The organism is uncultured Acetobacterium sp., from assembly GCF_927416815.1.
GTDB lineage: Bacteria > Bacillota > Clostridia > Eubacteriales > Eubacteriaceae > Acetobacterium.
Window position 1 is genome coordinate 1 of record NZ_CAKMJU010000020.1, and the last position, 57,671, is coordinate 57,671.

Consider the following 57,671-nt stretch of genomic DNA (forward strand, 5'->3'; position numbering starts at 1 on the left):
AAGCAGTAAATCCTTTTAATAACTCTGCTCCAACATTGGCATATTTTTTAACAAATTTAGGGGTGAAATCATCATAGTAGCCAACCATATCGGCATAGATCAATAATTGTCCATCGGTATGCGAACCAGCGCCTATTCCCAGTACCGGAATACTCAGGCGCTCGGTAATGGCCTTACCAACCACTGCCGGTACCCCTTCAACCAGGATAAAGGAAGCTCCTGCCGCTTCAATGGCCAGTGCCTGTCGCAACAATTCCATCGCCGCACCAGCGCTTTTTCCCTGCGCCTTGTAGCCGCCCATTTGCGCTGCAAATTGGGGGGTTAAACCAATATGACCCATCACCAGAATACCGACATCAGAAATTGCCCGAATCCGTTCACACACCGAATCGGTGCCGCCTTCCAGTTTAATGGCATCGACTAGCGATTCTTTGGTAAAACGACCGGCATTAAAGACCGCTTCCTCGTTAGAAATCTGATAGGACATGTAGGGCATATCACCAATAATAAAGGTATTGGGGGCGCCTCGCCGGACCGCTGAGGAATGGGCAATCATATCGTCCATGGTGACCGGAAAAGTGGTTTCGTAGCCTAATGTGACCATTCCCAGTGAATCCCCTACCAGGATCATATCAACGCCAGCGCGTTCTTCATATTTAGCGGTTAAATAATCATAACCGGTGATATAAACAATCTTTTCTTTTCTTTCGGCCATTTCTCTAAAATTAATAATGCTTTTTTTCATGATAAACTCCTTATTATTTTAATTAACCGCAGGTCGGTTCTGCCGCTTAAAGGCCCCCCTGGCCATCAGCTGATACGGCCGATGGCAGCCTGGGGTCTTTATTTTTCGTTTCCTGATCAGGCCAAAACTTGTCTTACTTAAGTTTTCCGGTTCTTAAATAATCGTTAAGCTCTTCTTTATTCATCTTATCAATGCCAAGATATTCCAGGGTATAACCATTAGCGGTTAAATCTCTGCCCAGAATTGCTGACGCCAAACTGATCATTGAGTCGACCACTGGTGTATTAACTCCATAGACATCGCCTAACTGTTGATAAACATAGCATCCCACCGGAATATCTTCAGTGATATAGCGATTTTCCATCGTAAATGGTCCGGTACCGTATTGGATTGGATCTTGTTTATCAAACGGAATCAAGTAGTCAAGGCCCATATATTCCTGTCCTAAGACATTTTCACGCGAGAAGAAATGTTCTTTTTCATAGGGTTGAATCCCCACCCCAATGGTGTCAGCCAGGGTACATTCTTCTTGATAGAAGGTATACTGAACCTGTGAAATGGATGGGCAGTAAGCATGGGAATAGATCGAGAATTTGTATTTGTCTTCGCCAAAAATCGTGCCAAAGTTTTCCATCGTTGATACGCCCAAGATCGCGCCAGGGCAGTGTAGCACCGGATTAACATTGGAGAAGCCAGTATCTAAAACCGTATCTCCGGCTACCGCGCCATCGCCACCAGTTACCGCATCCATTGATGGCAGGTATTTAGAGCTTTCAACAAAGGCTTCGGTATCACTTGCTGGCATCGCTGCGCCCCGTAGTGTGATCGCCCGATAGTATACTCGAATCTTATGGGTAATGACCCCACCAGGTATTTCCACCCGACTACCATAGGTTGAGCTTGACCAGCCGCCGACGATAACATTTTTAGTACAGCCGGCTTCGCGCATCATTTTGCGTAAGACTAAGCTACCGAAATTGTCGGGAAAAATATGAATGACCTGACCATCTTCGAGACAGGGAATCAGTTTTTCAAAAAATGGTTTGTGTCCAAAGGTTGGGGTTGCGATCACTATAATACCGGCGCCCTTGACTGCTTCCGCCACATCGGTGGTGACCTTATCCATTTTGGCAAAACCTTCTCGTTCAAAGCCATAAAGATTGACCTGTTCGCCAAAGAATTTAATCCCGACTTTTTCGACATTCATTAATGTTTTCTCGGCAAAGGGTTCTAAATCACAAATTCTTACCTTTGCTCCCCCTAAGGCACAGTCTCCGGCAATTGCCTTTCCTACTGCACCAGCACCTAATACTGCAATTGCTTTGTCTTTTAAATAACTCATGTCCGCCATATTTTTTCTCCTTTTATCATCTCAATTATTAAATTGATTAATCGTTTTCCTAACACTAATAAACAAGCAAGGTTTGTGCCAACATTAATTTCTAGCTGTACGATTTACTTTTGCTAATCGATGGGCTTCTAAAAGCCTTTTTCCACTGCACTTCACGCTTCTTAAAAATTACTGCAAAATTTTAGGCAGCTGCTGCTTTTAGATTGTTTTTTTATTGTCTTAAGCTTATAGAAAGTCATTTTTAAGCCATTCTAATTGGTGCCATGATATTTTGCATGCATGCGTATTTTGCAGCTTAAAGGTCAGCCAAGAGCGGCTCACCAGCACCTTTAATTGTTTAAAAAAGCAAGAGCAGCTCACCAATTGGCTTCATGCTCTCACTTTTTTGAATCACTTTAGTTATTTCTTTTTTTGCTCATCCAAATTGAACCATTTTTTATGAATTTTCGGATCGGCCAGCTCGGCGGCGGCTTCATCAGCGGCGGCTACAGCCTCCTGCTCCATAAAATCGGCATATTCTACTTCGTCTCGTTTAAGCTTGCCTGAGAACAAATGGTAGAGGAAGCCGAGAATCATCGCCAATTCGATAAAGAGGATCGGGAAACCGGCAATTGTCTTAACGATCTTGATCCCGTCAATCCCGCCACTGATAACAAATACCAGCGAAATTAAACCAATAAATACGCCCCAGAAAACTTTGATTGGCAGCGGCGCTTCTTTGACACCTTTTGACTGTTTTAATGACATGGTCGAGATCGTCGATGTCATCGAATCTGCCAGGGTAATGAACGATAAACCGATGGTTACCAGCATAATGATGCGAATTAATTCGGTGAATGGCAAAAATTCAAAGATATACATCATAAACGCCTGGGCACCATTATCAGCCAGGAATCCTGACATATCGGCAACGCCTCTTAATTGAAGGTCTAAAGCCAGGCCGCCAAAAATACTGAACCATAAAATGCCGAACATGGCTGGCAGAATAACATTGACGGTAATAAACTCGCGAATGGTCCGGCCATAGGATAATTTAACCAGGAATAAACCAACAATTGGTCCAAAGGATAACCAGTCGACCATCCAGTACATATCCCACCATTGGGGCCATAAATCACTGTCCAGAACGGGTTGGGTAAATAAGCTGGAATCGATAAAGGTATTAATAAAGTTCCCAAATGATTGGGTAAACAGATTGAAAATATAGGCTGTTGGGCCAGTGATCAAAACAAAGATCATCAGGGCAATAAAAATCCAGGCGTTCTTGTCACTTAACCAGGAAATCCCACGATCCAAACCGGTTGCACTAGAAATCGTATAGGATGCAATAATGACACAGGCGATCACCGCCCATACCACCGGACCTGGTTCAATGCCGAAGACGAAATTAAGTCCGCTACCAATTTGCAGCAGCCCATATCCCAGCGATCCGGCTACACCACCACAAATGGCGAAAAGAATAATACCATCAATAACTGTATTGATTTTTGAATTGAGCTCTTTACCATCATTTAAATAAACAAGGCCGGCACTGGCGGTGTAGCTTTTGTTCATATTATAGTAAGCATAACCAATGGCGATTCCCGCTACGGCATAGATGGAATAAGGTGAAAAGGACCAATGTAAGAAGGATTTACCCATCCCCCAGATAATCGCGTCGAGACTGCCTGCTTCGAGACCGACCGATGGTGGTGGCGCAAAGGCGTGCATCAGTGGCTCGGTCGCTCCCCAGAAAACAATCCCGGTACCAATCCCGGCACAAAGCGAAATCGCCCACCAGATCCAGGTTCGATATTTGGGTTTTGCGTTTGCTCCTCCAAATTTAATACTGCCAAAGGGATGTACAAATAACAACACCATACAACCAACAAAAATTAATACTCCCAGTGAAACCATCCATCCGGCATTTGCCATTAATGCGATAAAGAAATCGGTCATTATGGTTGTAAATTCATCTGGTGAAAAGAAACCGATAATAAGGATAATTCCCATTAATACGATTGGAATCAAAACTGGTACAATACGTATTCTTTTTAACATAAACTCTCTCCTTCTGATTTTTAAACTTTTTTAATCTGTCTGACCTGGTTATCATGATTTCAATCAAACGAACCCCACACATCTCACTTAAACCTAAAATCAACACCTCCCTGTCTGAATTTCACACATTGATAGGATGTCAATAATTAAAGCAAGCTTCATGCCAATTCGTAAAATAATCAAATTATTAAAATATCGTGAAAACAAGGGGTATTTGGGGTCTTAGTTTTCGATTTGGAAAAGATCCTGCAAAATATTATGCAGCTAATTAGCCAAGCTCTTGAAAACCTTTGCATAGAATCCGATTGCTATGCGATTCTGCTCTAATTGTCACTTTATTTTGCATGTCGTCATTTTTTGCAGGTGTATTTCGCTTAATTTAAGGCTATTTTTGCCTTTCATCGATATTAATTGGCAATTTTTAGATCAGCACCTCTAATTTCTCACTGATATTGCTTTTCTTATTATACCGTAACAGCTGCAAACCTGCACTGATATGATCGTGCCCTGGGATAGTTCTGCTATGATAATTGATCGCTTTTCGTAAAATTTTATTTATCGATGTTTCGATGGCAAATGAGCCGCTTTTTTTCTGATTATTTTATTTTGGCATAAACCTTGCTTGTTTTAATGTCAACTCGCTACAATTCAAACATCCCAAAATTTTTAGGAGGAAGAAATGCAAAGAGATTTAAGAATGAATTACATGACGACCCGAAAAAACCATACCTGTTACGGTATGGGTATTGGAATCATGGTATTAGATGATGCTTATCCCGGTTTTCCAGGCGATGTCCGCAATGCTAGTGCCTGGGGTTTTCCGATTCAATACGAAATAGCCAAGGGTGTTGATAATTACACACTGGTATGGGAACAAGATAAAAGCCCCTGCCGTGAACCAATTGTCCAGGCTGCCAAAAACCTGGAGCGGATGGGCTGTCGTGCGATTGCCGCCGAATGCGGCTATTTTGCCTATTTCCAACAAGACGTTGCCGCGGCTGTCGATATCCCTGTTTTCATGTCCAGTCTGCTGCAGGTTCCCTTTATTCAACAACTGATTGGACCGACCAATGCGGTTGGGATCATTTGTGCCCAAAAACGTTTCTTGACCAATACCCATCTGGAAAAAGTGGGGATTGACGTCAATAGTAACTTCTACATTGCCGGCGCCCAGGACGAATATGGTTGTCCGCAGTTTGACACCCTTTGGGATCATGAAAAACGACCAGAAATACCAGAAAGCTACTATGAAGAATCGGAGCAGGACATGATTCGGATTACCAAAGAATTTATTGCTAAACACCCCGATATTAAGGCGATCATGTTAGAATGTACTGGCATGCAGCCCTTTGCCAGAGCAATTCAACGGGCTGTCGATTTACCAGTATTTAGTTGGGGAACCTTGCTTGACTATGCTTATTCATGCGTTGCTCATCGTGATTACTACGGTCATATCTAAACTTTTAATGATCGGCTAAAGTGATCGCTACTCACTACTAAGAAAAGGAAGTAAAACCATGAAACCATATGAAAAATATGTATCAAAATCCGATGTGCAGATCATTCACGAGGAATCACTGCGGATCCTAAACGAAGTTGGGATAAAATTTGAACACCCGGAAATTCTCGATATTTTTAAAGCTCACGGTGCTCGGATTGATGGGAATACCGTCTTTCTCGATGAAAAAATGATCATGACCGCAATTTCAACCATACCCGAGAGCTTTACGATTGAAAATTCCAAAGGAAATCATACCCTCGGCGGCGGGAGCCTGATTTTGATGCCTGGCATCGGCAATATTTTCCGTCTGGAAGAGGGTCATTTACATAAAATGACCAATGATGATACAGTTGATCAGTTTAAACTGTCGGATACCAGTGATGTCATCAACTGTAACTACTTTAATATTTTCCTCGATGACAAAAGCCTGACTCTGGAAGAACGGGTATTCAGTCCGATTGCGATGATCTTAAAGTATTCCAATAAAACCGCCTTGCATTTGATGGCCAATACCTTCCCCTTAAAATCCGGGGTTCGGGAGTCCTTTAAAGAAGGTCTGGAGCTGATTGAAAAATTTGAAGGCCGCAGCGGTGTTTATAATAATATTATCCATGTTAATTCACTATCGCCCTTATGCTTTGACCATGATCCGCTGGATAAGTTCCTAATTGCCGCTGAAATGAATCAACCGGTCTGGTTTTCCCCTTGTGCGATGCCCGTCCTAACTGGTCCGCCATCGGTGGCCGGACTGATTGCGATGACAAATGCTGAAGTTTTAGCCGGGATGGTCATGTCGCAGTTGGTTAAACCCGGACTGCCAGTCGTATACGGACAGACTTCAGCCTCAACCAACCTGCGGACGGTTCAACTCAGCATCGGTGCCCCTGAAACCGCCTTGATTGCTTATGCTACCCGGGGACTGGCAGATTTTTATAAACTTCCCTGCCGTACCGGTGGCGGCTTAAGTGATGCCAAGGATTTTGATATCCAGGCCGGGATTGAATCCGATATGATGATTCGCTCAACCCTTGAAGCCGCTCCAGATCTGGTGCTCCATTCCTGTGGGATCATGGGTAGCTTTAATATCCTGAGCTTTGAAAAATTCCTAGTTGATGAAGACACCTACCGAATGAACCGCCGGCTTCTGAGCGGAATCAAAACCGAGGAAAGCTATCTTTGTCATGATCTGATTGCCAAAATTGGCCCGCGCGGTAACTTCCTCCAGGGTCGTACCCCAAAAATGTTCAAAGAGGAATTTTTTGTTCCTAAATTTTTCAACAAGGAAGATCCCAATCAATGGCAGGAACACGGCAGTAAACCGGTTCTCAGAGATGTCCAGGCTGCTGTTAAAGAGCGCTTGGCCAGCTATACGCCACCGGATATTACCAGCGAACAAGCTGATCTTTTGAATGACTACATCCCCGCCAATTATCGGGAGCGGATCTAAATAAAATCAGATCTAAACAAAATTAATTTTTAGGAGATAACAATGGAAACAACACAAAGAAATATTGAATTTAATGTTTTAAATCAGACCAAAATTGAAATGATTCATGAAAAGAGCATGGATCTGCTGGAAAATTTTGGGATGCAGGTTACTGGTGATCGCACCATTGATTGTTTAAAAAAATACGGCTGTACAGTTGACGGTAATCTGGTCAAATTTCCCAAAGCCGTTGTCGATAAAGCCCTTAATACCATTCCCAAAGAAATAACCCTTTATAACCGCGATGGTCAAAAAAGCATGGTCATCAACAACCAAAACAATGTCTATTTTGGAACCCACTCCGATCAATTAGAAATTCTGGATTATAAAACAAACACCGCCCGTCCCTTTGTTAAATCGGATATTAAGGACATGTGTAAAATTGCCAGTGCCTTATCCAATATCAGTTTCGTCTTATCGGTGGGCATGTGTGCCGATGTTGATCCCAAGGTTCAGTCACAGATAACTTTCATCGAAACCCTAAAAAACTTTGATAAAACGATTAACTTTTCAACCAATGATATCGGGTCGCTCCAGGAAATCATTGATATTGCTGCGATTGTCGCTGGTGGGCACAAGGAGCTGGCTGAAAAACCCTTCATCTTTAATTACTGTGAACCGATTCCGCCGCTGACTCACCCAGTCGAAAGCACCGAAAAATTATTTATCAGTGCAACCAATAAGATTCCGGTTGTTTATATGCCATATTCAATGATGGGCGGAACTGCGCCGCTTTCGATCGCCGCGGCCTTGACTCAAAATAATGCTGAAATCCTGGCCGGCGTGGTCATTACCCAGGCTGTTAATGAGGGCGCACCAATGATCTACGGTTCGATGCCAACAATTTTTGATATGCAGACCACGATCGGCTCCTATGGTGCCCCTGAATTCCATAAATCGATCGCTGCCGCCTCTGAACTGGCCAACTACTATAACCTGCCATTTTATGGAACCGCTGGCTGCAGTGATGCTAAAACCATTGATCCCCAGTCAGTCGCTGAAGTCCAAATGGAACTCTTCTCGACCATCTTAAGCAAGGCTAATCTGATTCACGATGTCGGCGTCTTAGATCATTGTAACTCGGTGGCTCCAGCAATGGTGGTATTGGCCAATGAAATGATTGATCAACTGTCGGCTTATTCCAAGGGTGTTGAGGTCACCGAAAAAACCCTGGCCATGGATGTTATTAAAGGGGTCGGCCAGGGCGGTCACTATCTGAACGAAAAACACACCCTTAAAAATTTCCGAACCATCTGGTATCCGGAATTCTTTAAACGTCGGATGGTCAACCCCGATCAGTCCGATGTGATGGAAATGGTGAATGCTAAAATTGATACGATTCTAACGTCCCATGTTGTTCCCGCTTTGGATCCAGCGATTCTTGCTGAGATTGAAAAGATCGAAAAAAAATATTTGTAGGATCTGATCCTTTTAGGCTTTTTAATAACACCCAGGCAACCTCGCCATAGAGGTTGCCTATATTGAGTTTGCCTATATAATTTTTGGGGAATTCATGTTATTATATTATCAAAGTCAGCAAACCCCGAAATGGAGGGCTGTGAAATGAGCTCTGAAAAAGAAGCGATTATCAAGACAAGCCAAACCTTTTTTCCGATTCAGGATGTCGAGCGAATTGAAGATGTCTGTATTCACGTGGTTGATAGTGACGGAAAGATTGTTTGCTATTCAAAAGGCTGTGAGCTAATCGAAAACATGAAGCGTGAAGATGTGATTGGCAAAAACATGTCAGACATCTATGACTATCTTGAAAACGAATCGATGGAATCGCTGGTCTTAAAAACCGGTAAAAAGGTCCAGGATGTGCATGTCAAGTATACTTCCCCTTCTGGGAAAATTGCCGATGTGATCAGCAGCACCTATCCAATCTTTTCAAGAAAAGATCCCAAAAAGGTTTCTGCTGCTATTTGTATCTATCGGGATATTTCTGCCTATATTCATATGTCGAGCACCATTAAAAAACTGCAAAGTGATCTAAATACGCAGCAGATTAAAAACAACGGCACCCAATTTACCTTCAAAGACATCATCGGAACTAGTCCTAACCTATTAGAATGTATTCACCATGCCCAAATCGCCGCTCAGAATACCGCACCGATCCTGATCGCCGGACCTACCGGAACCGGTAAGGAAGTTTTTGCCCAAAGCATTCATAACGCCAGTGCCCAGGTGAGCAAGCCTTTTGTAGCGATCAACTGTAGTGCAATTCCTGAAAATTTACTGGAAAGCTCACTTTTTGGGACGGTTAAGGGTTCTTTCACCGGGGCCGTCGATTCAATCGGACTTTTGGAAACTGCCGAAGGCGGCACCATCTTTCTGGACGAGATCAACTCGATGAATTTAGAACTTCAGTCGAAGCTGCTCCGGGTTCTGGAAACCGGAAACTACCGAAAAGTCGGCGGTCATAAGGAAATATCTGCTAATGTCCGATTGTTGAGTGCCCTTAATCAGGATCCTTTAAAAGCGATCGAAGAAAATCGTCTCCGCGCTGATTTGTTTTATCGGCTGGCTGTTTTTTCGATTCATTTACCGGCTCTTAAAGATCGGAAACAGGATATCATCAATCTGGCTCGAACCTTTTTAACCACCGAAGCCGCCGCTATGGGAAAACAGCTCTTTACTATTTCTTTATCGGCACAGGAGATTCTACTTTACCATGACTGGCCGGGAAATATCCGCGAATTGAAACATGCCATTACCCATGCCATCTATCTGTCTAAATACCAGGATACCATCCTGACCCCGGAACTGTTACCCTCCTATTTGCGAAAAAACATCAGCGATAAAAAGATCTGCGAAAAGTATCTGGCCGCCAGCAGTGATGATAAAAACCTCAAAAACACCCTCAACAAAATCGAAAAACAAATGATTATCGAGGTATTAGAAGACAATCATCAAAACATTTCAAAAAGCGCCAAAGAGCTGGGCATTTCGCGCCAGAATCTGCAGTATAAGATCCGTTTGCATGGCATTAAAGATGCTGAAGACAGACTTTAAGAAAGCTAGCCTATAAAAGTTGATGCTCAAAAAAGGTTTCCGCTGGAATATTAGCGGAAGTCTTTTTTTAACTTAATATCTCTCAAGCATCTTAACTCCATCGCTTAATAAGTTTACCTCAAGGCTCCAGCTTTTTTCTGATAAATTGACTGACCTCTTCCAGGGCTTCAGATGCTTCTGGAAACATCGGCGCCAGTAGTGGAAAGCAATGAAACATTCCTTTCCAGACTTTAATCTCAACGTCAACACCAGCTGCCTTAGCTTTTTTGGCAAAACGGGTTGAATCGTCTCTCAGTGTTTCATTATTTCCAACTTGAATGATAGTCGGCGGTAGACCGCTTAAATCTCCAAAAAGTGGCGATGCATAAGGATGTTTGGGCTCACCGCCACCAACATAATGGGCCAAATAGGTCTCATTTGCTCCTTTGGGGGTGCAGGGATCAGCCTTTTCCCGGCTTTTATGAGATGCTCCTGAAAGCGTCATATCGGTACACGGTGAAAACACCGCACAGACCCCCGGCAAGGGTAGTCCATCATCCTTGCATTTTAGCAGGGTGGCTAAAGCAATCCCGCCGCCAGCCGAATCTCCGGCAAAAGCGATGTTCTGTGGTTGGTATCCCTCTTCTAGCAGCCAAGAGTAGATCGCTACTGAATCATTGACCGCGGCCGGAGCCGGATGTTCCGGTGCCAGCCGATAGTTAAAGGCTAATGCCTTGATGCCCAGATGCTTAACAAAGTTCCCGACAATATTTCGATGAGACCTGGCATTGCCCATTACGAAACCGCCGCCATGAAAATACAGAACCGCCTTTTCTTTCGGGGTATTTTCTATTTCAACCCATTCTGCGTAAAAATCTTCATAGTCACTGGGTTTAAAACTGATTCCTGGAATTGCTTTAAAAAAAAGTTCAGCCGTTTCATCACAGTCTTGTCGCAGCTTTGCGATTGAGGTCGCTTTATCAATCACTTCCGGGCGCATCTGCCCTTTAAAGAGATGCCGGTATTTGATGGTGGTGTGGATCATTTTTGCTTTTATACTCATGTAAATTTATTCCTTTTCTTTATTTCGCCAATACTTACTGCCATCTGGCAATCGACATAAAAATCCACTTTCCACTAATCCGCGTCTTAATAGAATACAATCCCCAAAGGTGTGCCACGAATTAATTAATTGATTGACAGATCTTTCTGGATATTCCTGATCGTCATCAAACTTTTCTGCCAAGTATTCATATACCAGCATTTTTTTTGATTGCTTGGCAGGAATCTGCTTAATTTTCCCTTCTTCATTTAAGAACGGTTTGATTTTTTGGATCATTTTTCTCCCTCTTCTTCTTTTTCATTTTTAATTAAAAACATTGATGCAATCACCCGATAATCCAGTTTCACCTCCCGATTATTGTTAGTTGAATAATATATGGCCAGGCCATTGATACTGGTCCAGAAAAAAATCGACAACATTTTGGGATCACCAGCGACAATGGTTCCTTCTATTTGTCCTGCTGCGATGATTTTTTCGATGACCTGATAGGGGATATTCCTTTTTTCCTGGATAAGAACCTGAGCCTGCTGAGGAATTGCCGTTGAATTGGTAGCCTGGGTAATCAAGCGACAGGTGTCTAAAAATGTTTGACTGTGCTCAATGGTTTCAACTAGTCTTTCCAGGGCAAAGCGAATTTTTTCTCCTGGGCCTGTTTCCATATCCCGTACCGAATAGGATGCTTCAATGGTCTTATCCAATGCATCATTGATGAGGTCTACAAAAATTTCTTCTTTTGATGGATAATAATGATATAACAGCCCCTGAGCGATTCCAGCTTCTGTTGCAATATCTTGGATCCGGGTGGCAGACAAACCTTGTTTGACAAATTGTAACAGGGCGGCATTGCGAATTTTTTCTTTGCGGGTTTCCCGCATTCTTTCATTTTGTTCCTTTGATCGAGCCATAATCCCTCCCGGATGATATATTGAATTTATATTCAATATATCATCCGGGATAATTTTTGTCAATACACAAATTAGATTTTTGATCAAAATCTGATCCTCATTCTGCTGGAGTTTGCTCAGGAAATGCGTCTAATTTCTGGCTTTTCTTAAGGAAGCGTTTATTTAACATTTTATGTGGTATCATTAAACTAGTGCATATCGAACTGCCTTTATTCTCAAACACATTAGGAACATTTAAACTCATCGTTTGACTTGTAAAGAACTTGTTCTTGTCACGCGAAAGGAGTGCTAAACTCTATGAAAGAAAAAGCTTTACTCTACTGTGAAGGTCAATTTGGTGAATCCGATGGAAAAACTGCCAATGGTTTAATCCGACGTTCTCAAAAATACCAGATCACATGTGTGATAGACAGCACCAAAAGAGGACTGGATGCCGGAAAAGTATTAGAAGGAATTGACAATGGTATCCCGATTTACCGGGATTTATCCGAAGCCATCGATCAATTAAGCGAAGTCCCCAAGTATTTTATTTATGGCATCGCGCCAAAAGACGCGATCTTATCGATCAAGGAACGGCGTATTTTTCTCAATGCCATGTCTTTAGGCATGGATATTGTCAATGGTCTCCATGAATTTATTTCTGAAGATGCCGAATTCAAGCAGCAGGCTAAGCGTTATCGGGTTAAACTTTATGATATCCGAAAACCGCTAGCCAACCGCTACCTGCACCTATTCACCGGGGATATTTTGAATGTAAAAACCCCCAAAATCGCCATCCTCGGTACCGATTGCGCCGTCGGTAAACGCACCACCGCGATGATGCTGATTGCCGCCCTGAAAGAACGGGGGCTGCGGGCCAGCTTTATCGGCACCGGTCAGACCTCATTGATACAAGGTGAAAAATACGGTATCGCTCTGGACGCCATTCCCTCTGAATTTATGACTGGCGAACTCGAAAACGCGGTAGTCGAGGCCAATATCCATGAAAAACCAGATGTGATCATTCTCGAAGGTCAAGGTGCCCTCAGCCATCCCGCTTTTATCAGCTCCTGCGCCATTATCCGCGGCGGAAAGCCGGATGGCATCGTTGTTCAGCATCCGCCCAAGCGCGAAAACCGGGTCGATTTTGATTATCTGCCAATGCCCACCCTGGCCAGTGAAATTGAACTGATTGAACGCTTCTCCGAGGCTAAGGTTATTGCAATTACGATCAATCATGATGATATGGACGAAAATGAAGTGGCTGATACCATCAAGGCTTATGAGCAAGACTATCTCTTGCCCACGACAGATACACTGATGCATGGCTGTAATAAATTGGTTAAGGCTGTTTTAGATGCCTTCCCTGAATTAAAAGAAAAAACCACCAATTAAAAAAAACCATGCGATTTTTCGCATGGTTTTTTTTATTCTATCGGTTAGCGTGATAATAAGCATAGGTCATCGGTTCGTCTTTGCTGAATCCGTCGCCGTCAACGACCTTGCCGATAAACATATAGTGGGTGCCCAAATCGATGGTCTGTTCCACTTCACATTCAATAAAGCAGAGGGTTTCCAGTAGGCCGGGACAGCCCGTTTTGCCGGTAATATAGCTGAGCGTTTTGAACTTTTCGACATCTCGGCCGCTCTGATAGCCAAAATGTTTGATCAGCTCAAGATTATCCTTGCCCAGAATGGAGGCTCCAAAGACCCCAGATTCTCTAACATATTCAGCTGTCAAGGTTCCTTTACCCAGGCAAACGCTGGCTTTTAAAGGGGTATTGGTGACCTGAATAAAGGTATTGGAAACCATCCCATTGAGTTTTTCATCTTTTACTGATGAAACAATATATAAGCCATAACTGACATTAAACAATAAGGTCTGCAAGGCCTCTCTTTCTTTATCGGTTAAACCATCATCAACTGCTTCGACTAGCACAAATTTTTCCGGACCCACGCCGCAAACCGGACAAACATCGGGAGGGGTTTCACCCACATGGATGTAATTACAAACGGTACAGCGCCATTTTTTTTCTTTAGCAGAATCGCTGACTTCTGACTCTTCGATTAAAACAAACTTATCCGGTCCCACTCCACAAATCGGGCACTTGTCTGGGGGAGTATCACCTTCATGTACATAATTGCATACTGTGCAGCGCCATTTTTTCATTTAGTTCACCACTTTCTTAGAATTACTATCTGCTTTATAACTATTATAATTTATAAGCAAATTGAAGTACAGGAATAAATTGATGTTCTGATTGTCATTATAACCCTTTTTCACCGATATTTATATAGAAATTGCTTTTTTTTGTAAAAAAAGGACAATATCAGGTTATAATAACTTATCACAACAAGGAAGATTGTTAGTACAAACTTGCTTATTACAGATAGGATGGAAGATGAGAAAATATCAAGAAATGCTCAAAAAAAATATTGCCGTAGCCAAAGGTTTGGAAAAAGCTGATCTCGTTTTTAAGAACGCTCGGATTCTCAACGTATTTTCTGAAGAAATCACTTTGGCTGATCTGGCTGTCAACAATGGCACCATTGTCGGAAGCGGTTCCTATGATGGGGTTGAAGAAGTTGATCTGGCCGGAAAATATCTTGTTCCCGGATTCATTGATGCCCATATGCACATTGAGTCCAGTATGGTTACCCCCTTTGAACTGGCTCGGGCGATTGTTCCCACCGGTACCACGACCATTATTGCTGATCCCCATGAGATTGTCAACGCGGCCGGAAAAAAAGGGCTCGACTATCTATTAAACGCCACTAAGCAGCTCCCCTTAACGGTTTTTATGATGCTCCCCTCTTCGGTGCCCGCTACCCCCTTTGAAACAAACGGTGCCGGTCCTTTTGGAGCCGCTGATATGCATCCCTACCTCGATCATCCGCGGATTCTGGGACTCGGCGAAGTGATGTGTTTTCCCGATGTTTTAAGCGGCGCGGCGGAAATCCTTGATAAGCTGACGCTGTGCCAGCACATGATTTCTGATGGCCACGGCCCCGGTCTTTCGGGAAAACCACTGCAGGCCTATGCCTGTTGCGGCATCCACAGTGAACACGAATCGACCACTTTTTGTGAAGCCCTGGAAAAACTGCGGGCTGGTTTTTATATTCTGGTTCGGGAAGGTTCCGCTGCCAAAAATCTAGATGCGATCATCCGTGGCTTGTTGAAAAAGAATTTACCGATTGATCGGTTCTTATTCTGTACCGACGACAAGCATTTAGACGACATCCATCAGCAAGGACATATCCGCTGGAATATTAAACAGGCCATTGATCTGGGGCTGTGCCCGATCAAGGCCATCAAGATGGCGACTATCAATACCGCCCGAGCCTACGGGCTAAAAAAACTTGGCGCCATTGCTCCCGGCTACCAGGCCGATCTGGTGATCCTATCCGATCTCGGAACGATGCAGGTAGAACAGGTCTATCAGAATGGACGGCTGGTCGACGAGACCCTCTGGGAAGATCAGCCCGATCATCAGATTGATCCGCAGCTCCTTGATTCCGTTCATATTAAGACTCTCAACCCGGAAAAACTGCGCTTAAAGCTGGCCTCCAAAAATCATGTCATTGGCATTGTTAACGGTCAGATTGAAACCTGTCATCTGCTGGAAAGCCTGCCTGGCAAAGACGGCTTTTTTACCCCCAACGCAACCTACAATAAACTTTGCGTGATTGAACGGCATGGTCATAGCGGCAATGTCGGGGTGGCCGCAATCAAGGGCTTTGGGATTCAAAACGGTGCCATTGCCACCACTGTCGCTCATGACTCCCATAATATTATTGTGGTTGGCGATAATGATGCCGATATCCTGCTGGCGGTCAATCACCTGGCTGAAATTGGTGGCGGCTATGTGGTCGTCGGCAATCACCGCATCATTGGAACAGTCCCGCTGACGCTAGCCGGTTTGATCAGTCTTGATTCAGGCGAGGTGGTTCAAAAAAAGGTCGCTTCGCTTATTTTAAGCGCCCACCAATTAGGGGTCGCAGTTGGGGTTGATCCCTTTATTACCCTCTCCTTTATGGCCTTGCCGGTGATCCCCGCCCTGCGCCTGACTGATCTGGGGCTTTTTGATGTGGAGGCCTTTCGATTGATTAGATCATGAGTTTTAGTTATTGCACTGTGGAGGATATTAATATGTAAATTGGTGCTTAAGTTGAATATAATTAATTTCTTTCCATAATTTTTATTTAGTGCTATACTATGAACATATTTTTCGAAGAGTAAATCCCATGAACTTTCGAGCAAAGAATGGTTTCTCGAGAATCTAATAAATTATGAGGAGCGCTTGTTATGATAATGGAATCGTTTATCACTAGTGTTGATGAGTTTTTTAAAATGAACAAAACCAATGAACCAAACTTTGATCAAAACAGACTGCGATATGTTATACCAAAATATCAAAGGGAGTACAAATGGGATAGTGAGCGAGTTATTACTTTGTTTAATGATATAAATAATAGAGACAAATTCTTAGGCAATATTATTCTTAACAAAGTTTCAGATTATTATGAAATAGTTGATGGGCAACAACGTATCACAACTATTATGCTATTTCTATTGGCACTGTATAACAAAAATAGAAATCCTACAGAAACAGATTTAAGTGAAGAACAAAAGGTTATTGCGGAGTATCTAAAACGCAATGGAAAACTAGTATTAGAAAATGATACAATTGGTGAATACTTAAAAGAAAACTCCAATTCAATACATATTGATATTAAAGATGAAAGCGATATTTATTTTCAGAAATCTACATTTAATGAACTTTATTTAAAAATAGCTTCAGAATTAGATGGAATCGCAGATTTTTTGAATTTTCAGAAAAAAGTATTAGACTGTCAATTTCTTGTATTAATCGGCGAAACTGGAGGACGACAAAATGATTCAATTGAAGAAATATTTCTAGATATCAATTTCAAGTCTCAGTTATTGGATGTTTCAGATATTTTCAAAGGCTATTGTTTTAAAAACTATTTTCCCGCAAATCATGAAGAATTGAAATCTCAGTGGACAGATATACGAAGATATACAAAACTTTTTGAAATATTCGGGTATAAAGACACTAAAGATACCAGCCAATATTTGTACTATTATCTTTTATCAAAACCTAGCACTTACAGTATTACTGAAAATTTGTCTCCAAGAGGAAAACATTTTCTTGAAGGAAAAAATAATACGGAAACAAAGGCTCTACTACAAGATATGATTGCTTATGGTAATCATATTACTACATTTAGTGATAATTTAGCTAAAGAATCTTACACATTTGAGGATATCTGCTTGGATGCAAAAAGTCACAAGTATGAAGCTCATAACAACAAAATTTTGCGTCAAATGTCACAAAATATATTGTTTAATAAATCCGCTACTTATCAAAAGTTTCCACTCTTTATGTGTATCCATTATTTATTAGGTGATGATGAATTAAAAAACAATATTACCTATCCCGAATTCAAGAAACTCATAACTAACTATTTTTCTTATTCATTTTTATTCATAGTAAGTAGTCATTCTAAAGTAAAACGATATATAGATCATACAATTATTGATGAACTTAATAATACTGAGAAAAATGCTAAAGATAAAATAGCTTCAATTATTATGGCAATAAAAACTTTAAGAGCTGCCTACCTCAATGACTATATTCAGTTCAGAACTTACAAATCTGATATTGCGTATTTTCTTTTTTCTATAACCGATAACTACGTTGCAAATGAAAACTTTCTTAAAGACTTATATTGCAAAGAAAATGCTTACTCTCGAGAACATCTTTTAATACATGACAACTCAGAAATGAATATCACTTGGATCCATCCAACAAATAAGTTTACTTTCTCTATGAAAAAACTTTTAAGCGAAAGTAAGAGCAATTTAAAGCCATCTTCTCATTTAAAAAATCAAATGACAAACTGCTTAATATTAAATAGAGAACTTAATGAAAAACTAGATCAAAAAGATATCGTTGAAAAAATTTCGCTAATGAAGGAGTTTTATTTGACGAATGTTCCTAATCATGTTCAACTATATATTAATCACATTGAAGCATTGAGTTCCTACATTGAACTTGCATCGCATAAAGAAAAAAATCAATCGATTGATGTAATCAAAGAACAATACAAAATATTTATTTTTGATTACTTTAGTGATGAGCAGCAAGATAAGCTATATGATTCAATAACTTCCGCATTACAAGAAACTTTTCAAAACAATAATTAAGAATTTGTTGCAAAAATTCATGACAATAAACGAAACATATATATTAATAATAGGTAATACACCCCCTCAAGAAACCAAATCAAATAAACTGATTTAATCAGCATATGTTAGGAGAAATAAATAAAATGGAAAGTGAAATTATCAAGGTCAAGGCTGGCCCTACAAAAGAATTCTTTGTTTCAATGATAACTAGAGATATTCAATTGTCGGATGCAATTGTAGAACTCATAGATAATTCCATTGATGGAATTAAAAGACAAAAAAAAGAAAAGTACGATGAATTTTTCATAAACGTAACTTTTAACAAAGAATTTTTTGAAATTGAAGATAATTGTGGTGGAATCGATTTGTTAGTTGCGCGTTATTACGCTTTCGTATTTGGCAAACCACAGTCTGCTAGAGATAGTGAAGAACGAGTTGAGACAACAGGCACTTTTGGCATTGGTATGAAAAGATCACTGTTCAAAATTGGACGTGAATTTGAAATTTCATCTATAGCAAAAGATTCAAGTTTTCTTCTGAAAGTAAATGTTGGGGATTGGATAAAAGAAGATGATTGGGATTTTATCCTAACTGAATCTAATGACAAAGTCTTAAACGATGTTGAAAAATGCGGTACTAAAATTACAGTCAAAAATTTGTTTCCCGGTATTTCTCAAAGTTTTCAATATAATCCATTTATCAAAGAAGTCATAAATATTGTCCAACGGCGAACAAGTTCCGAAATTAGCAAAGGATTAACAATTACTATCAATGGTATCAAAATTGATGGTGCTTTTTTATCCATCATTCACGGCGGTAATGTTTCGCCATATAAGTTTACATTCCAGTCAAACAACATAACCGCAACGATCTTAGCCGGTATATCTGCTGAAACAATGCCAGACAAAGCAGGTTGGTATGTTTATTGCAATAACAGAGAAGTAATATCAGCGGACAAATCATCTCTGACAACATGGAAAGATTACAAAGACTCTGACGGTATTAAATACCATAACGATTATGCAACATTTAGAGGTTTTGTTTTTTTTACTAGCATCTATCCCGACTTATTGCCTTGGAATACATCTAAAACCGGAATAGACAGTTCTTCGGATATTTACAAAGAAACCCGACCGCATATGATTGATGCTTTTAAAATAATAACATCTGAACTAAAAAAGCTTGCAAATCTTGATGAAGAAATACGCACAGAGGTCACAAAAGAACTACGAAAACAACCTGTTACCCAAATCCACTATTTTTCTGCGGAAGAGATCCCTGCTAAAACAAATATCTCGTTTATCGAACCCTGTTCTCAAGAAATTAAAAAGGATTCTGCAAGAGTTCCAATGTCGACAATAACATATAAAGTTGAAAAAAAGCTCGCAGATAAAGTCAAAGTTTCTTTAGATGCAAGTAACTATAAAGATGTTGGTCAAAAGACATTTGAGTATTATATTGAAATGGAGGCAATCGAAAATGCCTGATACAGATATGAAAATAAACTATTATCTACGGCAGCAAAAAACTATTGAACGTCGAATGTTTTGCCACCTTTTTAGTAGTATAAATCGACTTTTTGATTTGCATCATTATCAATACATTGGTATGGGTGCTAAATATTTTGCAGATTTTTTGTTATTTCATCGCGAATTTGGTTTCAAAAAAATGGTCAGCATTGAAGCTGACAACGAAAATACTCAAAAGTACGAATTCAATAAACCACTAAACTGTATTGAAATGCAATATGGTTATTCGAGCGAGGTATTACCAAAACTAAACTGGACAGAAACAATTCGATCGATTGTTTGGTTAGATTATGATAGCCAACTTAATAAATCTATGTTAGAAGACATCGAAACAATAATATCAAAGCTTCCATCAGGTAGCATGTTCTTTTTCTCTTTTAATTCGTCTTGGCCTACTCCAACCACTAATTGGGCTAAAGCAAGAGAAAACTTCTTAAGAAAGAAGTTAGAAGAATATTACCCCACTAGTCTTACTTCAAAAGATTTTGCTGAAAAAAACAAACATTTTACACAATGTAGGCCAATAAATAACACTATTGATAATGCTATCTCAATAAGAACTGGTATGACATATATACAATTAATTGACATTATTTATCAAGATGGCTGTGAAATGACAACCATCGGCGGCATCATTCTAAATGAAAGCGATATTATAAATTATCAAAAACTTGATTTCTCACATTTGGATTTCATAATAACCGAGCAAAATACCGAGCCTTATAGTCTTAAAATCCCACCATTAACCTATAAAGAAGCAATTAAAATATTTGAATATCTGCCTTGTGAAGATTTATCTAAAATCGAAATACCCGGTCTAACAGCGGAACACATAAAGCAAATTGCAAAAGTATATCGCTATTATCCGTTCTATTTAGAAACCTCACTTTTTACATGATTTCAATTGCCCAAACATTATTGTTGTTGTTGCACAAATGAAAAAAACGGTTCAATCAAATCTGGCTCAATAAGGACGCTCCCCCAACTTAAACGAATAGCACTTTCAATTCGCTGTTGATCGAGCCCCATAGCTACTAGTACATGACTGTGACTGTAATCTTTCGAAGTACATGCTGAACCATTAGAAATACTACAGTATTGCTTTGTAGCAATCATAAGAGCCTCTGAATCAATACCTAAAAAACTGACATTCAAAGTATTATCCATACAATATGATCGATCACCATTAATTGAATAACTGATATCTGATGCTAGAATTGATTCCATAATTCGCTGTTTATTATGCCTATACAAAACCTGGTTTTCCTTATATTCATTTTGTGCAATTTCACAAGCTTTACCAAACCCCATAATTAAGGCAACTGGCAGAGTACCAGCGCGAAACCCACCTTCATGACCTCCACCAAAAATAATTGGTCTTATTGGCACTTTTTTACTATCTTTGCTGCGTAGAATTAAAGCACCGATTCCTTGTGGACCACGCATTTTATGTGACGATATAGACATCAGATTATATTTCAATAACTTTATCTCTTCAACAAGTTTACCGCAACTTTGTACTGCATCAATGTGGAACAAAACATCCGTTTCCCATAATGTATCACCTATTTCCTTCACTGGTTGAATGATACCAGTTTCATTGTTAACATGTTGTACACTTACCAATAGCGTGTCGGGACGAATTCTTGAAATCAAATGGGATGGATTAATTAATCCATCCGAATTTGGATTGATGAGCTCAACTTCAAAACCTTTTTTTTCCAAATGTTTAGCCGACTCCAGAATCGCTTTATGTTCAATTGACGTTGTTATCACATGTCTCTTATTTACATCTAAACCATACTCCTCAAGTCCTAAAATGGCCAAGTTATTACTTTCTGTAGCACCACTAGTAAAAACAATTTCATTGTTTGACACGCCTAGTAGCGACGCTACTTGATGTCGTGCATTTTCTACTTCGCTACTTGCATTTTGTCCATGTAAATGAGTACGACTGTCAGCATTTCCAAAATATTCACGATAACCTCGTATCATTAAATCTAATACTCTCTCTTCTATTGGCGTAGATGCATTATAATCTAAGTAAATACTCACGTTATTCCTCCTTGTCTGAACTTTTTTCCAACGCCAGTTTGATCAAATCATCAATAGATCTTATCACATTTGTACCCGCGAGATAAGCAATTCCTCGATTTAGGTGAAGTTTAAAATATTTAGCAAGTGTATCCTCATCTACTGGCAACCCATCTTCAATGCATCTTGCTCGAATTAAAGCCTCATAGATTTCATGATTTTCACCAGCAAAAGTGAGCCATGACATTTCGATGTTACTATCTGATACTAGCTCAAAATCGGACGGGATTGATTTCTCAGAAAGAGAGAAACAAAGTGCCCATCGGCATAATGTATTCCAATTCTGTATTCCAGTTTTTCCTTTTAAACGCGAAAGTTTATCTTTAGACTGATTTGGTAATGTAACTTGTTTTACAATCATTTTAACGTACCTCCAAAGTATCCGGTCTCAATAGACGTACTTTTCTTTTCTTCATCATATTTCAAGGTATATTCTTGATCAATGCATGGTGATAGTGTTCGATATAAATTACCATAGATCTCTTCATCAGTAGAAAGTAATATCATCTGTTCGCTTGCTGCAGGAAAATAATTCGTGACTAATGCCTTTCTGTGAACACTATCTAATCGTGCCAGAGGAGTATCAATAATAATCGGGAATTCTTTTTTCGAGCATTTGCCAAGTGCCCATAGCATCGCAATCACAAGGAGCTGCTTTTCTCCTGCTGAAAAAGAGGAATATCCTATTTCTTCACCACTATCATTGTAATAATGGAATTTCAAAGTGTTTTGATCAATTTTAATTCGATCAAGCAACTTCTCTTTTGACACTAATTTTTTAAAACAATCGCTCATTGTTGAAGCTAGCACATCTATTTTTTTGGATTGCAAGCGTTTTTTGTACTCTTGAAAAACATCAATAGAAAAACCAGCATAGCGTATTGTACGCTCAACGTCATCCAAAACTTCCATAACGCCTACTGTTTTCTCAATAATCTGCACTTGTTGATGTCTCAATCTCTCATATTTTTTATTACAGTCCGCTTCAATTAATCTTGCAGAACGTAATTGTTCATTAAGCGTTGCAAGCTGACTGGTAAGATCTATAATGTTTTTATACGCAACTTCAACATCTTTCTCATCAACTTTGATGGAAAGATGATTTTCAATTTCCACTATCTCCGCAAGAAGTTGGTTGCGTTCAGATAAAACTTCGACAACCTTTTGCCTTTGATTTTTAAGTATAGTTGAGCACAGGATTTGTATTCTAGAATTACAACTGTCAGTAATATTGTAAATTGGAGCAGTCTCGCTACAGACATTTTTTACATAGTCAAGAAAATCATCCATATTGTGATATAGATGATTGATTGCATCATACTCTTGGAATAATGATGGTAATTTCTCTAAAACAGTCTGAATCTGACGTTGTTCTTTTTCAACAGACGTAACTTTATATATTTTATTAAGTAATGGCATGGTCATAAGCAAAGGTAAATCGCCGGCTGTCATTTCAAAAATCCGACTATTAATTTGCTCGATCTTTCCTATCAAATGAGCCTTTTTCGCCAATAATGCGCTTCTTTTTTTTGCGAGTTCTCCACCTACCAATGTGAATTTATTCTCAGCGTTTTTGAGTTTATTTTCAATTTGTATAGATTTTGCATCCAGCAATCCCGACTCCTCTTTTGCTAATTTCAACGCTATATCGGCATCAACCAATTTTTTATCAAATTCCTCAATTTCATTTATGTGATAATTGTCTTCTTTTGACTGTTTAAATTTGCTTTTTATAATTTTTTGGATATCTTCAATAGCTGTTTCAACAATATTAATGCCTAATAGTGATTTAATTGAATCCTTCATGTACTCGTCATCATCAGTATTCGCTAAATCAGAAATTTTCTCACCATCAAAGAAAAAGAATGGCGCAACTGCACTTGGCAACATTTCTTCAATAAATAGATCCCATTCTTCAGATAGAAGTTTCTCATAACTTCCATTTTTCGTCACAATTGTTTTGAAAGCTGGTGTTTTAGTATTTAAACACCAGTTGCGAATTACGCAATATGTTTGCTGATTATTATTGAATTCTAACTCTATCCTTGCAGATTTCTCACCATCGGATTTATTTATAAACTGCTTAAGATATTTCGAAAAAGAAAGCCCACTTTCTTCATACATAAAAGATCTTCTTCCATAAAAAGCTAAAAGTATCGCTTCTAATATTGTAGTTTTTCCACGTCCGTTCATTCCACCAATTAGAACCACAGGTTTCTTACTCTGCAAATCGAGCTTGTTAGTTCCTGCGTATATTCCAAAATTGTGGAGAGTTAGTTTGCTTATCTTCATATTGCGTCCTCTCCGGTCTCAAATAAGTCAAGCAGATTATCTTCTATCCCAGCCTTTGTGTCATATACAGCACCAAGCTTTTTTTTGCGCACAATTTTCTCAATTGCATAAGCTAAAGCATCTTCTTCATCCTGATAAAAACTGCGTCTGATCAGTGTTTCAATTGATGTTAGAATTCCGTGACGATTTTTCATATATGCTGATTTACTTTCCACATCAATAATACTTGTTACCATTTCAAAAAGAAGTTCTTTATTTGGATATTTATCCTGGCATACTTCTTCCAAGAGTTCCCACTCAGTCTTTCCAAATGATAAATCTAATATTGTAAGTTGTTTTTCTAATGGAGTACCTATCACATCTTTGTAGATAACAGGTAAAGAATCATCAAATTCATGTTTTTCATCAAGCCATATTTGACGAATACGATTAAGTTCTTCATTTGAAATAAGTTCAAGATTACGAAAATTATCCGGCCCATTTTGGTTAATATCCCTTTGAACTTCCAAAAGCATTCTAAGCCATTCTTCTCTCACTTCTTTTTTATAAGGCCCATGTACAAGACGCCCACGAAACAAATGTACTTTTCCTGTCATTCGTCGAAAATCACGACGCTCGCGATCAAGTTCTGGGTTTCCTATATAATTGCGCAAATTAAGTAGTGATGACATCCACTCCTTCTCACTGTCATTTATAATCATGGCAGCCATACTTTTGTCTTTTTCGACAAGTGTGCAGACCCAACAACCAAAACGGCTTTTTCCACAACTAGGTGTGTCAGTATTTATAACTAAAGGACATTCGTTATCGGCCGTTGCCCCCTTATACATTGAAAGCAAATCCTTATTTGAGTGACCCCATGGATTTTTATATTGCATTAGTAAATACCATACATCATCGTCAGACCAGTCTTCCAGAGGAGTGAAAACAAGTTCATTTTGCATCGAACCATTCGGACTCAAATAATCTCGAACGCGCATATTTTCATAGTACTTCATTGTTCTTGCCCGATTCGAACTCTCAGCTTTTCGTGTTCCAAGCACAAGAATTGCCTCGCCATATGCAGACACAACATTTTGGACAAATGTATTAGCTGGTTTGATTTTCAAACGATCCGTACACCAACGCATAGTTGGTCGAGGATAGGGATAACCACGACCCAGTAAATTGACCCAAAAAGTGTCGTTATAATCAGGAATCAGTCTATGAGGTACTATAGGTATATCATCAACCTTCGCTTGTTCGCTCATTTTTTTAAGTGAATTTTCCACCCACTTGGCAACAATAGGTGATTCTACCAATGTATCGGTACTAATAACATGTACGTCTTTATGATTACGCTGCTCAGCTGGTAACCCTAAAAGTGCCATCCACACAAGTTGCAATGTGGCTGTGCTGTCCTTTCCTCCAGAGTAGCCTATTACCCAAGGAACACTATCTTCAAGATATAATTTGCGAATGATATCTTGAAGCTCATTCACTTTGCTTTTTGATATACTCATTAGTCAATCCTTTCTGAAGTAAAATCCCAATCAGCTTTGCTTAGAATATACTCAAAAAAAGCTTTTTGATTGATTTGCGATGATGCGATCCGACCATTTATTATTACTAGCCCTTGTAAATCAGGACTCTCTTTATTCCAATTTATACTTTGTAAAAATTGGAGCTTATCACTCCATTTTGACTGATCCGAACAATTTGAAATCAAAACACGTCCAACTTCACCTAATGCTTTTAACGTAATAGCATGGGCACAGATGTACGTTTGACGAAAAAAATCTGGCGTCATGACACGATCTTTTGCTTTCTGCCAAATAAGCATATTACTTGCTACCGCATTCCAATAAGCAGTAATTATACTCTGTGACTCAGTATCAACATGATATTGTTTCTGAAATAATAGTTTAGATGCATGAAATATGCCGCTTAAGGTAAAAAGTTCTTTTGATCTATTTGAAATACATGTCTTTTCATTTTCAACACTTCCATTAAACATTGGTATTTTTAAAATGCATTCTTTTATCATAATAGAAAAAATATCGCGATTATCATATAGTATATTCAACGACTTTGTTGGTCTTATAGCATGTCGATTCAAATCTGTAAACATTTGCTGAGAACGATCTAACCCTAAATCATAATATAAAACAATCGATATATCTTCGTGTCGCAAATCTGGACACTCTTCTAGAACAGCTTCAATTGCCGCTCTCCGATGCTGTCCATCATTAATGATTATACGCGAATTTATAGGTATTCTCAATTGACCAACTGAATTACTTATTCCCTCCGATTCAAATAGTAGCTCGCCATCTACAGATGCTGTCAGAGCAGAAAACACATAATTATCTCTATTGTTCAAAATATAGTCTCGCATCTCTGGAATTCTTTGTTTATTCAAAACTCTTTGCACTCGCATTTCAGGCGGAAGTGAGTTATCAGTAAAAGTGAATATTTTCGCAACTAGATGCAAAGGGCACATCGTCACATAATATGGTCTTCCAGCCTGCATCCCTTTAATTGCCGGAAGTTCAAAAAATATCTCAGTATTTTCCACGACATCTCCTTTGAAAGTTTCAAAATTTATATTGGAATTTCGCATATTTATGTATGGAAGTATTATACATTAACTTCCATTTATCGTCAATTGCAAATTACCTTGTGCCTCAAGTATAATATCTTATGTCAATGATAATCAGAAATCTCTTTAGATATTTAAAGGCATCCCTATGCAAAAATACTCTTTTGAAACGATAATGAATTATGTTCTTTTTCAATACAAAGATCTTATTTGTTATTATTAGATTGTCGTTAATTACTACAGCCATCTTTTCAACCCTAAATCAACCCAATCGGGATAATCAGATTCTCGCTGTCAAAGGCACTTAGTTTTTCGGCCATGCAAAGCACAGCACCAGCGCCACGAAGAAAGGGCGATTTATCAATAACTGAAAAATTTTGAGTCATTTTTTTTAATGGCGTGGCAGTTTTTTTAATTTCGATTGGATAGAGTTTGCCGTCACCTTCCATAATCAGATCGATTTCTTTGGCGTCTTTGTCGCGATAATAATATAAAAATGATTCCCGCCCCTCATTTTGAAAACTCTTCTGAATTTCGCTAACGGCATAGTTTTCCAGGAGAGCGCCACTACTCGCACCATTCATAGCTGTTTCGGCACTGCTCCATTTTGTCAGATAACAGACTAATCCGGTATCATAAAAATACAGTTTTGGCGTTTTTACTGTTCGTTTTAAAACGTTATTTGAATAAGGGTGCAAATAAAAAATAATCCCCAGGGTTTCTAAGATCCGAAGCCAGTTTTTTGCCGTTATCTGATCGATGTCACAGTCATCGGAGATCCCCTTGTAATTCACCATTTGAGAGGATCGAGCTGCCACTGTGGTAATAAATCTCAGAAATTTAAGCGAATCGATGGAACCCGATAAATCTCTTACGTCCCTTTCCAGATAGGTATTAATGTAGCTGGAATAAAAAATATTGCGATCCTCATATCGCTTACTGACCAGGGCCGGCATCCCGCCTCGAAATATCCGGTTAAAAATTTGCGGGGTACTGACTGAGCCAATACGCTTCTGCCGTTCGTACAAAACCTCAAAATCAAGGGTAAACACCCCTTCTGGCTGATTATAAATTTCCTGTTGCGAAAGGGTTGAAAGATGAAGCAACGCCACCCGCCCTGCCAAGGATTCTTGAACCCCACTCATCAGCTTAAAAAGCTGGGAGCCAGTCATCCAAAAATCACCGGCCTTATGGTTTTGATCAATACTCATTTTGATATAGGTGAAAAGCTCTGGCGCATACTGAACCTCATCGATGAAAACAGGCGGTTTGTGAAGTTGAAAGAACATCGCTGGATCTGACTTGGCCAATGATCTTTCATTAAGATCATCCAATGAGACATAATGTCTGCTTCGACCTTCAATCTTCATGAGTTCTTGCAGCATGGTTGTTTTTCCAACCTGACGGGGACCGGTAATCAAAATGGCCGGATATTGCTGGTTTAATGAGAGAAACACATGCTCCATATTTCTTTTAATATACATTGTTACATTGCTCCTTTCGGCTAAAATATATCACACTCCTATTTTAGCCGAAAAGCTGGCGATAATCAAGCATGCAAGCCTAATATTATTATGTATTTAAAAACGGCTAAACCAAAATGATGGTTTAGCCGTTTTTATTTTATTCAAATATGCTTTTATTCAAACACCATTTTGGCAATGCTGGCGCCTTCGCGGGCGTCTTTGCCGTAATAATCGGCGCCGATGGTTTTGGCATATTCGGGGTTTAATACTGCCCCGCCAACCATGATGGTGGTGGCCGGACAGCCGGCCTTGATTTCTGTGATGATTTTTTGCATATTTTTAACGGTTGTTGTCATCAGGGCGCTAAGACCCACCAGTTTTATATCTTCTGCCTGAATGGTCGCAATTATCGCTTCGGCCTTGACATCCTTGCCGAGATCAAGGATTTCGTAACCATAATTTTCTAAGATAACCTTGAGAATATTCTTGCCAATATCATGGACATCGCCCTCAACCGTGGCTAAAATAATTTTTCCTTTGGCCACCTGCATCTGACCATCCTTTAGCATCGTTTCTTTAATCACTTCAAAGGCTTTTTGGGCCGTCTCGGCCGCAAAAATCAGATGGGGTAAGAAACATTGACCCGTTTCAAAGGCATCTCCGACGGCATCAAGAGCGGGGACGATCTCGTTGTTGACAATATCCAGGGGTTGTCTGCTGTTAAGTAGTGTCCGGGTCACTTCGGCCGCCTGATCAGTGAGCCCATCTTCAATGATTTCCTTTAGGCTCAGGGCGGCTTTGGCCGTTTCTGATTTGACCGTGCCAAAGCTGCTGTCTTTATAGGCGTTGGCATAAGCAATACACTGGCTATCTAAACCCCAGAGCGCCCGGAATGCTTTGATGGTGTCCATCATTTCCTGATCACTGGGGTTGATAATCGGGGTGGTCAGTCCGGCTTCTAGAGCCATGGCTAAAAAGGTCCGATTTAAGAGTTCGCGGTTGGGCAGGCCAAAGGAAATATTAGAAACCCCCAGAACCGTCGGCACCCCCAGCTCAGCGCGAAGCTTTTCCAGGGTTTTGATGGTTTCCCGAACTTCTGCCTGTTGGGCTGAGGCGGTTAACACCAGGGCGTCAATCAGAATATTTTTTTTACTGATGCCGTGGGACTGGGCCGTTTTGATGATCTTTTCAGCAATCGCAAAACGATCATTAGCCAGACTGGGAATCCCACTTTCGTCCATCGTTAGCCCTAGGACTAAGGCCCCGTATTTGTTAGCAATCGGAAAGATCTTATCCATCGATGATTTTTTGCCATTAACCGAATTAATGATCGCCTTGCCGGGATAGGTCCGCAAGACCGCTTCGATAACTTCCGGATTGGAAGAATCAATCTGCAGCGGACAATCGACTAATCGGCTGACCGTATCAACCGCCTCCTGCATCATCGCCAGTTCATCAATATCCGGTAACCCGAGATTGATATCCAGAATACTTGCCCCGTCTTTTTTTTGATCGACGGCCAATTGGCTTACGACTGAGAGTTGACCCTGCCGTAGCGATGCCTTGAGCACTGGATTGGTGGTGGGATTGATGCATTCGCCAATAATATCGATATCCTCGCCGAGGATAATCGTTTTGGTGCTGGACGACACTGCTGTAAAACCTTTGTCGGTTACCTTATAAAGCGGCAGATCTTTCGTAGCCTGCTTCATTTTTTTGATATAGTCTGGCGTAGTGCCACAGCAGCCGCCCAAAATCAAGGCGCCCATTTCAGCAATTTGGACCATATAATCGGTAAACTGATCGATGCTGATGTCATAGACGGTTTGTCCATCTTTCATCTGCGGCAAGCCGGCATTGGGTTCGACCATCAGCGGTACCGAGGCATAGCGAATCAGATCTTTAATAATCGGCAGCATCGCATCCGGTCCGGTGGAGCAATTAATGCCGATGGCGTCGGCGCCAAGTCCTTCCAGGATGGCAACCACCGTTAAGGCATCACTACCGGTTAGGGTGCGGCTATTCTCTTCATAGGTCATTGATACAATTACCGGTAAATCCGAGACTTCCTTGGCGGCAATCAGGGCTGCCCGGGCTTCACAGATATCGGTCATCGTTTCGATGATGATTAAATCCGCTCCGGCTTGATCCCCGGCTTGAATAATTTCCTTGAAATAATCAACGGCTTGGTCAAAGGACACCTCTCCCAGGGCGCCGATTAGCGTCCCCAGCGGCCCTACATCCAGTGCCGTAAAATCGGGATTTAAAGATTTGACATTCTTGACACCAGCCGTAACCAACTGTGCGACCGTATAAGCACTGCCCTTTAACTTGTAACCATTCACCCCAAAGGTATTGGAAAGAATAATGTTGGCACCGGCATCCATGTATAATTGGTGAATCCCTTTAATTAGTTCAGGATCGGTCAGGTTTAAGGCTTCCGGAACCGCTCCAATTGATTCCAATTGATGCTGAAGCAAACTCCCCATTGCCCCATCAAGATACAGCCGTTTACTTTTGAGTATTTCTTCTAGTTTCATTGCTTTTCCTTTCCTTTAGATAAAGGTTACGTATTTAATAAAATTATCTAACATAATTCAATTTCACCCCAGGCACCCAATTGATCGTCAATAATAATCAGAACGCCTAGGATCCCTGTTATGTTTTTTACCCAGGAAAGACCATTTTTCACATCTTCCGGTTTTTTTATCCGATTGCCTAGCGCCGTCGCGACAGCATCGGCCAGGGGAATGTTTTCACTGATGACGGTGACCGCATCAGCCTTACCAAAGCTCAGGGAATGACCGATGATCCCAGATGAGGTGCAGACTCCCAGAGGATTTTCCCGGGGTTTTATTTTTAAGCCCAGCTCAGCAAAATGCAAATTTCCGGTGTGGAGGGCAATTCGCCGCTCTTTTTTTGTCTGAATAAACAGATCTCCGCCGTTTTCCACGACAATTTCGCTTGAATAGTGCTTTAGCATCCTGCCGATATACTTTGAGACAGCGCCAGCCACCGCCGCCATCGGTCCCACCCCGGCTGTTTTTCCAGCTTTTAACATATCTATAACGATTGGCGGCGAATGGGGGCTTAATTCTAACGGTGTTAGTGATTTTATAAAATCTGGCTCATCGTGATTATAATTGACAATCGTTTGGCGTAGCCTGTGGAGCTCTTTTTTTAGTCGCTCGGTTAGTTGCGGGGTGATGGTGCCCTGATCGACCCCAATAAAAAGGTCGGATTCAAATTCGAGGATCTGGAAATAATCCAGATCCTCGGCTTTCATCTCATTTCGATAGGTTCGCGGTTCAAACATCTTCAGATAATCGCATGGATGGCGCGCATCGGACAGGCTTTTACGCACAGCATACACTCCAGACATTTGTCGTCGTGATGGACTAGCGACCAGTCAGCTGTCATTTCCAGGGCATCGACAGCACAGACCGCAGTACAGGCGCCACAGGAAACACACTTAGCCTGATCCACCTCAACCACTGATTCGATGTCTCTGACGCCAATCTGGTGTTCTCTTAAATAAACAATCCCAGCTTCGATATCCGCTTCTGAGCCTTTAATTTCCAGCAGCAGGGTTCCCTTAATATTATCATCGATAAAGGCCTTAAGAATACTAAAATCGAGATGGTAGGTTTTAATCAGTTCCATCGCCATCGGTTGACCGGCAGCCTTTTGCGGAAAGGATAAGAGTATTTTTTTTGTCATCATCGCGATTCTCCTTCTTTGATCTCCAGCCCCTTAATGGCATTTCCCTGAGGGAAGCTCTGAATCGGTTCCTGCAGGAAAAACTGACCTTTTTTAATCCAGTTGCCCAGTTCATCGGCAATCTCTCTGGCCATTTTCAGACTGGATAGCGGTGAAGTTTTGATAATTTTGCCATTAATATCGACTGCTCCGCTTCTGAGCTCGGCATAAGAGACTTTTTTTAGGCTCGGCTTCGCTTTTTTAGGGACACTGTAGTCAATCACATTGGTGTAAAGATCCTTATTTTCAACCGCTACAAAGGCCATCATTTCCTCATTGAGAATCGGAATCGGGATTCCCACACCGACAAACATCGAAGTACCATAACCTTCATAAACAGCGCCACGAATATATTTGGGATTCATTTCTTTCATGTTTCCAATTAGCGCCAGGGTCGCACCGGGGGTCTGGGGATAGCCCTTTTCATCGCGCGGACAGGCGCTATTAAATTGGGTTCCCATCCAGGAGACATGGCCCTGGGCGCCGCCAAAAAAGATCCGGGTGCCCATGCCGATGGTCTTAAGCAGGGGATCATTGAGGAGCGGACTTAATTCCCCGGCAGTGCTATAGGTGATATTGCCCATATTCGGTTGTAGAATCCCCATGTAGGTATATAGCCGCTCACTGGAGCCATTGATCGCGGCATTATAATTCTGATAAACATTTCTGGGATTAAACAGATAGGCTTCATTTAAATCCTCCAGTTTCACCCAGGTATCAATTTCCTTTCTGGGATAACAGTCGGTTCCCTGAGATTTTGCCAACAGATGCACCGCTTTGCCGGCGATCAGGTCACTGATTACATGTGCCCCGCCATACTCAATGCCTTTATCCTGGGATGGTTGGGTTGCTCCCAGATAGGTATCCACAGCGGCCAGACCGCCATAGGCTTCAACCCCATTGATCGTGATCTGACCCATCCGGATCGGTGGATCCGCGTGTCCAAAATTTAAAAAGGCGCCGGACGAGCACATTGGTCCAAAGGTCGCAGTTGTAACCACGTCTACATATTGTGCCGCTTCTTTAAGGCCCCGTTCTTTAACGATCGCGATGACTTCTTCAGCAGTGACAACGACAGCCTCGCCGCGGGCGATTTTTTCATTAATTTCCTGATAGCTCTTTGCCATTTTCCCCTCCAACAATTCTTAATTTATACAGTTTTTTACGTTACACCATGGTATTGAGATAGGCGTTCATAAAGCCGTCCAGGTCACCATCCATGACACTGCCGACATTGCCTACTTCGACATTGGTGCGGTGATCTTTGACCATGTTGTAAGGATGAAACACATAGGAACGGATTTGACTGCCCCAGGCAATCTGGCTGTAATCACCCTTGATATCATCGATGTGATCCATCTTTTCCTGTTCCATGATTTCGACCAACTTACCTTTTAGCATGTTCATCGCCACCTCTTTATTCTGGTGCTGTGACCGTTCGTTTTGACACTGAACGACAATCCCGGTTTTCAAATGCGTAATTCGAATGGCCGAATCGGTGGTGTTGACATGCTGCCCGCCAGCGCCACTTGAGCGAAAGGTGTCAACCCGAATCTCTTCTGGTAATATTTCAATTTCTAGCGATTCATCGACCTCGGGCATCACATCCAGCGAGGCAAAGGAGGTATGGCGGCGGCCAGATGAGTCAAAGGGTGAGATCCGAACCAGTCGATGCACTCCCCGTTCGGTTTTTAGGTAGCCGTAGGCATTAATCCCTTCAACCAGCAGGGTGACACTTTTGATGCCAGCCACATCACCAGGTTGCAGATCCAGGGTTTTAACCTTGAATTTTTTCTTCTCAGCCCACCTGGTATACATTCTTAGTAGCATTGCGGCCCAATCCTGGGACTCAGTTCCGCCAGCCCCAGGATGGAGCGAAATAATCGCGTTATTGCTGTCAAATTCGCCAGAAAGCAGGGTCTCGGTCCGGAAATTATCGAGCTTCTCGTCAAGTTCCTTGATCGCTGACCCAAAGCCTTCAAGAAGCTCCCCTTCTTCAGCCAATTCCAGCATCACCATGATATCATCCAGGGCTTCTGCCAGCTCATTAAAATGATCGACCTTTATTTTAATCAGCTTCTGCTCTTTTAAAACAAGCTGCGCGCTTTTTTGATCATTCCAGAATTCGGGATTCTCGGTTTTCTTCTCGAGCGCTTCCAATTCTTTGACAAGCCGTGGCAAGTCAAAGTGAATTCCCCATTTCTTTTAGTTTCGTCGTCATTGCATTGATGATCTGTTTTTCTTCATACAAATCTATCATCACGATCACACCCCTTCTATTTATATTGTTTAAATAATTATGAAAATTATCTAAGATCGTCAAAAAAGATAACCCAGTACCGACAATTGTTACATCATGTTGTACGCATCGGAGCGGACACAGCAAAGCCTGTCCGATTCCGTGGCGAACAACAGATTAACAATTGGTCGGTACGGTAGTTTAGCGACAACCTTAATTATTGCTATGCGCCACAGCATTTCTTGTATTTTTTTCCACTGCCGCAAGGACAGGGATCATTTCGACCGACCTTATTGTGAGCGCTGGCTGAACCCGCCGGTTTGCCCTCGATTTCACTTTCGTTGGTCTTCAGCTGACTGAAATCGACCGTTTTAGGCTGCTCTTCGCCAGCTGGAGCAACCTGGATATTGAGGTTGAACAGGTATTTCACGGTATCTTCCTGAATCCGCATGATCATGTCGTCAAACATGTCAAAGCCCTCTTTGGTGTATTCTTTAACCGGATCATTCTGTCCATAGGCACGCAGTCCAATCCCCTGTTTGAGCTGTTCCATATTGTCGATATGTTCCATCCAGGCGGCATCGACGCTTCGTAATAAGATCATCCGTTCAATATTCTGAAGCTGTTCTTCACCCAGTTGCGCTCTTTTCTCGGCCAGCACGTCTCGGCACTCGCTAAGAATCGCTTCCACCAAAGCTTCCCGAGTTTCCGGTTTTTCCGGCAGGGATAAGCTTTCCTTAGGCAGGACGTTAGCCTCCAGATGCTTATGTAAGCCTTCCAGATCCCAATCATCATAGTATTGGCCATCGCCGGTATACATGCTGACATAAGCATTAATCAAGGTTTCAGTCATACTCCAAATTTCATTTTCCATGTCTTTACCGTCGATAACCTGTTGCCGTTGTTCGTAAATCAGTTCCCGTTGACGGTTCATCACATTATCATATTGCAGGACATGCTTGCGGATATCAAAGTTACGACCTTCAACCCGTTTCTGGGAATTCTCAATCCCGCGGGTGAGCATTTTATTTTCGATCGGGGTTTCCTCATCCAGACCAATCGATTCGACCAAGCCCTGGATTTTTTCCGAGCCAAAAACCCGCATCAGGTCATCTTCCAATGAGACAAAGAATTGCGATGAACCGGGATCGCCCTGACGACCGGCACGACCACGGAGCTGATTGTCAATCCGACGACTCTCATGGCGTTCGGTCCCGAGAATATGAAGCCCGCCCAATTCAATGACACCTTCGCCAAGTACAATATCAGTCCCACGACCAGCCATATTGGTTGATATGGTTACTGCGTCTTTTTGACCGGCATTGGCGACAATTTCAGCTTCTTTTTCTAAGAATTTGGCATTTAAGACATTATGCTTAACCCCGGAACGTTTTAGATAGGTACTCAGCAACTCCGACTTTTCAATTGAAATAGTCCCGATCAAAATCGGCTGGCCAGTGGCATGTCGCCGTTTCACCTCTTCAGTCACGGCGATGTACTTCCCTTGCTCACTTTTATAAATCAAGTCATTAAGATCTTCTCGAATCAGCGGTTTATTGGTCGGGATGGTTAAAACATTGAGATTATAGATGGTCTGGAACTCGTCTTCTTCGGTTTTGGCCGTTCCAGTCATCCCCGAAAGCTTATTAAACATTCTAAAGTAGTTTTGAAAGGTCACGGTCGCCAGCGTTTTAGATTCCCGGTTAACCTTGACATTTTCTTTGGCTTCAATGGCCTGGTGCAGACCATTAGAATAGCGACGTCCCGGCATTAGTCGGCCGGTGAACTCATCAACAATGATAATTTCGCCATCCTTCACGACATAATCGCGATCTTTAAACATCAGCGTATTGGCATGAAGCGCCTGGTTGATATGATGGGAAATTTCCATGTTTTCCATATCGGCCAGATTGGTCAGGTTAAAGTATTTTTCTGCCTTGATGACCCCTTCGTCTGATAACATCACTGATTTTGCTTTTTCATCCTTAATATAGTCATCTGCCTTCAGGCTCTTAGCAAAACTGTTGGCTAAAGCATAGAGCTTGGTGCTTTTGTCACCGCTACCAGAAATTATCAGCGGGGTTCGGGCTTCATCAACCAGGACGCTGTCAACTTCATCGATGATCGCATAATTTAGTTCCCGCTGTACCTGCTGAGCCTTGACTGAGGCCATATTATCTCTGAGGTAGTCAAAACCGAATTCATTATTGGTTCCGTAAGTAATATCACAGGCGTAAGCATACTGCTTTTCCGCAAAAGACAAGCCATGGACAACCAGACCTACTTTAAGACCTAAAAAATCATGAATTTGACCCATCCACTCACTATCACGCCTGGCCAGATAATCATTGACGGTAACAATATAAACGCCGCGGCCATCCAAGGCATTCAAGTAGGCTGGCAGGGTTGATACCAGGGTTTTACCTTCCCCGGTTTTCATTTCGGCAATATTGCCTTCGTGAAGGGCCATGCCGCCGAGCAGCTGAACCGGAAAATGCTTCATTCCCAGAACCCGGGCGCCAGTTTCACGAACCGTCGCAAAGGCCTCCACTAATAAATCATCAAGGCTTTCTCCTTGAGCCAGTCGTTCTTTTAAGATCGGCGTTTGACCTTTTAATTCTTCGTCACTCATCGCCGCGAAACGGCTGTCCAGCTCAAGAATCTGGTCCACCTTTTTTTGCATCCGTTTTAATTCTTTTTTATTACTATCAAATATTTGATCTAAAATTCCCAATCTATTCACTCCTTTGTAACATTCTTGCTGTAATTATACACTAAACTTCATTATAGCATAATCTCTTTAATGAAACTTTATATAATTCAAAAGGGACTGTATTTTTTTATACAGTCCCTCGTGGTTGTCGCTAAACTACCGGCCCGACCAATTGTTAATCTGTTGTTCGCCGCGCCATGCGAAATTCGCTACGCTCCTTTCGCATTGGTCGCGGGCAGTCGCCAACTATAAGCAAGCTTATGATTGGCTCGTTGCCTTCGCGAAGAATCAGACAGGCGATGCCGTGTCCGCTCCGAAGCGTAGGGTCTGACCCCTAGGTCACAACATGATGTAATAATTGTCGGTTCTGGGTTAGCTTTTCTAACAGTCTGAAATTTATTTTTTCTTGCGCCAAAAGGCTACATCTTTGCCATCCAATTTTAGTTCAACCAGTTCATAGCCGGCTCGTTTTCTTTCGTCGACGGTTTGCTGAAAGTCTTTGCGTTCATCATCATCCATATTGGCCAGCATTTTTTCCTTATCTTCGCTGGTGCTTTCGTATACCCGGCCGACTACGGATTCAGTCACCTCTTCAATTTCCTTGAGCGGGATACCGACCTCGTCTCTGGGCGTTCCGTTGATCAGGGTTTCCGCTTCCTTACTGGTTTCGCGCATCAATTGTTTGCGTCGTGCTGCTTTTCGTTTTTCGTCTTCTAGATTGAGTCGCTGCCAAACATTAAGCATCTCATCTTCAGAGAACTCCAGATCATCCTCATCCTTGCTTTTTAAGCCGCTATCATAGGTATTGGATTCACTGCGCAAAACAAAGGGCTGGTCAAGATCGGTCAATTTAAAACTTTCGACAATTCTCAGATCCGATTCCGGAACCGGGTGGGGCTCGCCATCCGGATCACTTAGGGATTTTGCCACCTTGTTTAACTCAATTTCACGCATTTGCAAAATCAGCCGTTCTTTTTCAACAGCTAGTTTTTCCTCATAATATTTTTTGGTGAAGAAGCCGGCATCATCACTGTTAAGAATCTCTTCCATATCGGCTGCTTCTAGTTCTTTATCACCCTTAACATAGCTTCCAACTTCCTGGATATTACTGATAATCTTGGTGCTTCCATCATCGACCGGTTCCATGATTCGGGTCTCCTGGGAGTCATTGCCACTGATCACAATTTCTTCGGTTTCGGTTCCAATTTCTGAATCAATCACGTCCAGATCTGCTGGAATTAGTCTGGTTTGCTCGTTATCCTTTAATTCTGCCAATTGATTGGATTTAAAACCTTCGGTCGGTATCGCAATCGTGTCATTTTCATCGCGATCGCCGCGAATACCGCCAGTAGCGGCCATATCACGGTAGTAATCATCTTCAACTTCATCGACATCTTCTGGTTCATCATAGCCTTCCTGATAGCTGTTTTGATGCGTCGATACCCGATCGATTCCGTTATCATCCTCATCACCAAAAATCCCCTCATCTTCACCATATTCACTGCGTTCATCGTGCATGATCGAGGCTTTTTTGTTCATCACATACTGAATAAATCCGATTAAACCGATAAGCATTACAATTGTACCAACGGTGATGCCGGCTACCGCTCCATAGAGACTCATAAGTAGGGGTATAAAAGGCACTGGAATCGGCAGATTGATGCCTAAAAACCATAACAGGGTATTGGGCTGAATCAGCGAATATATGGGACTCAGTCCCTGGGTAATCTGTTGTCCAAAAACTGCCGGTAAAATATCAATGACGCCCTGGGATACAGGCATGTGACCGCCGTTGATAAAAATCACCACAAAATTGGAGGTAATCCCCACGGCCATTAAAATAACCCAGAAGTCATCCAGATTAAATACCAGCATGACCAGGATCAGGATATAACTGGCAAAATTCACAATTTCCAGATAGGGTTCAATCAGCGTTATACCGCCGGTGTAGATGTAAAGATGCAAGGCAATTTGCAACACCAACCCTAAAATCCCAACCGGTAACAAGGAAATTTTTCTGACTTTGAAACCCCGGAGGCTTCCCCTTCGAATTTTTCCAATTAAAAAACCTAACATAATCGCAATAAGTATTAACATATTAGTTTTAACCCCACTATTTATTTATAATCAGTTCTTAGGTGTTCCTATCTATATAAATGCTTAGATAATAATGCATATAGGTCTATTTTAAAACAAAAGAAATGTTCTGTCAAAACTTTATGCCTAAATAATGTATAAATTTGAAAATAAACTGAATTTATCAAATAATACCATCAAAAACACCCCTTAAAACTATTTTTCAAGGGGTGTCTGTCATTATTTACGCTTTTTCTTAAGAATTTTTAGAAAGTCGGCTCGATTAAACCATAATTCCCATCTTTTCTCATATACACAACATTGACATCATCGGTATCACCGTTGAGGAATACAAAGAAATCATGTCCTAGCAACTCCATTTGCAAGGTCGCTTCGTCTACATTCATGGGTTTGACTGCAAATTTTTTAGTTCGGACAACTTTAGGCTGGAAGGTATCATCTTCAACACCTTCAATACCTTCCAGATTGAATTTGGCTGTTTCGTCCTGATTACGTTTTTGTAATTTTGTTTTATGTTTTCTGAGCTGACCCTCAAGTTTATTTACAACATCCTCAATCGATGTCACCATATCCTCAGATCTTACTTCTGCCCTTAAAATGGTTTTTCCCACCGGAATAGTTACTTCCAGCATCTGATAATTTTTTTCTTTGCTAAAGGTTGCGTACACTTCTGTTTCCTGACCAAAGTAACGGTCAAATTTACCTAGCTTCTTTTTTAATGTTTCTTTTAAACCTTCTGATACATGCATATTTTTTCCGTAAATTGTGAATCTCATAACGACAACTCCTTTCAAAAGGTCAAACTTACTCGTTTACACTTAACATAAAGTGTTTTGATAAGTATATTCCTATTATACCCAATCCAATCCCTTTTAGTCAAAATCATTTGTGTCAAATTCTTGTCACAAAATATCATCTAAAAGGATGCTCTTTCTAACAATGCTGTCTCAGTTGACCTGGTTTTTCACCCCACACTCGCCAGCTGGAAGTTTAGCTCAGTGTTCGCATCACAACTCCTTCTCTCGGTCTACCCGGCTGGACTTACTTCTAAGACGCACTATGATCAACAACTCTCTATTGAATTGTCTTACGTGGATCGCTTCGCCTGCATCTGGCATCGACTTTCAACCACAAACCTGAGACAACGTCTATTATAAGATCATGATCGCGAAAATGTCAAGTGAAATTCGATAGCTAACCCTTCAAGTATCAAATTCAACACCTTCCATTTCAAGACTATTCCATTCATTACCTTTTATGTTATAATAGATGAAATAAACTTCCGGAGGTTTTTATGTTATTGGGTATTGCCGCAATCTTAACAACGATTATGTTTATCATCAATATTACGCTGACATTCACCATTATTTTTCTGGAACGAAAAAACCCTCAAAGTACCTATGCCTGGTTATTATTCCTGTGGATGGTACCAATTATCGGGTTTTTGTTTTATATCTTTTTTTCTCAGAATTTAACCAAACGCAAAATTTTCAGATATAACACCCCTGAAAATATTCAATATCAGCATTTATTAAGACAACAGCAACGATCACTTTCACGAATTATCGCGATTGATCCGGATAGTCCGATCGAAAAATACCGTCATTCGATCGAATTTCATTTAAATATCAGCGAATCCCTTTATACCAATGATAACACGGTGGATATTTTCACCGATGGCTATCAGAAATTTGACGCCCTTTTTCACGCCATGGAAGACGCCCAATCATCGATTCATCTGGAGTACTACATTATTAAAAATGATAGTCTGGCCATGAAACTTTTTGATACCCTGACCCGGAAAGCCTTGGAGGGAGTGGAAGTAAGGCTGCTTTTTGATGCCATGGGCGGGCGATATATTCCCCCTTCAACGTTGGCCCGTTTCGAGTCCGCCGGCGGGAAGATCGGTATTTTTTTCCCATCCCGGTTTAAGATGCTCAATCTCCGGATTAACTACCGTAACCACCGTAAAATTGTCATCATCGACGGGGTCATCGGTTTTGTCGGTGGATTTAACATTGGTAACGAATACCTTGGTCTGGAGAAAAAAATGGGATACTGGCGGGATACCCATTTAAAGGTCGTCGGCTCAGCCGCCTATGAACTGCAACATCGTTTTCTACTGGACTGGCGAGCCAGTTCCAGCGAAGAGTTCCTTGTTGATGATAGCAAGCTTAACCAGTACTTTCCGACCATCTCGCAAAAACCCGGGGTCGGCATCCAGATTGTCTCGAGCGGCCCGGACAACATCAACCAGCAAATTAAGCAGGGATTCCTGCGGATGATTAATAACGCCGAGGATTACATTCTGATTCAATCACCCTATTTTGTACCGGATGAGAGTATTCTCGAAGCTTTGAAAATCGCGCTGTTATCGGGTATCGACGTCCGGATCATGATCCCTAACAAGCCCGATCATATTTTTATTTACTGGGTCACGCTAGCCTACGTCGGTGAGCTGATCGAATATGGTGCTAAAATTTTCATCTATGAAAATGGCTTCCTTCATGCTAAAACGATTGTCGTCGATGATTCCGTCTGTTCGGTGGGTTCCTGTAACTTTGATATCCGCAGCTTTAGGCTTAATTTTGAAACCAACGCCTTTATCTATGACCGCAAGGTTGCCACCAAGCTCAAAAAGATCTTTGTTGAAGATATTAAGAAATGCACCTATTATAACAAAGAACTTTATCGTAACCGCAGCCGCCGGGTCAAAGTCAAAGAATCGATATCCCGGCTATTTTCACCGCTGCTTTAATTTACTGCCTCCTTTCAATAAACTCCTGTATCAAAATCAATTCGCGACTGTTTGATTTTGATACAGGCTTTTTTTGATTATTTGTAAAAAAAAGATTGACTAGATTATACTATGTGTTGTATAGTATTGTGCGAGGGGAGGTATTCAAATGGACATACAATTAAAACGCGGACTGCTAGAAATTTGTGTGCTGACGGTGCTCAATCGTGGTGACTCCTATGGTTATCAGATTATCAAAGATGTCAGTCCGTATATCGAGATTTCCGAATCCACACTTTATCCAATCCTAAAAAGATTGGAGACAAACCAGTGTGTGGTCGTGAACTCGGTTGAACACAATGGCAGGCTTCGCAAATATTACAAAATAACTGCAACTGGTCGTAATCGGATTGTTGATTTTCTGGACAATTGGAAAGAGGTTATGACGGTTTACAATTTTATTACTGAAGAAATGAGGTGTTATACAGATGAATAAAACAGAATTTTTATTAAGTCTGGAGAAAAAACTTGTGGCGCTGCCCCAGAGTGAAATTGAAGTAACCCAGGGGTTTTATTCCGAAATGATTGATGACCGGATCGAAGATGGCATGAGTGAAGAAAATGCGGTGGCCGCTATCGGCGATCTTGATACGATCGTCCAAAATACCCTGCTGGAACTACCCCTACCGACCCTGATGAAAGCCAAGATTCAACCAAAAGCTGGATTGAAGCTTTGGGAAATCGTCCTGATTGTACTCGGATTTCCGCTCTGGTTTCCCTTAGTGGTAGCTTTTTTCGTAGTCATTCTTGCCGTTTATGTGTCCATTTGGGCAGTCATTATTTCGCTCTATGCGTCGGTTGCAGCTTTTGCGGTCAGTGGTGTGGCTGGGATTATCAGCCTCTTGTTTGCCCAAAGCTTTCCCGCCGGTCTGTTGATGTTTGGTTTATCCCTGATTTGTATCGGAATCAGCGTGCTTGCTTTTTTCGGGGTCACGACATTATCGATCTGGCTGATCGGTCTAACCAGGAGATTTATCCGCTTTGTCAAATCATTGTTTATCACGAAGGAGATCATTTAAATGCAATCAATAAAGAAAATAATAATGCTGGTCGCCGGTGGATTGATTATCCTTGGTTTTGTAATAGCCTTACTGGCGTATGCTCTAACTGGTTTCAATTGGAATTCGTTTAACACCAATTTGCCCGATGAAGAAAAGAGCTACAGCTATGCTCTGGCCGATGTTTCCAGTTTGACTGTCAGTGACTTAGATGCAGATGTCAGCATTGTCGGAACTGACGCCGACAGTATCACAATAACTTGCTATGAAAATAAAAAAGATGCCTACACCATCGCACTCCAGGCAAACGGTAATCTGAGTATCCAGCGTTCCCTTCACAAACGCTGGTATGAGTACATTGGTTTTAATATCAGTAATCAAAAAAGATCGCTGACTGTCGCTGTTCCCCGAAAGTTTAGCGGCGAAGTCGATGCGGCCACCATGAGTGGCCAGCTTAATCTGACCAATTTCGATGGATTAAGTGCCCTTAATACCAGTACTGCAAGCGGACAGATCACTCTGAAAAACGTGACTACTAATAATCATATCGCTGCTTCTACACTGAGTGGCAACTTTGATCTTGACAATCTTCGTGCCGGCAAAGACATCGAACTTGGAACATCCAGCGGAGAAATTCAATTAAGCAATGGAAAAATCGCCGGAAACATGACGGTTTCTTCACTCAGTGGTAATATTGATTTAGGCGATATCAGCATCAGCGGCGAAAGCTCCTTTGAAAACAGCAGTGGCGCAGTGCGCTTTAATAATCTTACCGCCAATAATGTTTCAATCGCCACCCTCAGTGGTGATGTTTTAGGAAGCCTCCGCGGCGATCCTGGTAATTACACGATCACCGCCGACAGTCTCAGTGGTGCAATTGATATTCCCCAATCTGGCAATGGAAATAATACACTTGATATCTCAACAAGCAGTGGTAATATTGATGTTAAATTCAGCTCGGCCAATTAAATTGTCAATTGATTAGCTTCCGAGTTTAAAAGGGACTCACGCAAATTAAAATTATTTGCATGAGTCCCTTTATTTTTTAGAATCTAAAATCTCGCTTGCCGGAACTTAGCTCGGTTAGATGAGCCGTGGCAATCCCGCGAACCTTATCGTTGGGGATCGAAGCCAGTTCCCGGGCAATCGTTTTTTCACCATTTAACTTGGTCTCCGGGGCAGCATAATCTTCTAAATATTCTTTCAGGGTCATGATCGCGTTGGGCTGACAGCAATTGGCAATCTGGCCCGATTTGACCAGTTGCATAAAGCGGTCGCCGGTGCGGCCTTCCCGGTAACAGGCGGTGCAGAAGCTGGGAATATGGCCCATTTCTAACAGCCAGTTGACAATCTCATCGAGTTTTCTGGTATCATTTAACTCAAACTGAGCTGAGTTTTGATCTTCCGGTTCGGGGGAATCATAACCGCCGACACTGGTGCTGGAACCGCCGCTAATCTGTGAAATCCCCAGTTTTAGGACCCGCTCCCGGGAAGCCTGGGATTCCCGGGTGGAAATGATCATCCCGGTGTAGGGTACCGCAATGCGCAGCACGGTGACAATTTTTTCAAAAATTTCATCAGAAATGGCATTGGAAAAATCACCGGTGTCAATATCATCAGCCGGGCAGATCCGCGGCACCGAGATGGTATGGGGACCAACCCCCATGGCGGCTTCTAAATGTTCGGCATGCATCAGCATCCCGACAAAATCGTAGCGGTACATGTTCAGGCCAAAGAGCACCCCGATCCCAACATCATCAATACCGCCTGCCATGGCGCGATCCATGGCTTCAGTATGCCAGGCATAGTCACTCTTGGGTCCGCTGGGATGAAGCATTTCATAATTTTCCTTGTGGTAGGTTTCCTGGAACAAGATATAGGTGCCGATTCCGGCTTCTTTTAGCTGTCGATAGTCATCAACCGTAGTAGCCGCAATGTTTACATTGACGCGGCGGATATCACCATTTTTATGTTTGATGCTATAAATGGTTTTAATGCTCTCTAAAATATACTCCAGGGGATTATTTTTAGGATCTTCGCCCGCTTCCAGAGCCAAACGCTTATGACCCATGTCCTGAAGGGCAATGACCTCTCTGGCGATTTCTTCCTGGGTCAATTTCTTGCGGCTGATGTTTTTATTTTTTAAATGATACGGACAATAGACACAACCATTGACACAATAATTCGAGAGGTAAAGCGGTGCAAACATAACAATGCGATTGCCATAAAACTTATTTTTGATATCCATGGCCAGTTTTACCAAACGGTCATTTTGTTCTTCTAGCTCACAGGCCAGTAAAACCGCCGCCTCGCGATGCGTCAATCCCTGATAGGTGCCAGCTTTTTCAATAATCTGATTGATCAGGGTGACATTTGTTTTATTTTCTTCCGCATAGGCCAGGGTATCAAGGATTTCCTGATCATCAATAAATTCGACTGCTTTTTTTGACATGATATTATACATTGTTACTCTCCTAAAGTTTTTATTTTGTTCAGTAAAATGCGCTTATTTCAAGTTCTAATCTTGAGGATAATCGCCCCGGTGGGTTAAAATTTCGTAACCAATACCTTCGATCCGCTTTGTTAAGCAAACCCGGCATTCAGCGGCTTCATCGCCGGTGCAAATTTTATTATCATAGAGGGCGTAATCTTTTCGCACTGACACTGGCGACAGGTTGGGCATGACCACATTGGCGCCAGCCAGGATTCCTAGTTCTCGACCCTTGGGATCAATTGTTCCGAGTGCTGTGGTGGCCGGAATCAGCGCTTTAGGCAGCATTAGACGCAGGATTGAGATAAGCAGCAGGGTTTCTTCTAGGGTGCCGGCCTTTGCCTCCTTATAAGGGGTGTGCTGATGGGGAATAAAGGGTCCAATCCCAATCATCTGGGGATTCAGCGTTTTAATGAACAACAGATCCGCGACCAGATTTTCAACCGTCTGATGGGGCGATCCCACCATAAAGCCGGTGCCGACCTGAAATCCGATTTCTTTGAGATCTTGAAGACATGCTTTTCTATCTTCTAACCGCAGTTGTTTGGGATGGAGTTTCTGATAGTGGTCTTCGCTAGCGGTCTCGTGCCGCAGTAAATAACGGTTGGCGCCAGCAGCAAAAAATGCTTCATATACAGCTCGGGGTCGCTCCCCGAGTGACAGGGTGATGGCACAGTCCTTGTAGCCACTTCTGATGTTACGAATCAGCTCAAGCATCTGTTCGTCGGTAAAATCGGGATCTTCCCCGCCCTGCAGGACAAAGGTGCGAAAGCCTAAGTCGTATCCGATGGCACAGCAATCGAGAATTTCTGGCTCACTTAAGCGATAGCGATTGGCCTGTTCGTTGCTGCAGCGGATGCCGCAGTAATAGCAGTCATTTTTGCAATAATTGCTGAATTCAATTAGCCCCCGGACATAAACCCCATTTCCAAAGGTTTGACCCGCTACTCTCCTGGCCCGGTTTGAAAGATCCGCCCGTAAGTCAGGGGTATTATTTTCAAGCAACCATTTAAACTCTTCTTTTTCCAGAAATTGTTCTTTTTCCAGTTTTTCTGTTATTTTACTCATCGTTTTCATCCACTTCTTCACCCTTCGGCAGTTTTGAATAGACTGTTTTGATATTAACGCCGTCAATCATTCCCAGCTTCCCGGACAGCGAGCTGATGATATTGGTCGAAGCATCGACAACGACACTGATCACTGAAACATTTCGCTGATGATAGGGGATTCCCATTCGCCCGACGATATGCTCACCGTAATCATGAAGCACCCTATTGAGTTTCTCTACTGCTTCTTTTTTTTCAACGACAATTGCGATTAGTCCAATTCTCTTTTCCATCTTTAACTCCTCTACTTAACTTCTTTTTAACCAGCTACCCTTAGCCAAAAATTACCTCAATTCCGCTCCGCTTCATTTCGGTCGCGGGCAGTCGCCAACTGCAAGCAAGCTTGCGATTGGCTCGTTGCCTTAACGCGAAAAATCCCTGTACCGAGATGGCACAGGGAAAAATACGCAAATAGTCAGACCATTTTCAAAAAATGACATGAATGAATGACACATGATTCTCTCGCCTTTCCATTAGGGACGAACCCGGATGGCATCAGTACGATAGCTTTTTTTAATTTTAATAACTACGCGTTTAATAACTACGCGTCAATGCTTAGCAATGTTTAGCATTGCCTGTCCAGTTTGCTGGCAGAATCAGAGCTTTCTTCATCTTTTAGTTCACTGTTGTTGAAAAGGATATCATATCCGATAAAAATCTTCAATGCTTATTATAGGGAAATTTTTGTTCTTTTCCGAACTTCTATAACAACCTGCAAAAAAAACGGATCATGCGTTATCGCGATCGGGTTTTTGAAACTTCACAAAAACCCAATCGCAATCGCATGGTCCGTTACTATTTTTATTTACTCTAAATTATGAATAAACAATCCACTTCTTAATTTTGGTTCAAACCAAGTCGATTTTGGCGGCATCAACAGATCTGCATCGGCAATATTGATCAGTTCTTCAATTGATGTCGGATACATCGAAAAAGCCAGTCCCATGTCGTCATTGACGCGGCGCTCGAGTTCTTTTAAGCCCCGGATGCCGCCGACAAAGTCGATCCGTTTATCGGTGCGAATATCCCCGATTCCCAGAATTGGTACCAGGATATTGTTTTGCAAAATCGCGACATCGAGTGAATTAACCGGATCGGCGGGATCGTAAACCCCTTCTTTGACGGTTAGTAGATACCATTTTTTATCGACAAATAAACCAAAGCTGCCTTTTTGAGGCGGTGTCACCGGTTCGGCATCCTTAGGGGTCACATCAAATTCTACTGACAGTGCTTTTAAAAACTCATCAACACTGAGACCGTTAAGATCTTTGACCACCCGGTTGTAATCCATGATATACAGCTGCTCATCGGGAAATAAGACCGAAAGGAAATAGTTGAATTCCTCTGTACCGGTAAAATCCGGGTTTGCTTCGCGACGCATCAGACCAACCTTAACCGCCGAAGCTGAGCGGTGATGACCATCGGCAATATACAAGCTTTCAACCTGACCAAATTTTTCAACTAAGCCGTTAATTACAGCCTCATCGTCAACAACCCAGGCGCGATGGGTAATCCCATCATCTGCTACAAAATCATAAATCGGAGCCTGCTCTTTTTGCCAGCTTTCGACCATCTCATTGATGGTCTCTTGCGCCCGGTAGGTCATAAAAATCGGTCCGGTATTGGCATTGCAGGCGTCGACATGCTTAATCCGGTCTTCTTCTTTATCGGCGCGTGTCAGCTCATGTTTTTTAATGGTATTATCGAGATACTCGTCAATCGCGGTACAAACAACCAGCCCGACCTGGCTGCGGCCATCCATGATCAATTCGTAAATGTATAAACAGTCTTTGGTATCCTGAGTCAAGGCTTTCCGATGAAACAATTTTTCCAGGTTTTTTCTGGCGGTTTCATAGACAAAGGGATCATTGATTTTAATTCTTTCGTCCAGGGTCGTTTCCGGCCGGTCAACCCGTAAAAAAGAATCCAGTTTTCCCCGCGCTGCGATTGCCGCTTCTTCCCGGTTATAGACATCATAGGGCAAGGCTGCTACATCCTGAGCTTTTTCAGGAAAGGGGCGAACCGCTTTAAAGGGTTTTATAGTTGCCATTTTTTTCCTCCTGTTTTTAAATAAAGAAGTGGCTTCAGCTTAAGGAAGACCACTTCTTTGTAGAAATTTTGTTCTTATTTTAGAATCCTTACCCGAGCGACGCCTTCGATCGCTTCTAAAGCGGTCTTAACCTCTTCACCAACATTGCTGTCAACATCAATAATGGTATAAGCCCAAGCACCTCGGTGTTTGTTAGTCATATCCGAAATATTGATATCATGATCGCCAAGCACCTTAGTAATTTGTCCCAGCATGTTCTTGACATTGGCATGGTTCACGGTTAATCGGTTTACTGCTTCGCAAACTCCCATATTGCAATCTGGATAGTTTACAGAATTGATAATATTACCGTTTTCTAAATATTCTTTTAAAGAATAGATAGCCATTTCAGCGCAGTTTTCTTCACTTTCCGGGGTTGAAGCGCCTAAATGCGGAATGTTGATAACATTTTTCATTTTCAGCAAGCGTTCATTGGGGAAATCAGTTACATAGGTTGCAACGGTATCCGCTTCAATGGCATTTTCCAAGGCATCGTAATTAACCAGTCCACCCCGGGCAAAGTTAAGCAGTCGCAGCCCTTTTTTGGTATCTTTTAACAAATTGGCATCAACATAATCTTTTGTTTCATCCATATAAGGAATATGTAGTGAAATATAATCACAGTTTTTAAAGATTTCTTCTTTGCTGACGGCACGTCTAACTTTTCGGCTTAATCCCCAGGCATTGTCAATTGAAATAAAGGGATCAAATCCATAAACCTTCATCCCAAAATCGACTGCCATATTGGCAACCAGGACGCCGATGGCACCTAAGCCAATCACACCCATTTTTTTGCCATATAGTTCCGGGCCGCCAAAAGCACCCTTGCCCTTTTCAACCAGAGCAGGGACTTCATCGCCTTTATCAACCAGGGTGCCTGACCAGGCAATCCCGTCGATCACCTTACGTGAAGAGATCAGCATCCCAGCGATCACCAGTTCTTTTACTGCATTGGCATTGGCACCGGGAGAGTTGCAGACCACGATTCCCTGTTCTGAGCATTTATCGAGGGGAATATTGTTGACCCCAGCTCCGGCTCGACCGACAAATTTTACCGACTCTGGAATATCCATATCGTGCATTTGAAAGCTTCGCAGGAGAAGCGCATCCGGATTTTCCGGATGATCTAAAACCGTATAATTCTCACTTAACATTTTTAACCCTTTTTTTGAAATATTATTCAGGGTCTGTACTTTATAATTCACAATCGTTTCCCTTTCTTCACGAAAACGCCTAGGCGTTTTCTTTTTCAAACTTCTGCATAAAATCAATCAGCGTATCAATCCCTGCCATTGGCATGGCATTGTAAATGCTGGCCCGCATTCCGCCAACGCTGCGATGACCCTTCAGATTTTCCATTCCGGCTTTTTTGCTTTCTTTAACGAATAGCGCATCTAATTCGTCTGATCCGGTGATAAAAGGTACGTTCATTAGTGAACGGTCTTCTGCTACCACAGTTCCTTTATAAAGCTTGCTATTGTCAATAAAGTCATAGAGCTTTTGAGCTTTTTCTTTGTTCACTGCTGCCATCCCAGCAACACCACCATTGGCTTTAACCCATTCAAAAACCAGCTTGCAAATATAAATGCTATAGCATGGTGGGGTATTATAGCAGGAATCGTTATCGACATGGGTTTTGTAATCCAGCATAGTCGGGGTAAAATCTTTGGCATGACCGAGTAAGTCTTTACGGATAATCACCGCGGTGACACCGGCCGGCCCCATGTTTTTCTGAGCGCCTGCATAAATCAGGCCAAATTTTTTAACATCATACACTTCGGATAAGATATTAGAGGACATGTCCCCAACTAATGGTACATTTCCCGTATCGGGAATATTTTCTGGTTTGAATCGCGTTCCGTAAATGGTGTTATTAACGCAAATATGGAAGAAATCAGCATCGGGTGTAAAATCCTTGGGATCCACTTTCGGGATGTAGGAAAAGGTTTTATCCTGGGATGATGCAATAACCTTTGCTTCTCCATATCGAGCTGACTCTTGATAAGCCTTTTTTGCCCAAGAGCCGGTAATCATAAAATCGGCCTTATTGGTTTTTGAAAAAAGATTGAGTGGTACCATGGCAAACTGAGTTGATGCGCCGCCTTGTAAAAACAGGATCTCATAATTATCAGGTACATTCATCAGTTCTCGGTAAAGACTTTTTGCCGATTGTAAAATATCATCAAAGTAGGATGATCGATGACTCATCTCCATCACGGACATGCCTGCATCTCCATAGGATACCATTTCAGACCCGGCTTTTTCGAGGACTTCGAGTGGTAAACAAGATGGTCCAGCTGAAAAATTATAAACTCTTTTCACGTTTAATTTCCTCCTTAAAATAGTGTTTTGGTGTGATAAATAATTCTCTAAAAAAATTACTTCTTGCTATTATATGTTAAATGTTTGTCAATTGCAAGATTTTGCATTAAATTTGATGAAAATTTTATTTTTGATCCATATTTTTCATTCAATTATTACTGTTGTATTTGCAGGTGTGATCGATTTAACCAGTGACTGCGATAAATTGGTCTGAATTGGCAATTCATATTCTCCCGGAGCCAAGTTTGCACAGTCCACAAAGGCTTCGATCTGAGCCGCATTTAAACTGTTCAAGACACTGCTGGCGCCTTCTAGTTTTACGACAACCCGGGTGTCCTTGATTTTTGAGATCACCTGACCGGCTCCGAGGTTCTTGGCTCCGACCTTATCAATCGTAAAACTCTTTTCGACCGGGGTTTCGATCGAAACCGTGACCTTGACTCGACCACTGTTGTCGAGAAAATAAAAGCCTTCCGGTGCCCGAAGATTGATGTCTTTGGTAAATGTTTTGGATTGACCCGACACATCAATGGGATCAATCGAAATCGTCTCGATGGTACTGAGTAAATCTTCTCTCGCTCCAATCATAATTTTGGAGGGCTCAACGACCATTTCTGTAACAATCGTGCCATTAGCTGGTTCCCCGGTTGTTGACGGGGTCATTCCAATCGATTTTGTCTTGCCTAAGAAAATTTCCGTTGCAACAACATTCGGTAATATTTCTAAATCACTGATGGGATTTCCAGACCCATCATAGGCCGTGACTTCCAAATACCGCGTCGTATCCGCTGCCAGTCCGTTAACATTGGCGGTGGCAGTAATTTTATCAATCAGTAAAATTGACGCTTCCGGCCCTTCAACTTCGACCGTTTCTTGCGATTTGGCTGAAATCACCGACAGCTCATTAGCCGGTATTCCCTCCAGCACAATCTCCACATCCATCGCTTCTTTGATGATATTGTCCACCTCAATCTGAAGTCTGGTCGGATTCATGCTGCTGATGATTACCGAATTGGCCAGCCCCTTCACTTCGACATCCAGATCATAGATCCCTTTCGCTTCAATCTCACCCAGATCAACTTCGGCAGTAATTTCTTTTGCAATAATATTTCGTAAATTTCTGTCTGTTCCCTTTACCTGTAAATTGAGGTAATAGTTTTTATTTTCCGCTAAAACCAGATTCTTTTCGGTCAGCGCTTCAACATTCGTTAAGGTGATCGGAATACTGTTATAATCCTGGGTGATCAGCATATCGGCATTTCCATTCACCATGAACCAGAGGGTGATGGCAATGCCCACCGCTGCAATCATCCGAAATAATCGTTCATGCAAGGATATCTTTTTCTTATTTGCTGCCATCGATTCTCCCCCAGAGCTTATGAATCCATCCGCTGTCGGTGTTGCCATCCTCGGTGATGATATAGTTTTCCAGAATGATCTGCTTCAGAACCTCAATGATCACATCCTGAAACAAGGTTCCCTTTGATGCATAAGATATTTGACCCGTTTCTTCTGATACGATAACCACCAGGGCATCGGAATTTTCAGTCATCCCTAAACCAGCCCGGTGCCGGGTTCCAAATTCACTGCCTAAATCACGGTTATCCGAAAGTGGTAGCAAACATCCCGCCGCCCGGATTTGTCTGGACAAAAGATTAATAATGACCGCTCCGTCATGGAGGGGACGATTAGGCGTGAAAATATTTTCCAATAATTCACTACTGATGTCAGAATCCAGCTCCGTTCCTGTTTTAACAATATTATTAAGCCCGGTATCTTTTTCTAGCACGATCAGTGCACCAGTCCGTTCGCAGGCCAGCTTGCCGACGGCTTTAATAATTTTTTCGACGTCTTCTTCCATAAAATCCATCGACGGCTTCTTCATCATCTCTTTAAAAATACGATTATTTCCTAATTGTTCCAGGGCTGAACGAAACTCTGGCTGAAATACCACCACAATGAAAATAAACGCCCAGGTAAAGGCGCTGGTGATGAGCATATTCAGGGTCGTAAAACCCAACCACTCGCTAATTGGTGATAAAAAAAGCAACACGATCAAGCCTTTAAAAACCTGTTCTGCCTGGGTTCCCCGAATCCACATCAATAGCCGGTATACAACAATAGCAATGATGACAACCTCGATGATACTGGCAACCGTTATTCGCGATTGAACATATAACAAAAACTCTTCCATTTTAATTCCCTCATTCATTCGATGCTATTAATTATACACTACCTGCGCCATTTCGTGAAAGGGAAATTGAATTTTTTCAGATTTTTACAGTCGCCATTAAGATTTTTTTTAAGGGAGATTTGTGAAATTCATGCTAGAATTGATTTAATTGAAAATTTTCCCAATCTTTTATAAAGAAAAAGGAGCTATTTTACATGAAGAATCATCTATTTTATTTATTGCCCAAAAGTGAAACTGTTTTCTTAACCAATACCGATTCATTCAACCAGGCCTACAATATGTTCGTGATTACCAATTATACGGCTTTGCCGGTCATAAACAAAAAAGGTCAGTACGTCGGAACCATCTGTGAAGGGGATCTACTGCGAGTTTTATCGCTGAGCCTGACCCATCCTGAAATCGATCTCGACTCGATTGAAATCAAAGACATTGACTTTAAAATAAACCTGGAAGTCGCCCGCGTCAACGAAAGCTATGAACATCTGGTGGAGCTGGCGGTGAAACAGAATTTTATTCCGCTTGTCGACGACCAGGGCATTTTTATCGGTATTCTAAGGCGCCAGGAGCTAATCAAAGAACTAATCAAATTTTTATCTGAAAAGGTCGCCGAACAAGACGTTGGTTGATTGATCCCCGATACTACAGCACATAAAAAAATAAAAGCCAATTGATTGGCCCAGTTTTCTTCCATCGCCAGATCTTCTCGGTCTGATTGACAATGAAAGCATGGCTCGATCAATTGGCTTTTTTGCCCGCTCGGTTATTTTTTTTGTTTTAAACGTTTTAATATCTCCTGTCCACTACGGGGACAGGGAATCGCCGCAGCTTTTAGTAAGGCTTCATATTGGCTGATAAATCGATTTAACGGCAGTTGCATAAGGCTTTCCTGGGCATCGCCTGCGAGTAGAAAAACAGCCAGGCTTTGATAAACGGGGATTGCTGTTTTCTGGTCACTGGCCAGGGCTGGAATAACCCGTTGCAGGATCGCCAGATCAATGACCTCGACTTCGCTATACAAACCCTCAGCACCGCTATTAATGCCAAAGGCCAATATTTCATTTTTCCCCCGGTAGCCGATCGGGCAGCCATGTTTTATTAACAGCTGCTGCAATTTATTGAGCAGATTTATTAATCGCTCCAAAATTTCCGGTAGACCCCTGGCCTGACTATCAATTTTAAAGGCACTGTTTTCCCAGTCGCTTGCTTCCGCAGGACTGCCATAATCTGAAAATATACCAATTTCAACCACGGGCATCTCGATCACATTGCCGCTATCAATGACCCGGGAATCGACAGGAAAACTACCGGCTCCCTGATTAATGGTAGCGATGAGATAAAGATTATCGGGAAAACTCAGGTTTCCATATTCGCGAAAAGCGGTGATATCTGCGCCAAAATCTTCCCGGGTTAAAAAAGGCTCCTTGTTGCCATTGATCCCTTCGAGCAAAAGCCGCAAATAATCTGCAGTCGGTGACTGATCCATTTCATCGAGGATAAAAAAATGCGGTTTATCCGGGGATTCTTTGGCGGTCTTTAAGCATGTCATAATCGGTCCGGGGATAAAGTGCCCACGACTATCCAATCGACCAAATAGATGACGATGATCCTCCCAATTTTTTCCCACCAGCAACCGTTTAAATCGACCGTTTTCTTGACTGGCTCCGATGGCCTCGGCAAAGAGCCGCGGAAAGCTGCTTTTGCCGCTACCGATCCGGCCTTTGATGATCACAAATGGTTTTGATTTAAGCGATAAGTAATAGGATTTAATGAGTTCCGCTGGATAATAATAGCCTAAGTTCGCCATTTTTGCCTGAACCACTTGCAGCTTGGGGGTGAGGTAATCATTTTTACCCGGGGAGAATAGCACCCGATTTTTTTCATCTTTTTTACTGGCCAATAAGATTTCTTCACTGGAATTTTCCTGAATTGTAATTTCATCACGGTGGCTCTTTTTTATCCGATTTTCTGCTAGCTTAATTTCTGCTAACTTGTTTTCTTGCAATTTATTTTCTTGCAACTTATTTTCTTGCAATTTGTTTTCTTCACTGTGACTTTCATCATTTTGCCAATCTTCGCTGGTGCTTTCAACTGCCTCCGCATCATTTTCAGCGGCTGGTGACGCGATTGCCGATTCTTCCTGATCCAGTGGCTGCTGATTAGCGAGCGGCTTGGTTATTTTCTGGTTTTCGGTAACGATCACATTATTATTATGATCCATTTCTGGTATGACTGCTTGGCCTGGTTCGCCACCGGTCGATGCCTTATCAGCTTCAACTTTATCTACTCCATCTGCTTTATCAACGCTATCAGCTTTATCAGTCTTAGTTAAGCATAATGCATACATTTTTCTAAAATCTTCAAATTCAGCTGCCAGCACCGCATCTTCGGGTATTTCGCTTTCGCTATATTCGCGATAACAGACAATCCCCGACACCAAACTGGCATTGGCCAACAACACCTCTTGATGATTGGTTTGATAGTTTCCGGTCGCAATTCTTTTTCGGTACTCCGATGCTTTTTCCGAAAGACTGCGCAAGCCAAGCCCTTCTTCACCATAAACGATGGCCAGATAAAGCTTGCGGCTGTCCATTGCCAGGATATAGGCCAGATAGAGTCCCTGATCATTACTGCCATTAATTTGCTTATCGGTAACCTTAACCCAGGGGATTTCAGCCCATTGGGTTTGGCCGGCAAAGCCGAGCACCTGATAGTGTCCCGATTGAATCGTGCCAAAACCTTCAATCACCTTTGGAATATCTTCGTTGATAACATCCTTAAAGGAAAACCGAAAGTCTCTCGGGTAATAGTTGGGATAGCCGCTAATCCATTTTTCCAACAAGACCTGAAGCCCCGCTGCTGTTGCGGCTACAGTGGTAACTACTTCGCTTTTTTTGATATCTTCAGGATTGTTTTCGCCATCCTCGATCACTAATCGCAAATTGAAAACCTCATTGGCTTTGATTATTTCCAGCCTTGGGGTTTTTGTATCATCGCGATCGGCCTGAAACCATGATTGATAGTCCGGAAAGGCTTCCCCCAGTTTACGTATCAGGACCCTGCTCCATTTCAGTTTGGCATTACTACCTTCTGTTTCCAGATAAGAGGGGTATTCGCGCTGCTGATAAATTATCGCCAGTCGTTCGCCAACACCGCCAAAAAAACTGATCAGTTCTGTTGGAATATTCATCTCCGTATTGATGAAATCAGATAATTCTGTTGTTTTAATGATTCGATCCGATTCGAGTAATTCCCAGCTCATTGACACTGCCTTTCTCTTTTTTTCACATTTATTATCCAAAAGTTTTGTTATTCTAGCCGCTCAGATTCCTCTTGATCAGCTGTTCTTTGATTCTTTTGAGTGTCCGGCTTTAGGCGATTTTCTTCCCGCAGTTGCCATTCACTTCGCATTTCTTCTTTGATCCGCTCCTGTTCCGCTTGATCGGCTTCTCGTTTTTTAAAAATCAATGCCAGTTCTTCCGGTACCACTGCTTTCTCGTTTTCCGCTAAAGTTGTCCCGGAACTACTGATAAAGTACTGCCGCTCGCCGGGTCCCTGAAACTCGACAAAATAAATGCTCTGATTTTTATCGAGCATCATGGTTCCCTGATAGACCATCACCTGAAGGGACGGCCCAAAAATCGTTGCTTTCACACAGGCGGTTGTCCAACCGGTAAACTTCATGCCGTCATATTTGGGTATTAGATGATTCAGCTTATCAAAAAACTCCCGTTCCAACCGCCAGTCATCGTTAATTGAAATGATCACTGCGGCGGTTCTTTCGGGAATATGTATCTGCACAAAGCCATCTTTTAGACCGGCCTGGTCGACATACTCCTGAACACTTTTGGTAATATCAATGAGTTGTTCGCTGCTTGTTATTTCAATCTTGTAGGCTTTCATTTGCGCTCCCTATTCTTGTCTTCGTTTCTAGCCCGACAATAACATCGGCTATCATTCATTATAAACCATTCAATTTAAAAAAACAAAAACATATCCATCCATAATAGATAAATATTTGCAATGGAAGTTGTTTTATTATGCCTATTATGAACAATTTTTCTATGAGACCGCACCCTGATATGTTAAAATGATCCAAAGTTCTTAATTTGAAAGGAATCATTTATGTATTATAATTTGAGTCTGCTATTTATCTATTTTTTTCTATATGCCATCATCGGTTGGATGTGTGAAGTGGTCTACTGTTCCATTCCAGCAAAAAAATTTATTAATCGGGGTTTTTTAAACGGTCCCTATTGCCCCATTTACGGGGTCGGTGCGTTAATCATTATCATGTTTTTAATGCCTTACGTCAGTGATCCGATACTCGTCTTTTTTATCGGGATCTTGCTGACCAGCACCCTGGAGTATATCACCAGTTGGGGGATGGAAAAGCTTTTTCATGCCAAATGGTGGGACTACTCGGATCATCAATATAATATCAACGGCCGGGTCTGTTTATTGAATTCTTTTCTATTCGGTCTCTTATGTGTGATTCTAATGTATCTGGTTCATCCGATTGTCAGTGATCTGGTGAACAGCTTTTCATCTTTCTGGATCCAGGTGATTGCTACCGCGGCGGCGGTCTTATTTCTAAGTGATCTGGTTGAATCAACCCGAGAAACGGTT

At 41.8% G+C, this 57,671-nt stretch carries 46 protein-coding genes (1 of these 46 running past the window's edge); 15 read left to right on the top strand and 31 right to left on the bottom strand.

Going from position 1 to position 57,671, the window contains the following annotated elements:
• The 3 genes from panB to QZ998_RS03070 all read right to left on the bottom strand — a co-directional run.
• Positions 1-745 (bottom strand): 3-methyl-2-oxobutanoate hydroxymethyltransferase (panB, locus tag QZ998_RS03060; RefSeq protein WP_296557914.1); only part of this gene is annotated, 745 nt, incomplete at its 3' end.
• Between the two features lie 133 nt (positions 746-878).
• Positions 879-2,096: an NAD/NADP octopine/nopaline dehydrogenase family protein gene (locus tag QZ998_RS03065; protein WP_296557915.1), complete on the bottom strand. Its 1,218-nt coding sequence runs from the start codon at positions 2,094-2,096 to the stop codon at positions 879-881.
• 399 nt (positions 2,097-2,495) lie between these two features.
• A complete protein-coding gene (locus QZ998_RS03070) occupies positions 2,496-4,136 on the bottom strand; it encodes a BCCT family transporter (protein ID WP_296557916.1) in 1,641 nt (546 codons plus the stop codon).
• 679 nt (positions 4,137-4,815) lie between these two features.
• Between QZ998_RS03070 and QZ998_RS03075 the strand changes: the two genes are divergently transcribed.
• From QZ998_RS03075 to QZ998_RS03090, 4 genes are all read left to right on the top strand, one after another.
• Positions 4,816-5,595 carry an aspartate/glutamate racemase family protein gene (locus tag QZ998_RS03075; protein ID WP_296557917.1) on the top strand — a complete coding sequence of 260 codons (780 nt, stop codon included), beginning with the start codon at positions 4,816-4,818 and terminating at the stop codon, positions 5,593-5,595.
• A 58-nt stretch (positions 5,596-5,653) separates the two neighbouring features.
• Entirely contained in the window at positions 5,654-7,084 is a 1,431-nt protein-coding gene (locus tag QZ998_RS03080; protein WP_296557918.1) for a trimethylamine methyltransferase family protein, read from the top strand.
• A 42-nt stretch (positions 7,085-7,126) separates the two neighbouring features.
• Positions 7,127-8,542, top strand: a complete 1,416-nt coding sequence (locus QZ998_RS03085; protein ID WP_296557920.1) for a trimethylamine methyltransferase family protein — start codon at positions 7,127-7,129, stop codon at positions 8,540-8,542.
• A 144-nt stretch (positions 8,543-8,686) separates the two neighbouring features.
• On the top strand, positions 8,687-10,138 hold the full coding sequence (locus QZ998_RS03090) for a sigma 54-interacting transcriptional regulator (protein ID WP_296557921.1): 1,452 nt from the start codon (positions 8,687-8,689) through the stop codon (positions 10,136-10,138).
• 118 nt (positions 10,139-10,256) lie between these two features.
• On the opposite strand, the gene QZ998_RS03095 is transcribed toward QZ998_RS03090, so the two are convergent.
• The 3 genes from QZ998_RS03095 to QZ998_RS03105 are packed head-to-tail and all read right to left on the bottom strand — an operon-like array spanning position 10,257 to position 12,085.
• Complete coding sequence (locus tag QZ998_RS03095; protein ID WP_296557922.1) at positions 10,257-11,180, bottom strand: alpha/beta hydrolase; 924 nt, start codon at positions 11,178-11,180, stop codon at positions 10,257-10,259.
• Positions 11,181-11,186: 6 nt separating this feature from the next.
• The gene (locus tag QZ998_RS03100) at positions 11,187-11,456 is read right to left on the bottom strand and encodes a DUF2087 domain-containing protein (protein ID WP_296557923.1); all 270 of its coding nucleotides are present in this window, start codon (positions 11,454-11,456) and stop codon (positions 11,187-11,189) included.
• Entirely contained in the window at positions 11,453-12,085 is a 633-nt protein-coding gene (locus QZ998_RS03105) for a TetR/AcrR family transcriptional regulator (RefSeq protein ID WP_296557925.1), read from the bottom strand. Before QZ998_RS03105 ends, QZ998_RS03100 begins: the two co-directional genes overlap by 4 nt.
• 297 nt (positions 12,086-12,382) lie before the next feature.
• Here QZ998_RS03105 and QZ998_RS03110 point away from each other — a divergent pair, with 297 nt between their 5' ends.
• Complete coding sequence (locus tag QZ998_RS03110; RefSeq protein ID WP_296557927.1) at positions 12,383-13,459, top strand: DUF1611 domain-containing protein; 1,077 nt, start codon at positions 12,383-12,385, stop codon at positions 13,457-13,459.
• A gap of 37 nt (positions 13,460-13,496) precedes the next feature.
• Here QZ998_RS03110 and QZ998_RS03115 read toward each other — a convergent pair whose 3' ends face one another.
• The gene (locus QZ998_RS03115; RefSeq protein WP_296557928.1) at positions 13,497-14,234 is read right to left on the bottom strand and encodes a flavin reductase; all 738 of its coding nucleotides are present in this window, start codon (positions 14,232-14,234) and stop codon (positions 13,497-13,499) included.
• 232 nt (positions 14,235-14,466) lie between these two features.
• Between QZ998_RS03115 and ade the strand changes: the two genes are divergently transcribed.
• From ade to QZ998_RS03135, 4 genes are all read left to right on the top strand, one after another.
• Positions 14,467-16,182, top strand: coding sequence for an adenine deaminase (gene ade / locus QZ998_RS03120; RefSeq protein ID WP_296557929.1), 1,716 nt, complete (start codon positions 14,467-14,469; stop codon positions 16,180-16,182).
• A gap of 188 nt (positions 16,183-16,370) precedes the next feature.
• Positions 16,371-18,296, top strand: coding sequence for a DUF262 domain-containing protein (locus QZ998_RS03125; protein ID WP_296557930.1), 1,926 nt, complete (start codon positions 16,371-16,373; stop codon positions 18,294-18,296).
• A gap of 125 nt (positions 18,297-18,421) precedes the next feature.
• On the top strand, positions 18,422-19,765 hold the full coding sequence (locus tag QZ998_RS03130; protein ID WP_296557931.1) for an ATP-binding protein: 1,344 nt from the start codon (positions 18,422-18,424) through the stop codon (positions 19,763-19,765).
• Complete coding sequence (locus QZ998_RS03135) at positions 19,758-20,705, top strand: O-methyltransferase (RefSeq protein ID WP_296557933.1); 948 nt, start codon at positions 19,758-19,760, stop codon at positions 20,703-20,705. The genes QZ998_RS03130 and QZ998_RS03135 overlap by 8 nt, the downstream gene beginning before the upstream one ends.
• Positions 20,706-20,722: 17 nt before the next feature.
• Here QZ998_RS03135 and QZ998_RS03140 read toward each other — a convergent pair whose 3' ends face one another.
• The 14 genes from QZ998_RS03140 to raiA all read right to left on the bottom strand — a co-directional run bounded on the left by QZ998_RS03140 (position 20,723) and on the right by raiA (position 39,824).
• Positions 20,723-21,862, bottom strand: a complete 1,140-nt coding sequence (locus QZ998_RS03140; RefSeq protein WP_296557935.1) for a cysteine desulfurase family protein — start codon at positions 21,860-21,862, stop codon at positions 20,723-20,725.
• A gap of 1 nt (position 21,863) precedes the next feature.
• Positions 21,864-22,262 (bottom strand): DNA sulfur modification protein DndE, encoded by a 399-nt coding sequence (dndE, locus tag QZ998_RS03145; protein ID WP_296557937.1) that lies wholly within the window; start codon positions 22,260-22,262, stop codon positions 21,864-21,866.
• Positions 22,259-24,193 carry a DNA sulfur modification protein DndD gene (gene dndD, locus QZ998_RS03150; protein ID WP_296557939.1) on the bottom strand — a complete coding sequence of 645 codons (1,935 nt, stop codon included), beginning with the start codon at positions 24,191-24,193 and terminating at the stop codon, positions 22,259-22,261. Before dndD ends, dndE begins: the two co-directional genes overlap by 4 nt.
• On the bottom strand, positions 24,190-25,695 hold the full coding sequence (gene dndC, locus QZ998_RS03155) for a DNA phosphorothioation system sulfurtransferase DndC (RefSeq protein ID WP_296557940.1): 1,506 nt from the start codon (positions 25,693-25,695) through the stop codon (positions 24,190-24,192). Before dndC ends, dndD begins: the two co-directional genes overlap by 4 nt.
• Positions 25,695-26,750, bottom strand: a complete 1,056-nt coding sequence (gene dndB / locus QZ998_RS03160; protein WP_296557942.1) for a DNA sulfur modification protein DndB — start codon at positions 26,748-26,750, stop codon at positions 25,695-25,697. Before dndB ends, dndC begins: the two co-directional genes overlap by 1 nt.
• Positions 26,751-27,031: 281 nt before the next feature.
• The gene (locus tag QZ998_RS03165; RefSeq protein ID WP_296557944.1) at positions 27,032-28,258 is read right to left on the bottom strand and encodes an ATP-binding protein; all 1,227 of its coding nucleotides are present in this window, start codon (positions 28,256-28,258) and stop codon (positions 27,032-27,034) included.
• Positions 28,259-28,413: 155 nt separating this feature from the next.
• Positions 28,414-30,780, bottom strand: coding sequence for a homocysteine S-methyltransferase family protein (locus QZ998_RS03170; RefSeq protein WP_296557945.1), 2,367 nt, complete (start codon positions 30,778-30,780; stop codon positions 28,414-28,416).
• A gap of 47 nt (positions 30,781-30,827) precedes the next feature.
• Entirely contained in the window at positions 30,828-31,556 is a 729-nt protein-coding gene (locus QZ998_RS03175) for a UPF0280 family protein (RefSeq protein WP_296557946.1), read from the bottom strand.
• Between the two features lie 2 nt (positions 31,557-31,558).
• Entirely contained in the window at positions 31,559-31,963 is a 405-nt protein-coding gene (locus QZ998_RS03180) for an NIL domain-containing protein (RefSeq protein ID WP_296557947.1), read from the bottom strand.
• A complete protein-coding gene (locus QZ998_RS03185; protein WP_296557948.1) occupies positions 31,960-33,126 on the bottom strand; it encodes a homocysteine biosynthesis protein in 1,167 nt (388 codons plus the stop codon). Before QZ998_RS03185 ends, QZ998_RS03180 begins: the two co-directional genes overlap by 4 nt.
• 40 nt (positions 33,127-33,166) lie before the next feature.
• Positions 33,167-34,259, bottom strand: a protein-coding gene (gene prfB / locus QZ998_RS03190; protein WP_296557950.1) for a peptide chain release factor 2 whose coding sequence is annotated in 2 segments (ribosomal slippage) — positions 33,167-34,183 and positions 34,185-34,259 — 1,092 coding nt in all. Because the reading frame shifts where the segments join, the coding sequence is not laid out codon by codon here.
• A 202-nt stretch (positions 34,260-34,461) separates the two neighbouring features.
• Complete coding sequence (gene secA / locus QZ998_RS03195) at positions 34,462-36,972, bottom strand: preprotein translocase subunit SecA (RefSeq protein ID WP_296557952.1); 2,511 nt, start codon at positions 36,970-36,972, stop codon at positions 34,462-34,464.
• 375 nt (positions 36,973-37,347) lie between these two features.
• A complete protein-coding gene (locus QZ998_RS03200) occupies positions 37,348-39,048 on the bottom strand; it encodes a DUF5317 domain-containing protein (RefSeq protein WP_296557954.1) in 1,701 nt (566 codons plus the stop codon).
• A gap of 245 nt (positions 39,049-39,293) precedes the next feature.
• On the bottom strand, positions 39,294-39,824 hold the full coding sequence (gene raiA / locus QZ998_RS03205) for a ribosome-associated translation inhibitor RaiA (protein WP_296557956.1): 531 nt from the start codon (positions 39,822-39,824) through the stop codon (positions 39,294-39,296).
• 518 nt (positions 39,825-40,342) lie between these two features.
• Between raiA and cls the strand changes: the two genes are divergently transcribed.
• The 4 genes from cls (at position 40,343) to QZ998_RS03225 (ending at position 43,812) form a co-directional block, all read left to right on the top strand.
• Positions 40,343-41,806: a cardiolipin synthase gene (cls, locus tag QZ998_RS03210; protein ID WP_296557958.1), complete on the top strand. Its 1,464-nt coding sequence runs from the start codon at positions 40,343-40,345 to the stop codon at positions 41,804-41,806.
• A gap of 148 nt (positions 41,807-41,954) precedes the next feature.
• Positions 41,955-42,281, top strand: a complete 327-nt coding sequence (locus QZ998_RS03215) for a PadR family transcriptional regulator (RefSeq protein ID WP_296557959.1) — start codon at positions 41,955-41,957, stop codon at positions 42,279-42,281.
• Complete coding sequence (locus tag QZ998_RS03220; protein ID WP_296557960.1) at positions 42,274-42,864, top strand: DUF1700 domain-containing protein; 591 nt, start codon at positions 42,274-42,276, stop codon at positions 42,862-42,864. Before QZ998_RS03215 ends, QZ998_RS03220 begins: the two co-directional genes overlap by 8 nt.
• Positions 42,865-43,812, top strand: coding sequence for a DUF4097 family beta strand repeat-containing protein (locus tag QZ998_RS03225; protein ID WP_296557962.1), 948 nt, complete (start codon positions 42,865-42,867; stop codon positions 43,810-43,812).
• Between the two features lie 76 nt (positions 43,813-43,888).
• On the opposite strand, the gene hydG is transcribed toward QZ998_RS03225, so the two are convergent.
• The 8 genes from hydG to cdaA form a co-directional block, all read right to left on the bottom strand.
• Complete coding sequence (gene hydG / locus QZ998_RS03230) at positions 43,889-45,307, bottom strand: [FeFe] hydrogenase H-cluster radical SAM maturase HydG (RefSeq protein ID WP_296557964.1); 1,419 nt, start codon at positions 45,305-45,307, stop codon at positions 43,889-43,891.
• A 54-nt stretch (positions 45,308-45,361) separates the two neighbouring features.
• Positions 45,362-46,402 carry a [FeFe] hydrogenase H-cluster radical SAM maturase HydE gene (hydE, locus tag QZ998_RS03235; RefSeq protein ID WP_296557967.1) on the bottom strand — a complete coding sequence of 347 codons (1,041 nt, stop codon included), beginning with the start codon at positions 46,400-46,402 and terminating at the stop codon, positions 45,362-45,364.
• Positions 46,395-46,673 carry a TM1266 family iron-only hydrogenase system putative regulator gene (locus QZ998_RS03240; RefSeq protein WP_296557968.1) on the bottom strand — a complete coding sequence of 93 codons (279 nt, stop codon included), beginning with the start codon at positions 46,671-46,673 and terminating at the stop codon, positions 46,395-46,397. The genes hydE and QZ998_RS03240 overlap by 8 nt, the downstream gene beginning before the upstream one ends.
• Before the next feature lie 572 nt (positions 46,674-47,245).
• Positions 47,246-48,490 (bottom strand): DUF1015 family protein, encoded by a 1,245-nt coding sequence (locus tag QZ998_RS03245; RefSeq protein WP_296557970.1) that lies wholly within the window; start codon positions 48,488-48,490, stop codon positions 47,246-47,248.
• A 74-nt stretch (positions 48,491-48,564) separates the two neighbouring features.
• Positions 48,565-49,734: a phosphoglycerate dehydrogenase gene (locus tag QZ998_RS03250; protein WP_296557972.1), complete on the bottom strand. Its 1,170-nt coding sequence runs from the start codon at positions 49,732-49,734 to the stop codon at positions 48,565-48,567.
• A gap of 28 nt (positions 49,735-49,762) precedes the next feature.
• Positions 49,763-50,851: a 3-phosphoserine/phosphohydroxythreonine transaminase gene (serC, locus tag QZ998_RS03255; protein WP_296557973.1), complete on the bottom strand. Its 1,089-nt coding sequence runs from the start codon at positions 50,849-50,851 to the stop codon at positions 49,763-49,765.
• Positions 50,852-50,995: 144 nt separating this feature from the next.
• Complete coding sequence (locus QZ998_RS03260; RefSeq protein ID WP_296557975.1) at positions 50,996-52,210, bottom strand: CdaR family protein; 1,215 nt, start codon at positions 52,208-52,210, stop codon at positions 50,996-50,998.
• Complete coding sequence (gene cdaA, locus QZ998_RS03265; protein ID WP_296557976.1) at positions 52,197-53,045, bottom strand: diadenylate cyclase CdaA; 849 nt, start codon at positions 53,043-53,045, stop codon at positions 52,197-52,199. Before cdaA ends, QZ998_RS03260 begins: the two co-directional genes overlap by 14 nt.
• Positions 53,046-53,239: 194 nt before the next feature.
• Here cdaA and QZ998_RS03270 point away from each other — a divergent pair, with 194 nt between their 5' ends.
• The gene (locus QZ998_RS03270; RefSeq protein ID WP_296557977.1) at positions 53,240-53,671 is read left to right on the top strand and encodes a CBS domain-containing protein; all 432 of its coding nucleotides are present in this window, start codon (positions 53,240-53,242) and stop codon (positions 53,669-53,671) included.
• A gap of 134 nt (positions 53,672-53,805) precedes the next feature.
• Here QZ998_RS03270 and QZ998_RS03275 read toward each other — a convergent pair whose 3' ends face one another.
• A complete protein-coding gene (locus tag QZ998_RS03275) occupies positions 53,806-56,304 on the bottom strand; it encodes a DUF3578 domain-containing protein (protein ID WP_296557978.1) in 2,499 nt (832 codons plus the stop codon).
• 47 nt (positions 56,305-56,351) lie between these two features.
• Positions 56,352-56,945, bottom strand: a complete 594-nt coding sequence (locus tag QZ998_RS03280; protein WP_296557980.1) for a secondary thiamine-phosphate synthase enzyme YjbQ — start codon at positions 56,943-56,945, stop codon at positions 56,352-56,354.
• A gap of 222 nt (positions 56,946-57,167) precedes the next feature.
• Between QZ998_RS03280 and QZ998_RS03285 the strand changes: the two genes are divergently transcribed.
• On the top strand, positions 57,168-57,671 hold the 5' portion of the coding sequence (locus QZ998_RS03285) for a putative ABC transporter permease (protein WP_296557982.1). It continues 336 nt past the right edge of the window; the window shows 504 of its 840 coding nt (coding positions 1-504); it begins with the start codon at positions 57,168-57,170; the stop codon falls past the right edge of the window.

Bases quoted from the DNA above. Each gene is read 5' to 3' on its own strand.
- QZ998_RS03130 (WP_296557931.1), top strand. From the start codon at position 18,422: ATGGAAAGTGAAATTATCAAGGTCAAGGCTGGCCCTACAAAAGAATTC.
- QZ998_RS03260 (WP_296557975.1), bottom strand. From the start codon at position 52,210: ATGGCAGCAAATAAGAAAAAGATATCCTTGCATGAACGATTATTTCGG.
- dndE (WP_296557937.1), bottom strand. From the start codon at position 22,262: ATGATTGTAAAACAAGTTACATTACCAAATCAGTCTAAAGATAAACTT.
- QZ998_RS03125 (WP_296557930.1), top strand. From the start codon at position 16,371: ATGATAATGGAATCGTTTATCACTAGTGTTGATGAGTTTTTTAAAATG.
- QZ998_RS03275 (WP_296557978.1), bottom strand. From the start codon at position 56,304: ATGAGCTGGGAATTACTCGAATCGGATCGAATCATTAAAACAACAGAA.
- QZ998_RS03240 (WP_296557968.1), bottom strand. From the start codon at position 46,673: ATGGAAAAGAGAATTGGACTAATCGCAATTGTCGTTGAAAAAAAAGAA.
- QZ998_RS03180 (WP_296557947.1), bottom strand. From the start codon at position 31,963: ATGATGACAAAAAAAATACTCTTATCCTTTCCGCAAAAGGCTGCCGGT.
- QZ998_RS03080 (WP_296557918.1), top strand. From the start codon at position 5,654: ATGAAACCATATGAAAAATATGTATCAAAATCCGATGTGCAGATCATT.
- dndC (WP_296557940.1), bottom strand. From the start codon at position 25,695: ATGAGTATATCAAAAAGCAAAGTGAATGAGCTTCAAGATATCATTCGC.
- QZ998_RS03175 (WP_296557946.1), bottom strand. From the start codon at position 31,556: ATGTTTGAACCGCGAACCTATCGAAATGAGATGAAAGCCGAGGATCTG.
- QZ998_RS03070 (WP_296557916.1), bottom strand. From the start codon at position 4,136: ATGTTAAAAAGAATACGTATTGTACCAGTTTTGATTCCAATCGTATTA.
- QZ998_RS03105 (WP_296557925.1), bottom strand. From the start codon at position 12,085: ATGGCTCGATCAAAGGAACAAAATGAAAGAATGCGGGAAACCCGCAAA.
- raiA (WP_296557956.1), bottom strand. From the start codon at position 39,824: ATGAGATTCACAATTTACGGAAAAAATATGCATGTATCAGAAGGTTTA.
- hydG (WP_296557964.1), bottom strand. From the start codon at position 45,307: ATGTATAATATCATGTCAAAAAAAGCAGTCGAATTTATTGATGATCAG.
- QZ998_RS03225 (WP_296557962.1), top strand. From the start codon at position 42,865: ATGCAATCAATAAAGAAAATAATAATGCTGGTCGCCGGTGGATTGATT.
- QZ998_RS03170 (WP_296557945.1), bottom strand. From the start codon at position 30,780: ATGAAACTAGAAGAAATACTCAAAAGTAAACGGCTGTATCTTGATGGG.
- QZ998_RS03075 (WP_296557917.1), top strand. From the start codon at position 4,816: ATGCAAAGAGATTTAAGAATGAATTACATGACGACCCGAAAAAACCAT.
- dndD (WP_296557939.1), bottom strand. From the start codon at position 24,193: ATGAAGATAAGCAAACTAACTCTCCACAATTTTGGAATATACGCAGGA.
- cls (WP_296557958.1), top strand. From the start codon at position 40,343: ATGTTATTGGGTATTGCCGCAATCTTAACAACGATTATGTTTATCATC.
- QZ998_RS03280 (WP_296557980.1), bottom strand. From the start codon at position 56,945: ATGAAAGCCTACAAGATTGAAATAACAAGCAGCGAACAACTCATTGAT.
- hydE (WP_296557967.1), bottom strand. From the start codon at position 46,402: ATGAGTAAAATAACAGAAAAACTGGAAAAAGAACAATTTCTGGAAAAA.
- ade (WP_296557929.1), top strand. From the start codon at position 14,467: ATGAGAAAATATCAAGAAATGCTCAAAAAAAATATTGCCGTAGCCAAA.
- QZ998_RS03220 (WP_296557960.1), top strand. From the start codon at position 42,274: ATGAATAAAACAGAATTTTTATTAAGTCTGGAGAAAAAACTTGTGGCG.
- QZ998_RS03085 (WP_296557920.1), top strand. From the start codon at position 7,127: ATGGAAACAACACAAAGAAATATTGAATTTAATGTTTTAAATCAGACC.
- QZ998_RS03200 (WP_296557954.1), bottom strand. From the start codon at position 39,048: ATGTTAATACTTATTGCGATTATGTTAGGTTTTTTAATTGGAAAAATT.
- QZ998_RS03095 (WP_296557922.1), bottom strand. From the start codon at position 11,180: ATGAGTATAAAAGCAAAAATGATCCACACCACCATCAAATACCGGCAT.
- cdaA (WP_296557976.1), bottom strand. From the start codon at position 53,045: ATGGAAGAGTTTTTGTTATATGTTCAATCGCGAATAACGGTTGCCAGT.
- QZ998_RS03065 (WP_296557915.1), bottom strand. From the start codon at position 2,096: ATGGCGGACATGAGTTATTTAAAAGACAAAGCAATTGCAGTATTAGGT.
- QZ998_RS03090 (WP_296557921.1), top strand. From the start codon at position 8,687: ATGAGCTCTGAAAAAGAAGCGATTATCAAGACAAGCCAAACCTTTTTT.
- QZ998_RS03100 (WP_296557923.1), bottom strand. From the start codon at position 11,456: ATGATCCAAAAAATCAAACCGTTCTTAAATGAAGAAGGGAAAATTAAG.
- QZ998_RS03110 (WP_296557927.1), top strand. From the start codon at position 12,383: ATGAAAGAAAAAGCTTTACTCTACTGTGAAGGTCAATTTGGTGAATCC.
- QZ998_RS03185 (WP_296557948.1), bottom strand. From the start codon at position 33,126: ATGGCAAAGAGCTATCAGGAAATTAATGAAAAAATCGCCCGCGGCGAG.
- QZ998_RS03245 (WP_296557970.1), bottom strand. From the start codon at position 48,490: ATGGCAACTATAAAACCCTTTAAAGCGGTTCGCCCCTTTCCTGAAAAA.
- QZ998_RS03135 (WP_296557933.1), top strand. From the start codon at position 19,758: ATGCCTGATACAGATATGAAAATAAACTATTATCTACGGCAGCAAAAA.
- QZ998_RS03270 (WP_296557977.1), top strand. From the start codon at position 53,240: ATGAAGAATCATCTATTTTATTTATTGCCCAAAAGTGAAACTGTTTTC.
- QZ998_RS03215 (WP_296557959.1), top strand. From the start codon at position 41,955: ATGGACATACAATTAAAACGCGGACTGCTAGAAATTTGTGTGCTGACG.
- QZ998_RS03165 (WP_296557944.1), bottom strand. From the start codon at position 28,258: ATGTATATTAAAAGAAATATGGAGCATGTGTTTCTCTCATTAAACCAG.
- QZ998_RS03115 (WP_296557928.1), bottom strand. From the start codon at position 14,234: ATGAAAAAATGGCGCTGCACAGTATGCAATTATGTACATGAAGGTGAT.